The sequence below is a fragment of the Azotobacter chroococcum genome (assembly GCF_004339665.1).
Taxonomy (GTDB): Bacteria; Pseudomonadota; Gammaproteobacteria; order Pseudomonadales; family Pseudomonadaceae; genus Azotobacter; species Azotobacter chroococcum.
Genome location: NZ_SMMU01000009.1, coordinates 1 through 55,574, shown reverse-complemented (window position 1 = coordinate 55,574; position 55,574 = coordinate 1). Strand labels below are relative to the sequence as shown.

At 64.4% G+C, this 55,574-nt stretch carries 56 protein-coding genes (1 of these 56 running past the window's edge); 22 read left to right on the top strand and 34 right to left on the bottom strand.

Annotated elements, in window-relative coordinates:
- Positions 1-212: the 3' portion of a zinc metallochaperone GTPase ZigA gene (zigA, locus tag EV691_RS10085; protein ID WP_131302966.1), read on the top strand. It extends 994 nt beyond the left edge of the window; only the last 212 of its 1,206 coding nucleotides appear in the window; its start codon lies off the left edge, out of view; its stop codon occupies positions 210-212.
- Between the two features lie 63 nt (positions 213-275).
- Here zigA and EV691_RS10080 read toward each other — a convergent pair whose 3' ends face one another.
- On the bottom strand, positions 276-1,088 hold the full coding sequence (locus EV691_RS10080) for a TatD family hydrolase (protein ID WP_131302967.1): 813 nt from the start codon (positions 1,086-1,088) through the stop codon (positions 276-278).
- 222 nt (positions 1,089-1,310) lie between these two features.
- Here EV691_RS10080 and EV691_RS10075 point away from each other — a divergent pair, with 222 nt between their 5' ends.
- Positions 1,311-2,738 carry an MltF family protein gene (locus EV691_RS10075; protein ID WP_131302969.1) on the top strand — a complete coding sequence of 476 codons (1,428 nt, stop codon included), beginning with the start codon at positions 1,311-1,313 and terminating at the stop codon, positions 2,736-2,738.
- Between the two features lie 10 nt (positions 2,739-2,748).
- On the opposite strand, the gene thpR is transcribed toward EV691_RS10075, so the two are convergent.
- The 4 genes from thpR to EV691_RS10055 are packed head-to-tail and all read right to left on the bottom strand — an operon-like array spanning position 2,749 to position 7,043.
- Positions 2,749-3,279, bottom strand: a complete 531-nt coding sequence (gene thpR, locus EV691_RS10070) for an RNA 2',3'-cyclic phosphodiesterase (RefSeq protein ID WP_131302971.1) — start codon at positions 3,277-3,279, stop codon at positions 2,749-2,751.
- Between the two features lie 23 nt (positions 3,280-3,302).
- Positions 3,303-3,800, bottom strand: a complete 498-nt coding sequence (gene greB, locus EV691_RS10065; protein ID WP_131302973.1) for a transcription elongation factor GreB — start codon at positions 3,798-3,800, stop codon at positions 3,303-3,305.
- Positions 3,801-3,860: 60 nt separating this feature from the next.
- Positions 3,861-6,362, bottom strand: a complete 2,502-nt coding sequence (locus EV691_RS10060) for an ABC transporter permease (protein WP_131302975.1) — start codon at positions 6,360-6,362, stop codon at positions 3,861-3,863.
- Complete coding sequence (locus EV691_RS10055; protein ID WP_131302977.1) at positions 6,363-7,043, bottom strand: ABC transporter ATP-binding protein; 681 nt, start codon at positions 7,041-7,043, stop codon at positions 6,363-6,365.
- 10 nt (positions 7,044-7,053) lie between these two features.
- On the opposite strand from EV691_RS10055, the gene EV691_RS10050 reads away from it, so the two are divergent.
- The 3 genes from EV691_RS10050 (at position 7,054) to EV691_RS10040 (ending at position 9,071) form a co-directional block, all read left to right on the top strand.
- The gene (locus EV691_RS10050) at positions 7,054-7,662 is read left to right on the top strand and encodes an arylesterase (RefSeq protein WP_165496638.1); all 609 of its coding nucleotides are present in this window, start codon (positions 7,054-7,056) and stop codon (positions 7,660-7,662) included.
- Positions 7,663-7,755: 93 nt separating this feature from the next.
- Positions 7,756-8,049 (top strand): hypothetical protein, encoded by a 294-nt coding sequence (locus tag EV691_RS10045; RefSeq protein ID WP_039804553.1) that lies wholly within the window; start codon positions 7,756-7,758, stop codon positions 8,047-8,049.
- A gap of 65 nt (positions 8,050-8,114) precedes the next feature.
- Positions 8,115-9,071 carry a L,D-transpeptidase family protein gene (locus EV691_RS10040; RefSeq protein WP_131254480.1) on the top strand — a complete coding sequence of 319 codons (957 nt, stop codon included), beginning with the start codon at positions 8,115-8,117 and terminating at the stop codon, positions 9,069-9,071.
- Between the two features lie 115 nt (positions 9,072-9,186).
- On the opposite strand, the gene EV691_RS10035 is transcribed toward EV691_RS10040, so the two are convergent.
- Entirely contained in the window at positions 9,187-9,438 is a 252-nt protein-coding gene (locus EV691_RS10035) for an Lpp/OprI family alanine-zipper lipoprotein (protein ID WP_039804550.1), read from the bottom strand.
- 389 nt (positions 9,439-9,827) lie between these two features.
- On the opposite strand from EV691_RS10035, the gene EV691_RS10030 reads away from it, so the two are divergent.
- Positions 9,828-10,100: a GNAT family N-acetyltransferase gene (locus EV691_RS10030; RefSeq protein WP_039804547.1), complete on the top strand. Its 273-nt coding sequence runs from the start codon at positions 9,828-9,830 to the stop codon at positions 10,098-10,100.
- Positions 10,101-10,157: 57 nt separating this feature from the next.
- Here the strand turns inward: EV691_RS10030 and EV691_RS10025 are convergent, their stop codons facing one another.
- Entirely contained in the window at positions 10,158-11,234 is a 1,077-nt protein-coding gene (locus tag EV691_RS10025; protein WP_131302979.1) for a 3-deoxy-7-phosphoheptulonate synthase, read from the bottom strand.
- A gap of 365 nt (positions 11,235-11,599) precedes the next feature.
- Here EV691_RS10025 and cysB point away from each other — a divergent pair, with 365 nt between their 5' ends.
- Positions 11,600-12,574, top strand: coding sequence for an HTH-type transcriptional regulator CysB (gene cysB, locus EV691_RS10020; RefSeq protein ID WP_039804540.1), 975 nt, complete (start codon positions 11,600-11,602; stop codon positions 12,572-12,574).
- A gap of 20 nt (positions 12,575-12,594) precedes the next feature.
- Here the strand turns inward: cysB and EV691_RS10015 are convergent, their stop codons facing one another.
- The 5 genes from EV691_RS10015 to rloA all read right to left on the bottom strand — a co-directional run bounded on the left by EV691_RS10015 (position 12,595) and on the right by rloA (position 17,934).
- Positions 12,595-13,329 carry a phosphoadenylyl-sulfate reductase gene (locus tag EV691_RS10015; RefSeq protein WP_131302981.1) on the bottom strand — a complete coding sequence of 245 codons (735 nt, stop codon included), beginning with the start codon at positions 13,327-13,329 and terminating at the stop codon, positions 12,595-12,597.
- 119 nt (positions 13,330-13,448) lie between these two features.
- A complete protein-coding gene (gene pabB / locus EV691_RS10010; RefSeq protein ID WP_131302983.1) occupies positions 13,449-14,783 on the bottom strand; it encodes an aminodeoxychorismate synthase component I in 1,335 nt (444 codons plus the stop codon).
- 95 nt (positions 14,784-14,878) lie between these two features.
- Entirely contained in the window at positions 14,879-15,862 is a 984-nt protein-coding gene (locus EV691_RS10005; protein ID WP_131302985.1) for an alpha-L-glutamate ligase-like protein, read from the bottom strand.
- 3 nt (positions 15,863-15,865) lie between these two features.
- Complete coding sequence (rloB, locus tag EV691_RS10000) at positions 15,866-17,392, bottom strand: osmotic stress tolerance membrane protein RloB (protein ID WP_131302987.1); 1,527 nt, start codon at positions 17,390-17,392, stop codon at positions 15,866-15,868.
- A gap of 5 nt (positions 17,393-17,397) precedes the next feature.
- On the bottom strand, positions 17,398-17,934 hold the full coding sequence (gene rloA, locus EV691_RS09995; protein WP_131302989.1) for a retropepsin-like aspartic peptidase RloA: 537 nt from the start codon (positions 17,932-17,934) through the stop codon (positions 17,398-17,400).
- A gap of 274 nt (positions 17,935-18,208) precedes the next feature.
- Here rloA and EV691_RS09990 point away from each other — a divergent pair, with 274 nt between their 5' ends.
- From EV691_RS09990 to prpF, 5 genes are all read left to right on the top strand, one after another.
- Positions 18,209-18,931 carry a GntR family transcriptional regulator gene (locus tag EV691_RS09990; RefSeq protein ID WP_131303053.1) on the top strand — a complete coding sequence of 241 codons (723 nt, stop codon included), beginning with the start codon at positions 18,209-18,211 and terminating at the stop codon, positions 18,929-18,931.
- A complete protein-coding gene (gene prpB, locus EV691_RS09985; RefSeq protein ID WP_039804526.1) occupies positions 18,928-19,812 on the top strand; it encodes a methylisocitrate lyase in 885 nt (294 codons plus the stop codon). Before EV691_RS09990 ends, prpB begins: the two co-directional genes overlap by 4 nt.
- Positions 19,813-19,892: 80 nt before the next feature.
- Positions 19,893-21,056 carry a bifunctional 2-methylcitrate synthase/citrate synthase gene (gene prpC, locus EV691_RS09980; protein ID WP_131302991.1) on the top strand — a complete coding sequence of 388 codons (1,164 nt, stop codon included), beginning with the start codon at positions 19,893-19,895 and terminating at the stop codon, positions 21,054-21,056.
- A 1-nt stretch (position 21,057) separates the two neighbouring features.
- On the top strand, positions 21,058-23,661 hold the full coding sequence (gene acnD, locus EV691_RS09975; protein WP_131302993.1) for a Fe/S-dependent 2-methylisocitrate dehydratase AcnD: 2,604 nt from the start codon (positions 21,058-21,060) through the stop codon (positions 23,659-23,661).
- A 128-nt stretch (positions 23,662-23,789) separates the two neighbouring features.
- Positions 23,790-24,968, top strand: coding sequence for a 2-methylaconitate cis-trans isomerase PrpF (gene prpF / locus EV691_RS09970; protein WP_131302995.1), 1,179 nt, complete (start codon positions 23,790-23,792; stop codon positions 24,966-24,968).
- A 253-nt stretch (positions 24,969-25,221) separates the two neighbouring features.
- On the opposite strand, the gene ppsR is transcribed toward prpF, so the two are convergent.
- A complete protein-coding gene (ppsR, locus tag EV691_RS09965; RefSeq protein WP_039804518.1) occupies positions 25,222-26,040 on the bottom strand; it encodes a posphoenolpyruvate synthetase regulatory kinase/phosphorylase PpsR in 819 nt (272 codons plus the stop codon).
- 160 nt (positions 26,041-26,200) lie between these two features.
- Here ppsR and ppsA point away from each other — a divergent pair, with 160 nt between their 5' ends.
- From ppsA to EV691_RS09930, 7 genes are all read left to right on the top strand, one after another.
- On the top strand, positions 26,201-28,576 hold the full coding sequence (gene ppsA, locus EV691_RS09960) for a phosphoenolpyruvate synthase (protein ID WP_131302997.1): 2,376 nt from the start codon (positions 26,201-26,203) through the stop codon (positions 28,574-28,576).
- 196 nt (positions 28,577-28,772) lie between these two features.
- Positions 28,773-29,045 (top strand): Rieske (2Fe-2S) protein, encoded by a 273-nt coding sequence (locus EV691_RS09955; protein WP_207390303.1) that lies wholly within the window; start codon positions 28,773-28,775, stop codon positions 29,043-29,045.
- A 92-nt stretch (positions 29,046-29,137) separates the two neighbouring features.
- Positions 29,138-29,626: a ribonuclease E activity regulator RraA gene (gene rraA, locus EV691_RS09950; RefSeq protein ID WP_131302999.1), complete on the top strand. Its 489-nt coding sequence runs from the start codon at positions 29,138-29,140 to the stop codon at positions 29,624-29,626.
- 199 nt (positions 29,627-29,825) lie between these two features.
- Complete coding sequence (locus EV691_RS09945; protein WP_039804510.1) at positions 29,826-30,071, top strand: hypothetical protein; 246 nt, start codon at positions 29,826-29,828, stop codon at positions 30,069-30,071.
- 1 nt (position 30,072) lies between these two features.
- Positions 30,073-30,897 (top strand): mechanosensitive ion channel family protein, encoded by an 825-nt coding sequence (locus EV691_RS09940; RefSeq protein ID WP_131254470.1) that lies wholly within the window; start codon positions 30,073-30,075, stop codon positions 30,895-30,897.
- 86 nt (positions 30,898-30,983) lie between these two features.
- On the top strand, positions 30,984-31,574 hold the full coding sequence (sigX, locus tag EV691_RS09935; RefSeq protein ID WP_039807849.1) for an RNA polymerase sigma factor SigX: 591 nt from the start codon (positions 30,984-30,986) through the stop codon (positions 31,572-31,574).
- A gap of 99 nt (positions 31,575-31,673) precedes the next feature.
- On the top strand, positions 31,674-32,729 hold the full coding sequence (locus EV691_RS09930) for an OmpA family protein (protein WP_039804506.1): 1,056 nt from the start codon (positions 31,674-31,676) through the stop codon (positions 32,727-32,729).
- Between the two features lie 138 nt (positions 32,730-32,867).
- On the opposite strand, the gene cobA is transcribed toward EV691_RS09930, so the two are convergent.
- From cobA to EV691_RS09900, 6 genes are all read right to left on the bottom strand, one after another.
- Entirely contained in the window at positions 32,868-33,605 is a 738-nt protein-coding gene (cobA, locus tag EV691_RS09925; protein ID WP_039807847.1) for a uroporphyrinogen-III C-methyltransferase, read from the bottom strand.
- A 152-nt stretch (positions 33,606-33,757) separates the two neighbouring features.
- Complete coding sequence (locus tag EV691_RS09920) at positions 33,758-36,469, bottom strand: nitrate reductase (protein WP_131303001.1); 2,712 nt, start codon at positions 36,467-36,469, stop codon at positions 33,758-33,760.
- A 110-nt stretch (positions 36,470-36,579) separates the two neighbouring features.
- Complete coding sequence (gene nirD / locus EV691_RS09915; RefSeq protein WP_090624512.1) at positions 36,580-36,906, bottom strand: nitrite reductase small subunit NirD; 327 nt, start codon at positions 36,904-36,906, stop codon at positions 36,580-36,582.
- 99 nt (positions 36,907-37,005) lie between these two features.
- Positions 37,006-39,456: a nitrite reductase large subunit NirB gene (gene nirB / locus EV691_RS09910; RefSeq protein ID WP_131303003.1), complete on the bottom strand. Its 2,451-nt coding sequence runs from the start codon at positions 39,454-39,456 to the stop codon at positions 37,006-37,008.
- A 271-nt stretch (positions 39,457-39,727) separates the two neighbouring features.
- Positions 39,728-41,401: a bifunctional protein-serine/threonine kinase/phosphatase gene (locus EV691_RS09905; protein WP_131303005.1), complete on the bottom strand. Its 1,674-nt coding sequence runs from the start codon at positions 41,399-41,401 to the stop codon at positions 39,728-39,730.
- A 97-nt stretch (positions 41,402-41,498) separates the two neighbouring features.
- Positions 41,499-42,710, bottom strand: coding sequence for an MFS transporter (locus tag EV691_RS09900; RefSeq protein WP_131303007.1), 1,212 nt, complete (start codon positions 42,708-42,710; stop codon positions 41,499-41,501).
- A 554-nt stretch (positions 42,711-43,264) separates the two neighbouring features.
- On the opposite strand from EV691_RS09900, the gene EV691_RS09895 reads away from it, so the two are divergent.
- Together EV691_RS09895 and EV691_RS09890 are read left to right on the top strand one after the other, a co-directional pair.
- Positions 43,265-44,938, top strand: coding sequence for a sulfatase-like hydrolase/transferase (locus EV691_RS09895; RefSeq protein WP_131303009.1), 1,674 nt, complete (start codon positions 43,265-43,267; stop codon positions 44,936-44,938).
- A 201-nt stretch (positions 44,939-45,139) separates the two neighbouring features.
- Positions 45,140-46,066, top strand: a complete 927-nt coding sequence (locus EV691_RS09890; protein WP_131303011.1) for a 1-phosphofructokinase family hexose kinase — start codon at positions 45,140-45,142, stop codon at positions 46,064-46,066.
- Between the two features lie 9 nt (positions 46,067-46,075).
- Here the strand turns inward: EV691_RS09890 and EV691_RS09885 are convergent, their stop codons facing one another.
- Together EV691_RS09885 and alaC are read right to left on the bottom strand one after the other, a co-directional pair.
- Positions 46,076-47,392, bottom strand: coding sequence for a leucine-rich repeat-containing protein kinase family protein (locus EV691_RS09885; protein ID WP_131303013.1), 1,317 nt, complete (start codon positions 47,390-47,392; stop codon positions 46,076-46,078).
- Between the two features lie 65 nt (positions 47,393-47,457).
- Positions 47,458-48,699: an alanine transaminase gene (gene alaC, locus EV691_RS09880; RefSeq protein ID WP_207390304.1), complete on the bottom strand. Its 1,242-nt coding sequence runs from the start codon at positions 48,697-48,699 to the stop codon at positions 47,458-47,460.
- A 217-nt stretch (positions 48,700-48,916) separates the two neighbouring features.
- Between alaC and EV691_RS09875 the strand changes: the two genes are divergently transcribed.
- Positions 48,917-49,216 carry a hypothetical protein gene (locus EV691_RS09875; RefSeq protein ID WP_131303017.1) on the top strand — a complete coding sequence of 100 codons (300 nt, stop codon included), beginning with the start codon at positions 48,917-48,919 and terminating at the stop codon, positions 49,214-49,216.
- Positions 49,217-49,383: 167 nt separating this feature from the next.
- Here the strand turns inward: EV691_RS09875 and EV691_RS09870 are convergent, their stop codons facing one another.
- From EV691_RS09870 to EV691_RS23340, 13 genes are all read right to left on the bottom strand, one after another.
- Positions 49,384-50,526 carry a tyrosine-type recombinase/integrase gene (locus tag EV691_RS09870; RefSeq protein WP_242672699.1) on the bottom strand — a complete coding sequence of 381 codons (1,143 nt, stop codon included), beginning with the start codon at positions 50,524-50,526 and terminating at the stop codon, positions 49,384-49,386.
- Complete coding sequence (locus tag EV691_RS23880) at positions 50,412-50,831, bottom strand: hypothetical protein (RefSeq protein ID WP_242672697.1); 420 nt, start codon at positions 50,829-50,831, stop codon at positions 50,412-50,414. Before EV691_RS23880 ends, EV691_RS09870 begins: the two co-directional genes overlap by 115 nt.
- A 47-nt stretch (positions 50,832-50,878) precedes the next feature.
- The gene (locus EV691_RS09865) at positions 50,879-51,250 is read right to left on the bottom strand and encodes a hypothetical protein (RefSeq protein ID WP_131303021.1); all 372 of its coding nucleotides are present in this window, start codon (positions 51,248-51,250) and stop codon (positions 50,879-50,881) included.
- Between the two features lie 53 nt (positions 51,251-51,303).
- Complete coding sequence (locus tag EV691_RS09860) at positions 51,304-51,705, bottom strand: phage protein NinX family protein (RefSeq protein WP_131303023.1); 402 nt, start codon at positions 51,703-51,705, stop codon at positions 51,304-51,306.
- A 36-nt stretch (positions 51,706-51,741) separates the two neighbouring features.
- Entirely contained in the window at positions 51,742-51,906 is a 165-nt protein-coding gene (locus EV691_RS23345) for a hypothetical protein (protein ID WP_165496639.1), read from the bottom strand.
- On the bottom strand, positions 51,897-52,358 hold the full coding sequence (locus tag EV691_RS09855; protein WP_131303025.1) for a hypothetical protein: 462 nt from the start codon (positions 52,356-52,358) through the stop codon (positions 51,897-51,899). The genes EV691_RS23345 and EV691_RS09855 overlap by 10 nt, the downstream gene beginning before the upstream one ends.
- On the bottom strand, positions 52,355-53,368 hold the full coding sequence (locus EV691_RS09850) for a hypothetical protein (protein WP_131303027.1): 1,014 nt from the start codon (positions 53,366-53,368) through the stop codon (positions 52,355-52,357). The genes EV691_RS09855 and EV691_RS09850 overlap by 4 nt, the downstream gene beginning before the upstream one ends.
- Positions 53,365-53,568 (bottom strand): hypothetical protein, encoded by a 204-nt coding sequence (locus EV691_RS09845; protein WP_131303028.1) that lies wholly within the window; start codon positions 53,566-53,568, stop codon positions 53,365-53,367. Before EV691_RS09845 ends, EV691_RS09850 begins: the two co-directional genes overlap by 4 nt.
- Positions 53,569-53,668: 100 nt before the next feature.
- On the bottom strand, positions 53,669-53,881 hold the full coding sequence (locus EV691_RS09840; protein ID WP_131303030.1) for a hypothetical protein: 213 nt from the start codon (positions 53,879-53,881) through the stop codon (positions 53,669-53,671).
- Entirely contained in the window at positions 53,878-54,792 is a 915-nt protein-coding gene (locus tag EV691_RS09835; protein ID WP_131303032.1) for a DNA cytosine methyltransferase, read from the bottom strand. Before EV691_RS09835 ends, EV691_RS09840 begins: the two co-directional genes overlap by 4 nt.
- Positions 54,793-54,851: 59 nt before the next feature.
- On the bottom strand, positions 54,852-55,169 hold the full coding sequence (locus EV691_RS09830; protein ID WP_131303034.1) for a hypothetical protein: 318 nt from the start codon (positions 55,167-55,169) through the stop codon (positions 54,852-54,854).
- A complete protein-coding gene (locus EV691_RS09825; protein ID WP_131303036.1) occupies positions 55,166-55,360 on the bottom strand; it encodes a hypothetical protein in 195 nt (64 codons plus the stop codon). Before EV691_RS09825 ends, EV691_RS09830 begins: the two co-directional genes overlap by 4 nt.
- The coding region (locus EV691_RS23340) for a hypothetical protein (RefSeq protein WP_207901105.1) at positions 55,357-55,574 on the bottom strand (218 nt) is incomplete at its 5' end. The genes EV691_RS09825 and EV691_RS23340, both read right to left, overlap by 4 nt.

The following is a 55,574-nucleotide window of genomic DNA, read 5'->3' as shown; positions in this document are numbered from 1 at the left end:
AGGAGGGGCGGGCGGCGATCATGAAGCACTGGACGCCCGAGGTCGGTGATTGCCGCCAGGAGCTGGTATTCATCGGCCAGCACATCGACTTTTCCCGTCTCACTCGCGAGCTTGACGCCTGCCTGCTCGATGATGCGGAAATGACCGGCGGTCCCGAAGCCTGGCGGGCCTTGTCGGACCCCTTCGGTCCCTGGACCGAGGCGGCTGTCTGAGTCGGTCGCAGCCTGCTGCGGCATCGGCGGCCGCCGGCTTCGCCAAGGGGAAGTCTCCGGGTGTCAGCGGGCAGAAATTTCGGGCAGGGTGAAGAAGCGCCGGGCGCAGGTGGTGCTGTGCCCGGCCAGCGCCTCTTCGGATTCGCCGCGATGGCTGGCCACTTCGCGCAGCACCTCGGGCAGGAAGGCCGGCTCGTTGTGCCCGCTCTTGGGCTTGGGGCGCAGGGTGCGCGGCAGCAGGTAGGGGGCGTCGCTTTCCAGCATCAGCCGCCCGGCGGGAATGTCCCGCACCAGCGGGTGCAGGTGGCTGCCGCGGCGCTCGTCGCAGATCCAGCCGGTGATGCCAATGTGCAGGTCCAGATCGAGATAGGCGAACAGGGCCTGGCGGTCGCCGGTGAAGCAGTGCACCACGGCTGCCGTCAGACTGTCACGGTAGTGACGCAGAATCTCGGCCAGGCGCTGGCTGGCATCGCGTTCATGGAGGAACACCGGCTTGCCGAGCTCGACGGCCAGCGCCAGCTGTTCCTCCAGGGCCTTTTCCTGCTGGGTGCGTGGGGACAGGTCGCGGTTGAAGTCCAGGCCGCACTCGCCGACGGCGCGGATGCGTTCTTCCTGCAGCAGGTCGCGCAACTGGCGGGCGCTGCCGGGTGTCCACTCGCGAGCATCGTGGGGATGGACGCCGGCGGTGGCGAACAGACGCTCGCCGGTTTCGTCCAGCTGGCGGCAGAGCGTCAGGGCCTGTTCGCTGTCCGCCACGCTGGTACCGGTCAGCACCAGCTGGCAGACCCCGGCCTGGTAGGCGCGGGTCAGCAGGGCTTCGCGGTCGTGGGCGAAGCTGGGATGGGTCAGATTGAGGCCGATGTCGACAAGTTGCATGGTAATGCCCCGGAAAAGAACGCGGGAAGCATAGCAGAGCTTCCTCGGCTGAAATTAAAAAGCCCATCAAGTCAGCAGTTTAATGGGTGAGCTGACGAACCGGCCTGGCCTTGGCCGGTTCGCTGTGCCACCCTTGGAGGTTAATGCCCCGAGGAACTTGCACCGGACACGGGGTTCTCGACGCATTGTTTTGCTCGTCAAACACTGCTTTCTGGAGACCGGATGACAATAAGAAAACTGCTGCTTCTGTCCTGCCTGCTGAGCCTGCTGCCGTTCCCGGTAGCAGCGCGTCTGGCCGGGCCGCCGGAAGCCTGGCAGCGGCCGGGGGAAGTCCGCGATCTGCCGCAGGTGCGCAGCAGCGGCGTACTGCGGGTGCTGGTGAACCAGAGCCGGAACAGCTCGGGCGAGGTGAATGGACAACCCATCGGCGTCGAATATCGGCGCCTGCGGGCCTTCGAGCAATACCTCAACCGCACCGCCAGGGACGGTCGCAGCCTTCGCCTGGAGATCATTCCCAAGGCCAAGGACCAGCTGATCGCCGCCCTGCAGCGCGGTGAAGGCGATCTGGTCGCTCCCGGCGAGCTGGTCCATCTGCGTGGCCAGGGCGATGTCAGCCCCAGCGCGCCGATCATGAGCCGGGTTCCGCTGGTGCTGGTCGGTCGCCAGGGCGCGCGGCGCTACCGGCGGCTCGACCAACTGGCCGGCAAGACCCTGGTGCTGCCGGCCGGCAGTGCCGTCGGCGCGGCCGTCCACAAGGTCAACGACCAGCTGGCGGCGCGCAAGTTGCGGCCGATCGACATCGAGTGGCTCGATCCCAGCCTGGCGGTGGAAGACGTGCTGGAGATGGTGCAGGCCGGCATCTATCCGCTGACCGCGGTGGAGCTGCCGATCGCCCAGCGCTGGGCTAAGGTGCTGCCCAAGCTGCAGGTGCAGCCCGAAGTGGCCTTTTCTCACGATGACAACCTGAGCTGGTTCATCCGTCGCGATGCCGGCATGCTGCGCGCCAGCGTCGATCAGTTCCTCAAGGACTATCGCAGCCCGGCCGATCAGGATGCCGCTTTCCAGCGCGTCTACCGCCGCCTCTACAAGGTGCACAATCCGCTGGGTGGGATCGAGCGCAGGCGCCTCGAGAAGGTGCGTCCGGTCCTGCAGCAATATGCCGAACGCAACGATCTCGACTGGCTGAACCTGGCGGCGGTCGCCTTCAAGGAGTCGACCCTTAATCCGTCCGCGCGCGGGGCCGGCAATGCCACCGGGCTGATGCAGGTCACGCCGGCTGCGGCACGCAGCGTCGGCGTGGGCAACATCCACCGGCTGGAGAACAATGTCCAGGCCAGCGCCCGCTACCTGGCTTCGCTGCGGCGGAAATTCTTCTCCAGTCCGCGCCTCAACGAGCGCGAGCGCATGGCCTTCACCCTGGCGGCCTACAACATGGGGCCGCAGCGGGTGCAGCAACTGCGGGCGGAGGCGAAGCGGCGCGGACTGAACCCCGACCAGTGGTTCTTCCAGGTCGAGCGTGTCGCTGCCGAGCAGGTGGGCATGGGCGTGGTCAGCTATGTGAACAGCGTGAACAAGTATTTCCTCGCCTTCCACCGCGAGCGCAATGCCCTGGAGTCGCAGCCGCGGGTCGCCAGTCGCGGCGACGAGTGACAAGTCGCGCTCAGCGGTGCGGCATGGCCAGCGGCCAATGGAACAGGGGGTGATAGACGGTGCCCTGTTCGTCGCTCGTCGAATGGAACAGCACGAAGCGTTCGGTCGTCCAGGCGAAGTCTGGAGGGCTGTCGAGGAACGGATGCTTCCGGCACTGCCGGGCCAGGGTGAGATGCGGCCAGAAGGCGCGTTCCTCGAGGGAATAGCCGGCGGCGCGCAGAGTGTCGTTCAGCTCGCCGGCCAGTTGTAGCAGCGCCTCCGGCGGCTGGCTGGTACCCAGGGAGACCAGACCATGCCGGCTGACCTCCAGGCGATCGAGCCGCAATTCGAAGCCTTGTCCCCGTACCTGTCCGGGCAGTCGCTGCAACTCTCCCAGGCGCTCGACCGGCTGGCTGCCGAGAAAGGCCAGGGTCAGGTGCAGGTTGTGTCGGGCGACAAGGCGACCGTCGAGCGCCAGCCCGTTGCGCCAGACATCGATCGCCGCAGCCTGCCGGTGCGGCAGGGGCAGGCCGAAGAACAGGCGCAGGCTCTTGATGTGCATGACGTTCCCTTTTTGCCCTTGACTCAAGGGTAGTCGATCGCGATCAGGTACCAGGTCTTCTCCCCGGTGGGTGTCGGCACCCGAACCTCGGCATCCAGCTCCTTGCCGACCAGGGCGCGGGCGAGGGGCGCGTCGATGCTGATCAGGTTCTGCTTCAGGTCCAGCTCGTCCGGGCCGACGATGCGGTAGCGCGCCTGTTCGCCATCCTCGTCCTCCAGGGTGACCCAGGCGCCGAAGTAGACCCTGCCCGGGTCGGCGGGTCGCTCGCCGACCACCTTGAGCTTCTCCAGCCGCTTGGTGAGAAAGCGTACGCGGCTGTCGATTTCCCGCAGCATCTTCTTGCCGTAGGTGTATTCGGCATTCTCCGAGCGGTCGCCCTGGGCGGCGGCCTCGCTGACCGCCTGGGTCACCTGCGGCCGGCGCACGTGCCAGAGCTCATGCAGCTCGGCGCGCAGGCGCGCTTCGCCTTGGGGTGTGATCAGAGGGGTTCCGGCGGGACGGGGTGGTCGATAACGGCTCATGGTCTTAGCGATGTCGAAGATGTCGAGGGGGAAGGAAGATAGCAAAGCCCGCCGCTGTACTCAGCCCTCCCGGAGTACCTGCAGCGGGCTGGCGTTCAGGGCGCGGCGGGTGCCCAGCAGGCCGGCGGCGCCCACCAGCAGCGCGCCGAGCGCCGGCAGCAGCAGGAGCCAGGGATGGGGATGCCACTGCAGGTCGAAGACGAAGCGATAGAGCAGGGCGCTGACCAGCTCGCAGCCCAGCGCAGCGAGCAGGCCGCTGAGTGCTCCCAGCAGGGCGAACTCCAGGCGCCTGGCCTGGACCAGCAGAGGCCGTCCGGCACCCAGGGCGCGCAGCAGGGCGCCCTGGCGAAGGCGTTCGTCGAGGGTGGCCTGCAGCCCGGCGAACAGCACGCAGAGGCCGGCGGCGAGAACGAACAGCAGCACGTACTCCACCGCCAGGGTGACCTGGGCGAGGATGCCGCGCAACTGGGCCAGCAGGGCCTCGACCTGGAGCAGGGTCACCGTGGGGAAGCTGCGTGCCAGGCGGACCACCTCGGCGTCCTGGCCAGGTGGCAGGTAGAAGCTGGTCAGGTAGGTGGCCGGCAGGTCCTGCAGGGTGCCGGGCTGGAAGATCATGTAGAAGTTCGGCTGGAAGCTGTCCCAGTGCACTTCGCGCAGGCTGCTGACCCGGGCATCGCGGACGATGCTGCCGACGCTGAAGGTTAGGCGGTCGCCGAGCTTGAGCTTGAGGCTCTCGGCCAGTTCAGTCTCGACCGATACTCCGGGCAACTCGCTGCTGGCGAGCTGGTCCCACCACTGGCCGGCGCTCAGGCGGTTGTCGGTGGGCAGTCGTTCGGCCCAGGTCAGGCTGAGGTCGCGCTGGGTGGCGCGCTCGCCGCGGGACTCCTTGCTGACGATCTGCCTGACCGGCTCGCCGTTGATGGCGGTCAGACGCCCGGCCACCACCGGATAGAGGGGTGCGCTCTGCGGAGCGATGCGCGCCACCTCCGCCATGAAACGCTCCTTCTCCGCCGGCAGGACATTCAGGGCGAAATGATTGGGCGCCTGCTCCGGCAGTTGGCTCTGCCAGGTGTCCAGCAGCTCGCTGCGCAGCAGGGCGACCAGGGCCATGGCCAGCAGGATCAGGCCGAAGGCCAGGGCCTGTCCGGCGGCGGCGAGGGGGTGGCGCAGCAGCTGACCGACCCCCAGCCGCCAGGCCAGCGGCGCCTCGGCGAGCAGGCGGCGCAGGGTGCGCAGGCCGAGCAGCATTAGGGCGCCGAGGGCGAATGCGGCGATCAGGCCGCCGCCGAGCAGGGCCAGGGTGAGCTTCAGGTCCAGGCTCAGCCGCCACATGATCAGGCCGAGCGCCAGCAGGGCGGCGCCGTAGGTCAGCCAGGCGCCGGGCGGTACTGGCATGAGGTCGCGGCGCAGCACCCGCAGCGGCGGCACCCGGCCGAGGGCAGCGAGCGGCGGCAGGGCGAAGCCGGCCAGGGCGCCCAGTCCGGTCGCGCTGCCGGCCAGCGCCGGCAGCAGGCCGGCGGCCGGGACCTGAGCCGGCAGCAGGCCCTGCAGCAGCCAGAACAGTCCCTGCTGCGCCAGCCAGCCCAGTCCGGCGCCCAGACTGCAGGCGAACAGGCCGAGCAGGCCGAGCTGCAGTCCATAGAGGGTGAGGGTGGCGCGCCGCGACAGGCCGAGGCAGCGTAGCAGGGCACTGGCGTCGAAGCGCCGGGCGGCAAAGCGCGCCGCCGACAAGGCCACGGCAATGCCGGCCAGCAGTACCGCAGCCAGGCTGGCGAGATTCAGGTAGCGTTCGCCGCGGGCCAGGGCGCCACCGATCTGCCGATTGCCGTCGCGGGCGTCCTCCAGGCGCTGGCCGGCGACGAGCAGCGGCTTCACCTGCTGGCGATAGGTCTGGAGTGCCTCCGGGCTGCCACGCCACAGCTCGCGGTAGCGCACCCGGCTGCCGGGTTGCACCACGCCGGTGGCGGCCAGATCGTCGAGGTGCATCAGCACCCGCAGCGTGAGACTGTAGAAATTGCCGGAGCGATCCGGCTCGTGGGTGAGGACGCGGGTCAGGCGCAGGCTTTTCTCGCCCACCTCGAAGCTGTCGCCGATCCTGAGGTTCAGGGCGGCCAGCAGGCGCGCCTCGGCCCAGGCCTCGCCGGGGGAAGGACCCGCTCCGGGAGTGTCCGCCTGGTAGGGGGCTGGGGAGCTCTTCAGCTCTCCGCGCAACGGGTAGGCGTCGTCGGCAGCCTTGACACTGGCCAGTTGGATGGCCGTGTCGGTGGCGATCACGCTGGAGAATTCGACGACCCTGGCATGTTCAAGCCCGAGCGCCGTGCCGGCCGCCAACTGCTCCGGAGCGGCCGGGGAACTGCCGCTCAGGCGCAGGTCGGCACCGAGGAACTCGGTGGCGCGCAGCAGCATGCCGGCGTTCAGACGAGCCCCGAAATAGCCGATGGCGGTGGTGGCCGTCACCGCCACCAGCAGGGCGAAGAACAGTACCCGCAACTCCCCGGCACGGGCGTCGCGCAGCAGCTGGCGGACGGCCAGGCTCAGCAGGCGGAGAAAGGGCAGATCCATTCAGGGCTCCGAAGCAACCAGGCGGCCGGCTTCCAGGCGAATCAAACGCTGGCAGCGCCGGGCGAGCCGCTCGTCATGGGTGACCAGTACCAGCGTGGTGCCGCGCTCCTGGTTGAGGGCGAAGAGAAGATCGCTGATCCGCTCGCCGGTCTGGCTGTCGAGGTTGCCGGTCGGCTCGTCGGCAAAGAGGATATCCGGCTCGGCGGCAAAGGCGCGGGCGATGGCGACGCGCTGCTGCTCGCCGCCGGAGAGCTGCTTCGGGTAGTGGGCGAGGCGCTGGCCGAGTCCCACCCGCTCGAGCAGCTCGCGGGCACGCTCGCGGGCGTCGGCGCGGCCTTCCAGTTCGAGGGGAAGCATGACGTTCGCCAGGGCATCGAGCGTGTCGAGCAGTTGGAACGACTGGAAGACGAAGCCGACATGCTCGGCACGGATTCGTGCCCGGCGATCCTCGTCCAGACCGGCGAGGCTGTGACCGGCCAGCGCGACCTCGCCGGCGCTGGGCAGGTCGAGTCCGGCCAGAAGACCGAGCAGGGTCGACTTGCCAGAGCCGGAGCTGCCGACGATGGCCAGGCTGGCGCCACGCGCGAGGTCGAGATCGAGCCCGTGGAGGATGGTCAGCTCGCCTTCCGCACTGGAAACCACTTTGCTAAGGTTCTGCGCAACGAGAATGCTCGGGTTCATGGAGATTCCAATGCGTGGGTGGTTGCTGGGTGGTGCGCTGGCTTCGCTGCTTTTCTGGGCGCAAGGGGCGCTGGCGGGGACTGTGCTGGTTGTCGGCGATAGTATCAGCGCCGCTTTGGGAGTGGAAACCAGCCAGGGCTGGGTCGCCCTGCTGGAAAGGCGACTCGTCGACCAGGGTCTGACGCACCGTGTGGTGAATGCCTCGATCAGCGGCGACACCAGTGCCGGCGGCCTTGCGCGCCTTCCCACGCTGCTCGCCACCCACCGTCCGGAGCTGGTGATCATCGAGCTGGGCGGGAACGATGGCCTGCGTGGGCAGCCGCCCCAGCAATTGCAACAGAATCTTGCGGCGATGATCGACAGTTCGCACTCCAGTGGGGCGCGGGTCGTGCTGCTCGGCATGCAGCTGCCGCCGAACTACGGGCCCCGCTACAATCAGGCCTTCAGCCGGGTCTATGCGACCCTGGCCGAAGAGAAGCAGGTGCCGCTGGTGCCATTCTTTCTCGATGGGGTGGGCGGCGTGCCCGGGATGATGCAGGCCGACGGTATCCACCCGACCGCGAAGGCGCAGCCGAAGATGCTGGACAATCTCTGGCCTACCCTGGAGCCGCTGCTCTAGCGGGGTGGCGAGTATTTCTTGCGGAGGGGCTTGTCGGGCTTTTCCGCGCAGGCCCTTTCGGCTAATGTTGCGCCCCCCTTTCTGGAGCCCTCCATGCCGCGTCCCGCCTGGTCCTTGCATGCCTATTACCTGATCGAGCCGGGCGAGCAGCTCGATCTGTTCGCCTGTCGCGAGGTGCGTCTGCATCTGGTCGGCCGTCAGCTGGAGCTCGGTGGCCAGATCGATCGGACCCTGTGTGGCAGCCTGCTGCCCGCGCAGCCGCGCTGGCGCGGGCTGACCAAGCCGCTGCTGCGCGATGATCGGCTGTGTCCAGCATGCCGGGCAGCACTGGAGGCGCAGCGCCGGGGCGACTGCGTGGGCTGGTCTATACCCTGGGTTCTTGGCTAAACCGGCTGATCATGCTGTACAATCAGGCATTCTCACTTGGGCTACCCATGCCAAGGACTGTCCCGATGTTTGCGCGTGTTGCTACTTCCCTGTCTTTCTCGGCGCTGCTGAGTGCTCCTCTGGCGGCTCTTGAGCTGCCGCTCCCACCGCCCGGCGAGGATGTAGTCGGGCAGGTACAGGTCATCAAGGCCAAGTACGAGGACACCTTCGCCGATATCGGCCAGGCCAACGACATCGGCTATCTGGAAATGGTCGCGGCCAATCCGGGCGTGGATCCCTGGCTGCCGGGGGGAGGGACCGAGGTACTCCTGCCGACGCGCTACATATTGCCGCCCGGTCCGAGAGAAGGGATCGTCATCAATCTGGCCGAGTACCGCATGTACTACTTCCCCAAGGATCAGAACGTGGTGCATACCTTCCCCTTGGGAATCGGGCGTGAAGGGTGGGGGTCTCCGATCGCCGAAACCCGCATCACCGGCAAGGTCAAGGATCCGGCCTGGTATCCGCCGAAATCGATTCGCGAGGAGCATGCCGCCGACGGTGATCCGCTGCCGACTGTCGTTCCTGCCGGCCCGGACAACCCCTTGGGGCCCTTCAAGTTCACTCTGGGCTTGTCCGGCTATCTGATCCATGGTTCGAACAAGAAATTCGGTATCGGCATGCGAGTCAGCCATGGCTGTTTCCGCATGCTGAACCACAATGTCCTGCAGCTGGCGAGCATGGTGCCGGTGGGTACCACGGTGCGTATCATCAATGAGCCCTACAAGTTCGGCATCTCGGCTGGCAAGGTTTACCTCGAGGCTCATGCCCCGCTGGAGGATGACGAGTCTGCGAAGTCTTCCGTGGTGGACAAGCATGCGGCGCTGGTTGATGAGTTGCTCAAGCGCAATGACTTGTTGGGCCAGCGGCGGTTGGATTGGGAGATCGTGCGGGAAGTCGTGGCGGCGGAAGATGGTTTGCCGGTTGAAATATCCGGGACGGACTCAGGGTTGGCCAGCGCCAATACCGGGCCGGATCTCTGAGGGATATTTGTGGTTTTTGCAAGTTAGTGCCAAAACGCCGTATTCGTCTTTGCTGCGCCCAAATAAAAAGCCGATCCCATTTGTGGATCGGCTTTTTTTGTCTCTAAAGAAACAATTACTTGCGGCTGGCTTTTTCCAGCATGCGCAGGGCGCGCTCGTTGGCTTCGTCAGCGGTCTGCTGAGCGCGCTGAGCGGCTGCCAGAGCTTCGTCGGCCTTGCGGTAGGCTTCGTCGGCGCGAGCCTGGGCGCGAGCGGCCGCATCTTCGGTAGCGGTAATGCGAGCTTCGGTTTCTTTGGAGGCGCTGCTGCAACCTGCGGCCAACAGGGCGGCCAGGGTCAGAGCAGAAATTTTCAGAGCGTTGTTCATCGTGTTCCCCTTTTGAGGTGGCTTTCATCTTAAAAGCAATTTCCCATGCGAGGGAAATTCGCCGAGCAACATACTACCTATAACTTTTAGTAAGTAAACTGAGCATGCGCAAGACTGCTATGTTTTTTTCAGGCGAATCCAAAGAATTCACGAGTTTGTCTAAAATTTATCCAAGGCCGTGCACTTGAAGGTTCTATCAGGGTTTGCGAACGCTTGATAAATTGAGGTTGGACGATTGTGCTATTGACTCCTCTCTGCATATGGTTGCGGAGGTGCAGGAAGGCCTTGCTGCTCATCTGGTAGGCGGGCGGCTTTCCCCGAAGCGTGCTACAGAAAGAGCGTAGGGCGCAAAGCGTACAAAAATAAGACAAGACTTGAGAGGCGACGGAATGAGCGAGGCATTATCCATTCACCATGATCGGGCCGGACATCAGTTCGAGGCGGTCGTAGATGGGCATCGCGCCTATCTGGCCTATATGGACCTGGGAAAGAATACTTTGGATATCTACCGTACCTATGTTCCCACTTCCTTGCGCGGTCGCGGTATCGCAGCTGCCTTGACGGCCGAGGCGCTCGACTATGCCAGGCGCATGGGCTATACGGTCATTCCGTCCTGCTCTTACGTCGAGCGCTACATCGAGCGTCATCAGCCTCAGCCTTGAAAGGGTTGATGCGAACAGTAAAACGCCGGGATTATCCCGGCGTTTTGTTTCTGGCACTCAAGGGCGTTTTCGTTTCGGCAGCACATCCTTGAGCTTGACCTGCATGTCCCGTACCGCCGTGACCGTGGCATCCCAGTCGATGCAGGCGTCGGTGACGGAAACCCCATACTTGAGGTCGTCCAGATTGGCGGGAATCGACTGGCTGCCCCAGCCCAGGTTGCTTTCCACCATCAAGCCGATGATGGATGAGTTCCCTTCGAGAATCTGGTTGGCGACGTTGGCCATGACCAAGGGCTGCAGGGCTGGATCCTTGTTCGAATTGGCATGGCTGCAGTCCACCATGATGTTCGGCAGGATGCCGGCCTTGCTCAGTTCCTGCTCGCAGATAGCGACGCTGACCGAGTCGTAGTTGGGCTTGCCGTTGCCGCCACGCAGCACGACATGTCCGTAGGTGTTGCCCTTGGTGGCAACGATGGAGACGCTGCCCTGCTGGTTGATGCCGAGGAAGCGGTGGGGCCTGGATACCGACTGCAATGCGTTGATCGCGACGGTCAGGCTGCCGTCCGTGCCGTTCTTGAAACCGACGGCAGATGACAGGCCGGAAGCCAGTTCCCGGTGTGTCTGGGATTCCGTGGTGCGGGCACCGATGGCCGACCAGCTGAACAGGTCCTGCAGGTACTGCGGGGAAATCGGATCCAGGGCCTCGCCGGCGGTCGGCAGTCCCATTTCGGCGACATCGAGCAGCAGTTGGCGTGCAATGTGCAGCCCCTCTTGGATCTTGAAGGTGTCATCCAGATAGGGGTCGTTGATCAGGCCTTTCCAGCCGACGGTGGTGCGGGGCTTCTCGAAGTAGACGCGCATCACCAGGAACAGGGTGTCGGAAACCTCTGCGGCGAGGGTCTTCAGCCGCTCCGCGTACTCATGTGCCGCCTTGACGTCATGGATGGAGCACGGACCGACTACCACAAACAGGCGATGGTCCTTGCCGTCGAGAATGTTGCGGATGACTTCGCGACCGCGGGAGACGGTGTCCATGGCGGTGGCGCTCAGGGGGATTTCGGTCTTGAGCTGCTCGGGGGTGATCAGAGGGTCGTTGGAGACAATATTAATGTCATTGATCGGTAAGTCGGCCATCGGGTTACTCGTTGGGTCACGGTGCCAGCCGCCAACATCCCCGCGCGGCGGGGCTCGGCATGTGAGGCAATGGGGGAAGGGGAAACCTTAACGCGTTATGCGCAGCGTCGACAATGGGCTTTCGGAGAATACCGAGAGAATGGAGCATGCACCGTTTTTCCCGCCTGCCAAGGCTACCGCTGCAGCTGCCGTACTCCGGCTCAAGCGGGTAGGTCTTCCGTGTGCCTGGCAGTGTTCGCTCCGGCCTGGGAGTTTAATGGGATTGGGCTGACAAAGCGTCTGGCTTTATTCGATAAACTATCAATAATGGTTATAAGAATGCTGTCATTTTGCGGGCGTTCGTTATCTGGGTTTGAGGGACAGCCATGAAGCTTCAGCAACTGCGTTACATCTGGGAGGTTGCGCACCACGATCTCAACGTCTCAGCCACCGCCCAAAGCCTCTATACATCGCAGCCCGGAATCAGCAAGCAGATCCGCCTTCTGGAGGATGAGCTGGGGGTGGAAGTTTTTGCGCGTAGCGGCAAGCACCTGACGCGGGTGACGCCGGCTGGCGAGCGGATCATCACCACTGCCGGGGAAATCCTGCGCAAGGTGGAAAGCATCAAGCAGATCGCTCAGGAGTTCTCCAACGAGAAGAAGGGCACGCTGTCCATCGCAACGACCCACACGCAGGCACGCTATGCCTTGCCGCCGGTAATCAGTGCCTTCATCCAGCAGTATCCGGAGGTTTCCCTGCACATGCACCAGGGTACGCCGACGCAGATCGCCGAAATGGCGGCCGACGGAACCGTCGACTTCGCCATCGCTACCGAAGGGCTGGAGCTGTTCAGCGACCTGGTCATGATGCCGTGCTACCGCTGGAACCGTTGTGTGGTGGTGCCGCAGGGGCATCCGTTGACCAGGCTGCCCAGGCTGACGCTGGAGGCGGTGGCTGAGTATCCCATCGTGACCTACGTATTCGGCTTCACCGGGCGCTCCAAGCTGGACGAGGCCTTCCTCAATCGCGGCCTGACCCCCAGGGTGGTGTTCACTGCCGCCGATGCCGATGTCATCAAGACCTATGTGCGGCTCGGTCTCGGCGTGGGCATCGTGGCCCGGATGGCAGTGGACGAAAGGCTCGACAGCGATCTGGTTGCCCTCGATGCCAGCGAGCTCTTCGAGTCCAGCGTGACCAAGATTGCTTTCCGGCGTGGCACCTTCCTGCGCGGGTTCATGTGCGACTTCATCGAGAAGTTCGCCCCGCATCTCACCCGGCCTGTGCTGAGCAAAGCCATGCAGTGCCACAACAAGGCCGAGCTGGACGAGCTGTTCGAGGGGATCGAGCTACCAGTGTACTGACGGGGCGGATGCTGGCCGGATCAGCTCTTGCCGCTCAGGTTGCCGGCATGCAGTCCGCACTCCTTGTGGGTGGCTTCCTCCCACCACCAGCGCCCCTCGCGTTCGTGCTGGTTGGGCAGCACCGGGCGGGTGCAGGGTTCGCAGCCGATGCTGATGTAGCCCCGCTCATGCAGCGGGTTGTAGGGGATTTCCAGCATGCGGATATAGCCCCAGACCTCCTCGCTGCTCATCTGCGCCAGCGGATTGAACTTGTACAGCGGCCTGTCCGGGGAGGAGAAGGCGCCATCCACTTCGAACGCGGCCACCTGGCTGCGCGTGCCGGGACTCTGGTCGCGACGCTGACCGGTGGCCCAGGCGCTGACGGTGGCCAGTTTGCGTCTGAGCGGCTCGATCTTGCGGATGCCGCAGCATTCGCCGTGACCGTCCTTGTAGAAGCTGAACAGCCCCTTTTCCCTGACCAGGGGTTCGAGCAGGCGGGCATCGGGCGAGAGCACTTCGATGGCCATGCCATAGTGCTCGCGCACCTGTTCGATGAAACGGTAGGTCTCGGGGTGCAGGCGGCCGGTATCCAGGGTGAAGACCCTGACGTTCTTGTTGAGCTTCCAGGCCATGTCGACCAGCACGACGTCTTCGGCGCCGCTGAAGGAGATCCACAGCTCGTCGCCGAAATGATCGAAGGCGATCTGCAGGATTTCCTGGGGCGATTTGCCGGCGCAGGCGGCGGCCAGCTCGGCGGTATTCACGGCTTGCTTCATCAGGCGATTTCCTAGGTATCGTGAGCGGCTGGGGATTGTGCGTCGCGAATGCTAGCAAAGGAAGTTTCCTCCCCTAAATAATCGATCTCCAGCAGCGGTTGCGTTTTCGTTATGAACGGCTACAGCGCGCGCAGGGTTTCCAGCAGCGTTCGCACCTTGGTGATGGATTCCTGGTACTCCGCCTGCCAGTCCGAGTCGGCGACGATGCCGCCGCCACCCCAACAGCTGATACGATCCTTCCGGGCCAGCAGGGTGCGGATGGCGATCGAGCTGTCCAGTTCGCCGCGCACATCCAGATAGAACAGCGAGCCGCAGTAGATCGAGCGGCGTCGGCCTTCCAGTTCCTCGATGATCTGCATGGCGCGGATCTTCGGCGCGCCGGTGATGGAGCCGCCCGGAAAGCTGCCGGCGAGCAGGTCCAGGGCATCCTTTCCGGGGGCCAGCTCGGCGCTGACGCAACTGACCAGATGGTGCACGTTCGGATAGCTCTCCAGGACGAACAGCTCGGGAACGCGCACCGAGCCGGGGCGGCAGCTGCGGCTCAGGTCGTTGCGCAGCAGGTCGACGATCATCAGGTTCTCGGCACGGTCCTTGGTGCTGTGGCGGAGCTCGTCGGCGAGTAGTCGATCTTCTTCGGCGTTGCGGCCGCGCGGGCGAGTGCCCTTGATCGGGCGGGTCTCCACCCGTCCATGCGCGACCCGCAGGAAGCGCTCCGGCGAGAGGCTGAGAATGGCGCTGCCGTCGGCCAGGGACTGGTATCCGGCGAAGGGGGTCGGGCAGGCGCGGCGCAGAGCCCGGTAGGCAGCCCAGGGGTCGCCCTGGAAGGAGGCCTGGAAGCGCTGGGCGAAATTCACCTGATAACAGTCTCCGGCCTGGATGTAGGCGAGGATGTGCTCGATGGCCTGGCGGTAGTCCTCGGAGGTCAGATCTGGCGTGAAATCCGCCTCCAGGTGGAATTCCGCCGTCTGGACTTCGCTCGGTGAAGCAAGCAGCCGCCGCAGGCGCTCGCCTTCGGCGCTGTCCAGGCTGGGGTGGCAGACCAGGGTGGTGGTCCGCGACTGATGATCACTGATCAGTGCCCAGGCATACAGGCCGATCTGGGCATCGGGGAGTTCTAGGTCGTCGAGGGTCGTATCGGGCAGACGCTCCAGGCGGCGGGCGAAGTCGTAGGAGAGGTAGCCCATCAGGCCGCCGGCAAAGGGAAGCTCGCCTGCCTTTGCATGGCCCAGGCTCGCAACTGCCTGGCGCAGGCGTCGGAGGAAGTCGCTGCCGGTTTCGCCGGAGGTAGGACTGAGGCGGGTCAGGGGCCAGGCGCTGAGCAGGTCGTAGCGGCCCCGCTGCGAGGCCGGCTGGCTGCTGTCGAACAGCACGGCGCCGGGCGCCTGGCGGATCCTCTCGAAATAGACGGTCGGATCGGCGCTATAGGGGAGGGCGTGGGTACGGCAACTGGGCATACGGGGGTGTCGGTTGTGGCGAGGACTGATTGTAGCGCCAGGTGCTCCAGACTGCTGCCCGCCAGGCGATTCGCCCCCGGAGGGGCGGAGGGCAATCAGACGGCGGCGGAAACGTGGCCGAACAGCTCCTGGGAAAAGCGCACGCGCTCTGCCGGTGTTTCCTGGATGCCACGCTCCTTCAATTCGGCCAGATGCGCCTCGATCGCGTGGGTTCGCAGGGTCAGGCCGCAGTCGTTGGCGATCTGGATGTTCAGTCCGGGCCGGGCGTTGAGCTCGAGGATCAATGGCCCCTTGGTTTCGTCCAGCACCATGTCCACGCCGATGTAGCCGAGGCCGCAAAGTTCATGGCAGCCGGCCGCCAGCTTCATGAAGCCGTCCCAGTCGGGCAGCTGCACGCCGTCGACCGGGTTGGTGGTGTCCGGGTGCTTGGCGATCTTGTTGTTCAGCCAGGTGCCGCGCAGGGTGATGCCGGTGGCCAGGTCGACACCGACACCGATGGCGCCCTGGTGCAGGTTGGCCTTGCCGCTGGACTGGCGGGTCGGCAGGCGCAACATGGCCATCACCGGGTAGCCCATCAGCACGATGATGCGGATGTCCGGCACGCCCTCGTAGCTGATGCTCTTGAAGATCGGATCGGGCTTGACCCGGTATTCGATCAGCGCCCGGTCGCGGTGCCCACCGAGGGAATAGAGGCCGGTGAGGATGCTGGAGATGTGATGCTCGAGTTCGTCATGGGTGACGATCTTGCCGGACACCGTCTTGTAGCGGCCCTCGAAACGGTCGGCGATGACCATGATGCCGTCGCCGCCGGCCCCCTGGGCCGGCTTGATCACGAAGTCGCTGTGCTCGCCGATGATCTGGTCGAGCTTCTCGATTTCCTTCTCGGTCGCGATGATCCCGTAGAGCTCCGGCACATGGATGCCGGCCTCGATGGCGCGATGCTTGGTGATGATCTTGTCATCGACGATGGGATACAGGCTGCGCTTGTTGTACTTCAGCACGTAGTCCGCATTGCGCCGGTTGATGCCCATGATGCCCCTGGCTTCCAGGGCCTTCCATCTCTTCCACAGGTTGATCATGACTCAGTCCTTCAGGAAGGCCTTGAAGCGGAACAGCTCCGTCAGGCGGTAGCCGCGGTAGCGGCCCATCGCCAGCATGAAGCCCACCAGGATCAGCAGCACCGTCGGGAAGGTGAAGATGAAGTAGGTCAGCTCTGGAATGTTCATCAGCAGATGGGCCAGCGAGGCGGCGATGATAGTGCCGAGAGCGACCTTGAAGGCATGGCCGCCGCCGCGTTCCTCCCAGGTGATCGACAGGCGCTCGATGGTCATGGTCAGGATCACCATCGGGAACAGCGATACCGACAGGCCGCGCTCGAGGCCGAGCTTGTGGCTGAGCAGGCTGATGACGGCGATCAGCACCACCACGAAGGTCAGCACCACCGACAGGCGCGGCAGCATCTGCAGCTTGAGGTGCTCGAGGTAGGAGCGCAGCGACAGGCCCAGAGCGGTGATCAGGGTGAACAGGATGATGCCGAAGCCCACCTGGGTCTCGCGAAAGGCCAGGGCGATCAGGACCGGCGTGAAGGTGCCGAGAGTCTGGATGCCGATCAGGTTGCGCAGAATCAGGATCACCAGCACGCCGATCGGGATCATGATCATGATCTGGTAGGTCTGCTGGGTTTCCAGCGGCAGGCCGTACAGGGTGTATTCCAGGAAGTCGACATCGGTGTTCTGGTCGGTCATCTTGGCCAGGCCGATGGCGTTGAGCTCGCTGTTGTTCAGGGTGAAGCTCACCTTGGCCTGCTTGCCGCCGTCCACGCTGATCAGCGGCTCGTCGCCGGTCCACCAGATCAGGCGGTCGGCCGGCAGTCCCGGTTCGCCGGTATCGGGATTGAAATACAGCCATTTCTCGCCGTTGAAGCTGCGAATCCAGAGCTCGGGGCTGATCGCCTGGTCGGCGATCAGGCGCAGGGTATGCACACGCTCCATCGGCACGTGGGCGAAGGACAGCAGAAGTTCGACGATGCGCACCCGGTTCGAGGTCGAGCTGTTGCCGGCAGTGAGCAGCTTGACATTGTCGTCGTTGAGATTGTTGACCCGCTTGATAGTCTCGCCGATGAAGGTTTCGACGTCGGCCGAGTGCTCGCGGATGGGGGCCAGCAGGGCTTCGGCAGCGATCTTTTCGGCGCCCTCCAGCGGGATGCTGTCGCGGAAGACCGGTCCCTTGGGCTTGGGCAGGTCACCGGTATAGCGCTTGGTGAGGGCCAGGCGATAGTAGAGGGTCTGCTTGCCGCTGGTACGCCGTGCCGACCAGGTCACCCGGCGGTTGTTATCGACTTGGTTGACGCTCACTCCATAGTTGTTGGAGATGAAGCTCTCGTTGAGGCTGACATAGTCCTGGTTGAGCGGCGGAGCGAACATCTGCACTTTCACCGGCTCGCGGGGATTGGCCTGAAATTCGACGCGCGCGTCGATGTTCCACAGGTCATCGGTCTCGTCCTCGGTCACCGGAATGCCCAGGACGAAGATCTGATACGCCGTGACCAGTACCCCGATCGACACCAGCAGGACGATCAGTATTTTCAGATGCAGGTTGAGAGCGCGCATGCGTATTACTCGGCGGAATTTGCGACGGTGGCGCAGCCGGGCTTGCCGGCTGCGTATTTAATGCTCGGATCGACCAGGGCCCCGAAGCGTGCGAGTGCCTCGGAGCCGATCAGCAGCGGGTATTGGAATGCGCTCCGATCGGTCAGGTTCACCTCGATGGTGCGCAGGGTCTCGCCCATGCAGAAGTCCAGTTCGACCACCGGGCGAGCCGTGTAGGTCTTGCTTTCTGCCGGGTCGTAGTCGCCAGAGCGGCGCTTGATCTTGCTGACTCGCGCCAGCGGTCGCTCGATGGGATGCGCGTGGCTGTCATCAATGGCCAGGTAGAAGCGTACCCAGGTTTCACCGTTGCGCTTGAAGCGAGTGATGTCGCGGGCACTGAGCGACGCCGTCTCGGCCCCCGTATCCAGCTTGGCCGCCACTTCCAGCTTGAGCTCGGGCAGCGACACGTATTCGTTCAGGCCAAAGATGGTTTTCTCGGCCGCGGGGAGTAGGTCCGGGATGAGCAGCAGACAAGACAGCAGGGCGAGGGGCTGGAATCTCATAGTCCTGTAGATGGAAGCGATCGACAGTTCAGGCAACGGCTTGGCGGACGATCCTATTGCCTGGGCGGTATGCGGTCATGGACAAGGCCGCCAGCCGCGCGCGGCGCGCATTCTAGCACGGGTTTCCCGCATCGGCAGGCTCGTGGTCCGGTTCTTGGAAAAGGTGCGGTGCAGCGCACGTCTTCGACTATTGTCGACAATCATGAGGATTCGTTTGACGTATTGGCTTTGCTGGCCTATTTTTCGTGCATCAAAAATACTGATTGTCGACAATATGCCGGATGCCTCCTATTCATCCCAAGCTGTCCCAAGTGACTCCGAGACACTCTCCGAACATGTCTTCCGGCGCATCCAGGCGTCGATCGTCAAGGGCGAGATCGCTCCGGGCAGCAAGATCTCCGAGCCCGAGCTGGCCCGTACCTACGGCATTAGCCGTGGTCCCCTGCGCGAAGCCATCCATCGCCTGGAGGGGCAGAAGCTGCTGGTGCGGGTGCCCCATGTGGGGGCCAGGGTGGTTTCGCTCAGCCATCAGGAGCTGATCGAGCTTTACGAAATCCGCGAGTCCCTCGAAGGAATGGCCTGCCGGCTGGCGGCCGAGCGCATGACTCAGACGGGTATCGACGAACTACGCCGGGTGCTGGAGACCCACGAGCGGGATGCGGCCTTCCAGGCCGGAGTCGGCTATTACCAGCAGGAAGGCGATTTCGACTTCCACTACCGGATCATCCATGGCAGCGGCAACCAGACGCTGGTGCGCATGCTCTGCGGGGAGATGTACCAGCTGGTGCGCATGTACCGCATCCAGTTCTCCTCCACGCCCAACCGGCCGCGCCAGGCCTTCAACGAACATCACCGGATTCTCGATGCCATCGCCGATCACGACGGCGAGCTGGCCGAGCTGCTGATGCGCCGGCACATCGCCGCATCCCGACGCAACATGGAGCGTCACTATGAGGACGCTCAGGTCAATACAGCCAATAAAAGGGGTAAGTCATGACTCAGACGTCTGCCGGACAACGCTTCCGCGATGCCGTCGCCAGCGAACACCCGCTGCAGGTGGTTGGTGCCATCAATGCCAACCATGCGCTGCTGGCCAAGCGCGCCGGTTTCAAGGCCATCTATCTGTCGGGTGGCGGAGTGGCGGCCGGTTCCCTGGGCCTGCCGGACCTGGGCATCACCGGTCTGGACGACGTACTGACCGATGTGCGCCGCATCACCGACGTGTGCGATCTGCCGCTGCTGGTGGACGTCGATACCGGCTTCGGCTCCTCGGCCTTCAACGTCGCCCGTACCGTCAAGTCGATGATCAAGTTCGGCGCGGCCGCCATCCATATCGAGGACCAGGTCGGCGCCAAGCGCTGCGGCCACCGGCCGAACAAGGAAATCGTTTCCCAGCAGGAGATGGTCGACCGGATCAAGGCCGCCGTCGACGCCCGTACCGATGACAGCTTCGTGATCATGGCGCGTACCGACGCGCTGGCGGTCGAGGGTCTGAACTCCGCGCTGGATCGCGCTGCCGCCTGCATCGAGGCCGGTGCCGACATGATCTTCCCGGAGGCGATCACCGAGCTGGCGATGTACAAGACCTTCGCCGACCGGGTGAAGGCACCGATCCTGGCCAACATCACCGAGTTCGGCGCCACGCCGCTGTACACCACCGAAGAGCTGGCCAGCGTCGACGTGTCCCTGGTGCTCTATCCGCTGTCGGCATTCCGCGCCATGAACAAGGCGGCCGAGAACGTCTATACCGCGCTGCGCCGCGACGGCACCCAGAAGAACGTGATCGACACCATGCAGACCCGTATGGAGCTCTACGAGCGCATCAATTACCACGCGTTCGAGCAGCACCTCGACGCGCTGTTCGCAGCCAAGAAGTGACCCGGCACCCGGGCCGGCCTGTGCAGGTCGGCTCTGGGGAAAACAAGAGAAATATCCAACCGGATGAGGAGAAACGAGCGATGAGCGCTATCGCAGAAACCACCACTGTGGGCTTCAAGCCGAAGAAGTCAGTGGCCCTGAGTGGCACCGCCGCCGGCAATACTGCCCTGTGCACCGTGGGTCGCACTGGCAATGACCTGCATTACCGCGGCTATGACATTCTCGACTTCGCCACCACCTGCGAGTTCGAGGAAATCGCCCACCTGCTAGTACATGGCAAGCTGCCCAACGTCGCCGAGCTGACTGGCTACAAGGCCAAGCTCAAGTCCCTGCGTGGCCTGCCGGCCGGCGTGAAGGCCGCCCTCGAGCAACTGCCGCCCTCCGCCCACCCGATGGACGTGATGCGCACCGGCGTGTCCGTGCTGGGCTGCCTGTCGCCCGAGAAGGACGACCACAACCACCCGGGTGCCCGCGACATCGCCGACAAGCTGATGGCCTCCATGGGCTCCATGCTGCTGTACTGGTACCACTTCAGCCACAACGGCAAGCGCATCGAGGTGGAAACCGATGACGACACCATCGGCGGCCACTTCCTGCACCTGCTGCACGGCAAGAAGCCGAGCGACTCCTGGGTGCGCGCCATGCACACCTCGCTGATCCTCTACGCCGAGCATGAGTTCAACGCGTCCACCTTCACCTCCCGGGTGATCTCCGGCACCGGTTCCGACATGTTCTCCTGCATCACCGGCGCCATCGGCGCGCTGCGCGGGCCGAAGCATGGTGGCGCCAACGAGGTGGCCTTCGAGATCCAGAAGCGCTACGACAACCCGGACGAGGCCGAGGCCGACATCCGTGCCCGTGTCGAGCGCAAGGAAGTCGTGATCGGCTTCGGCCACCCGGTCTATACCGTTGCCGACCCGCGCAACAAGGTGATCAAGGAAGTTGCCCGCGAGCTCAGTGTCAAGCAGAGCAACACCAAGATGTATGACATTGCCGAGCGCCTCGAGAGCGTGATGTGGGAAATCAAGAAGATGTTCCCCAACCTGGATTGGTTCAGCGCCGTCAGCTACCACATGATGGGCGTCCCCACCGCCATGTTCACCCCGGTGTTCGTGATCGCCCGTACCTCCGGCTGGGCCGCCCACGCCATCGAGCAGCGCATCGACGGCAAGATCATTCGCCCGAGCGCCAACTACGTCGGGCCGGAAGACCTTAAGTTCGTTCCGCTCAAGGAGCGCAAGTAAGATGAACACCCAATATCGCAAGAGCCTGCCCGGTACCCAGCTGGACTACTTCGACACCCGCGCGGCGGTCGAAGCCATCCAGCCGGGTGCCTATGACAAGCTGCCGTACACCTCCCGCGTGCTGGCGGAACAGCTGGTTCGCCGCTGCGATCCGACCATGCTGACCGACTCGCTGAAGCAGATCATCGAGCGCAAGCGTGACCTGGACTTCCCGTGGTACCCGGCCCGTGTGGTCTGCCATGACATCCTCGGTCAGACCGCGCTGGTCGACCTGGCCGGCCTGCGCGATGCGATTGCCGAACAGGGCGGCGACCCGGCCAAGGTCAACCCGGTGGTGCCGACCCAGCTGATCGTCGATCACTCGCTGGCGGTTGAGTACGCGGGGTTCGATCCGGACGCCTTCGAGAAGAACCGCGCCGTGGAAGACCGTCGCAACGAAGACCGTTTCCACTTCATCGAGTGGACCAAGACGGCCTTCAAGAACGTCGACGTGATCCCGGCCGGCAACGGCATCATGCACCAGATCAACCTGGAGAAGATGTCTCCGGTGATCCAGGCCCGTGGCGGCGTGGCCTTCCCGGATACCTGCGTGGGTACCGACAGCCACACTCCGCACGTCGACGCCCTCGGCGTGATCGCCATCGGCGTCGGCGGTCTGGAAGCCGAAACCGTGATGCTCGGCCGTGCTTCGATGATGCGCCTGCCCGACATCGTCGGCGTCAAGCTGACCGGCAAGCATCAGCCCGGCATCACCTGCACCGACATCGTGCTGGCGCTGACCGAGTTCCTGCGCAAGGAGCGCGTGGTGGGTGCCTACGTCGAGTTCTTCGGCGACGGCGCTGCCAGCCTGAGCATCGGCGACCGCGCGACCATCTCCAACATGTGCCCGGAATACGGCGCCACCGCGGCGATGTTCTACATCGACCAGCAGACCATCGACTACCTCAAGCTGACCGGTCGCGAGCCGGAGCAGGTGGCCCTGGTCGAAAACTACGCCAAGACCACCGGCCTGTGGGCCGACGCGCTGGTCGAGGCCGAATACGAGCGCGTGCTCGAGTTCGATCTGTCCACCGTCGTGCGCAACATGGCCGGCCCGTCCAACCCGCACCGTCGCCTGCCGACCTCCGCCCTGCACGAGCGCGGCATTGCCGACGAGGCCAAGCTGGAAGCTGCCCGGGCCGAAGAGGCCGAAGGCCTGCTGCCGGATGGCGCGGTGATCATCGCCGCCATCACCAGCTGCACCAACACCTCCAACCCGCGCAACGTGGTCGCCGCCGGCCTGCTGGCCAAGAAGGCCAACGAGCTGGGTCTGGTGCGCAAGCCGTGGGTGAAGAGCTCGTTCGCACCGGGCTCCAAGGTCGCCAGGCTGTATCTGGAAGAAGCCGGTCTGCTGCCGGAGCTGGAAAAGCTCGGCTTCGGCATCGTCGCCTACGCCTGCACCACCTGCAACGGCATGTCCGGTGCGCTGGATCCGCAGATCCAGCAGGAAATCATCGATCGCGACCTGTACGCCACTGCCGTACTGTCCGGCAACCGCAACTTCGACGGCCGTATCCACCCGTACGCCAAGCAGGCCTTCCTCGCCTCGCCGCCGCTGGTGGTCGCCTACGCCATCGCCGGCACCGTGCGCTTCGACATCGAGAAGGATGTACTGGGTACCGACAAGAACGGCAACCCGATCACCCTGAAGGACCTGTGGCCGAGCGACGAGGAAATCGACGCCATCGTCGCCTCCTGCGTCAAGCCGGAGCAGTTCAAGCAGGTCTACATCCCGATGTTCGACCTGGGCGCGGTGGAAGAAGCCAAGAGCCCGCTGTACGACTGGCGTCCGATGTCCACCTACATCCGCCGTCCGCCGTACTGGGAAGGCGCGCTGGCCGGCGAGCGTACCCTCAAGGGCATGCGTCCGCTGGCGGTGCTGCCGGACAACATCACCACCGACCACCTGTCGCCGTCCAACGCCATCCTGCTCGACAGCGCCGCTGGCGAGTACCTGGCCAGGATGGGCCTGCCGGAGGAGGACTTCAACTCCTACGCCACCCACCGTGGCGACCATCTGACCGCCCAGCGCGCCACCTTTGCCAACCCGCAGTTGGTCAACGAAATGGCCGTGGTCGATGGCCAGGTGAAGAAGGGTTCGCTAGCGCGCGTCGAGCCGGATGGCAAGGTCATGCGCATGTGGGAAGCCATCGAAACCTACATGGAGCGCAAGCAGCCGCTGATCATCATCGCCGGTGCCGACTACGGTCAGGGCTCCTCGCGTGACTGGGCGGCCAAGGGCGTGCGTCTGGCCGGTGTCGAGGCTATCGCCGCCGAAGGCTTCGAGCGCATCCACCGTACCAACCTGGTCGGCATGGGCGTGCTGCCGCTGGAGTTCAAGGCCGGCGTCAACCGCAGGACCCTGGGCATCGACGGCACCGAAACCTTCGACGTGAAGGGCGATATCTCGCCGCGCTGCGACCTGACCCTGGTCATCCAGCGCAAGAACGGCGAAACCGTCGAAGTGCCGGTCACCTGCCGTCTGGACACCGCCGAAGAGGTCTCGGTCTACGCGGCCGGTGGCGTGCTGCAGCGCTTCGCCAAGGACTTCCTCGGCCAGGCCTGACCGGCTTGCCGTCCGGTCCCCGCCTTGCTGCCATCGGCAGCGGGGTGGCTGGCCGGCTCTGGCAGGCCCACGCATTCCCATTCCTGTGCTGCCAGCCGGCAGCACAGTCTCATGAGGACAAGATTTCCATGGCTCATGTACCCCAGATCCGTGTTCCGGCCACCTATATTCGTGGCGGCACCAGCAAGGGTGTGTTCTTCCGTCTGCAGGATCTGCCACAAGCCTGCCAGGTGCCGGGCGAGGCGCGTGACAAGCTGCTGCTGCGCGTGATCGGCAGCCCCGATCCGTACGGCCAGCAGATCGACGGCATGGGTGGTGCGACTTCCAGTACCTCCAAGACCGTGATCGTCGCCAGGAGCGAGCAGCCGGATCACGATGTCGATTACCTGTTCGGTCAGGTGGCGATCAACAAGGCATTCGTAGACTGGTCGGGCAACTGCGGCAACCTGACCGCTGCGGTCGGTGCCTTTGCCATTGCTGGTGGTTTGGTTGATCCGGCACGCATTCCGCAGAACGGCATCTGCACCGTGCGTATCTGGCAGAAGAACATCAGCAAGACCATTATCGCCCATGTGCCGATCACCAACGGTGAAGTGCAGGAAACCGGCGATTTCGAGCTGGACGGCGTGACCTTCCCGGCCGCCGAGGTGGTCATCGAGTTCATGGATCCGGCCGACGGCGAAGGCTCGATGTTCCCCACCGGCAACGTGGTCGATGAGCTGGAAGTGCCGGGCATCGGTACCTTCAAGGCCACCATGATCAACTCCGGCATTCCGACCATCTTCCTCAATGCCGCCGATATCGGTTACACCGGTACCGAGCTGCAGAAGGACATCAACTCGGATGCCGAGGCGCTGGCGCGTTTTGAGACCATGCGTGCCTACGGCGCGGTGAAGATGGGCCTGATTGCGGATATCTCCGAAGCGGTCGCCCGTCAGCACACGCCGAAGATCGCCTTCGTCGCCCCGGCTACCGACTACGTGGCTTCCAGCGGCAAGCAGGTGGCGGCCAGCGATATCGACGTCTGCGTGCGCGCGCTGTCGATGGGCAAGCTGCACCACGCCATGATGGGCACCGCCTCAGTGGCCATCGCCACCGCCGCTGCGGTGCCGGGCACCTTGGTCAACCTGGCGGCCGGTGGTGGCCAGCGTGAAGCGGTGACCTTCGGCCATCCGTCCGGCACCCTGCGCGTCGGCGCGGCGGCGGCAGAAGTCAACGGCGAGTGGACCGCCACCAAGGCGGTCATGAGCCGCAGCGCCCGTGTGTTGATGGAAGGCTGGGTGCGTGTGCCTGGGAATGCATTCTGAGGTGAACTACCGGCTGGAGAGTGCCACCCGTGGCGTGATGCGCCTTCCAGAACGCCTGGCATGGCTGGACAGGACGTTGCGGAAGCCCCGCTGCGGCGCAGTCAACCCACCCGGGAGGCGCCTCGCTCAAACGTTTCGTCGATCCGCTTGTGATTCGGTCTGCGGCGTTCGAGCGGCAAGCGACACGAAAAGTCCGGGGTTGGAGAGCCCCGGTTTTTTCGGGTTTGCACATCCAGTTTCGAGAGGCGGCTGTTTATTTCAGTCGCCGTTCCACACCCTTTTCGACAAGGATCTTGGCCGAGATCTCTTCCACCGAGAAATGGGTGGAATTGATATAGGGAATGTTTTCGCGACGCAGCATTTGCTCCACTTCGCGCACCTCGAACTCGCACTGGGCGAAGCTGGAATAGCGGCTGTTCGGCTTGCGCTCGTGGCGGATGGCGGCCAGGCGCTCGCTGTCGATGGTCAGGCCGAACAGCTTGTCCCGATAGGGTTTGAGAGCCGCCGGCAGCTGCAGGCGCTCCATGTCTTCTTCCGTGAGTGGGTAATTGGCGGCGCGGATGCCATACTGCATGGCCATGTAAAGGCAGGTTGGGGTCTTGCCGCTGCGGGAGACGCCCAGCAGGATCAGGTCGGCCTTGTCGTAGTAGTGGGTGCGAGCGCCGTCGTCGTTGTCGAGGGCGAAGTTCACCGCCTCGATGCGCTCCATGTAGTGGGCGTTGTGACTGATGGAGTGCGATTTGCCCACGGAGTAGGAAGAGTGGGAAGCCAGTTCGTGTTCCAGTGGTGAAAGAAAGGTCGAAAAGATATCAATCATGAATCCGTTGGATTTGGCCAGAATGTCACGGATCTCTTGATTGACGACGGTGTCGAAAATGATCGGCCGGGCACCATCCTTTTCCGCCGCAGAATTGATCTGCTGCACCATGCCGCGCGCTTTTTCCGCCGTGTCGATGTAGGGGCGCGTGAGTTTGGTGAAGGAAATGTTTTCGAATTGCGCCAGCAGGCTCTGGCCAAGGGTTTCCGCAGTGATACCCGTGCCGTCGGAGATGAAGAAAGCGGTTCGTTTCATTGCACCCTTGGCCTTAAGAACATGACGACAGTTAGGCTATGCTAAGTCCCGGCATTGCCGGGTATCCTTGCCCGGCATTGTCACTTATTTTCATGGGTCAAGCCAGAATCGCGCGGAGAAGGTCCCGCCTGAGCTTCCCATCCCTAGTGGAGAATTCATCTTGGTAGAGTACGTAGTTTCCCTTGACAAGCTCGGCGTCCACGATGTGGAGCGAGTAGGGGGCAAAAACGCATCCCTGGGCGAAATGATCAGCAACCTGTCCGGCGCCGGCGTATCCGTTCCCGGGGGCTTTGCCACTACCGCCCAGGCCTACCGTGACTTCCTCGAGCAAAGCGGTCTGAACGAGCGTATCCATGCAGCGCTCGACGCACTGGATGTGGATGACGTGAATGCGCTGGCGAAGACCGGTGCACAGATTCGCCAATGGGTGATGGAGGCCGAGCTGCCCGCGCAGCTTGATACCGATATTCGCAGGGCCTTTGCTGAAATGGCTGGCGGCAACGAGCATCTGGCCGTGGCCGTGCGCTCCTCCGCCACGGCAGAGGACCTGCCCGACGCCTCCTTCGCCGGCCAGCAGGAAACCTTCCTCAACATCCGCGGTGTGGACAACGTGATCCGCGCGGCGAAGGAGGTCTTCGCCTCCCTCTTCAACGACCGTGCCATTGCCTATCGGGTACACCAGGGCTTCGATCACAGGCTGGTTGCCCTGTCTGCCGGCGTGCAGCGCATGGTGCGTTCGGAAACCGGCACTGCCGGCGTGATGTTCACCCTGGACACCGAGTCCGGTTTCCGTGACGTGGTGTTCATCACCGGTGCCTATGGTCTCGGTGAGACGGTGGTGCAGGGGGCGGTGAACCCCGATGAATTCTATGTGCACAAGCCGACCCTCGAGGCCGGCCGCCCTGCCATCCTGCGCCGCAACCTGGGCAGCAAGGCGATCAAGATGGTCTACGGCGAGGAAGCCAAGGCCGGCAAGTCGGTGAAGACCGTCGAAGTGAGCGGTGAGGATCGTACCCGCTTCTGCATCAGCGACGCCGAGGTCACCGAGTTGGCCAAGCAGGCGCTGATCATCGAGAAGCACTACGGGCGGCCGATGGACATCGAATGGGCCAAGGACGGCGACGATGGCAAGCTCTATGTCGTCCAGGCACGTCCGGAAACCGTGAAAAGTCGCGCCAGCGCCACCGTGATGGAGCGCTACCTGCTGAAGGAAACGGGCACTATCCTGGTCGAGGGGCGTGCCATCGGTCAGCGGATCGGGGCCGGCCCGGTCAAGGTGATCCACGATATCGCCGAAATGGACAAGGTCCAACCGGGCGATGTACTGGTTTCCGACATGACCGACCCGGACTGGGAGCCGATCATGAAGCGCGCCAGCGCCATCGTCACCAACCGGGGCGGGCGTACCTGCCATGCGGCGATCATCGCCCGCGAGCTGGGCATCCCGGCGGTCGTAGGCTGCGGCAACGCCACCAGCGTACTGCAGGATGGCCAGGGCGTGACCGTCTCCTGTGCCGAAGGCGATACCGGTTACATCTTCAAGGGCGAACTGGGCTTCGATATCCGCAAGAACTCCATCGATGCCATGCCGCAGCTGCCGTTCAAGATCATGATGAACGTCGGCAACCCGGACCGGGCCTTCGATTTCGCCCAGTTGCCGAACGAGGGCGTAGGCCTGGCCCGCCTGGAGTTCATCATCAACCGCATGATCGGTGTGCACCCCAAGGCGCTGCTGAACTTCGCCAGCCTGCCGCCGGAAATCAAGGCCAGCGTCGAGAAGCGCATCGCCGGCTATGACGATCCGGTCGGCTTCTACGTCGAGAAGCTGGTCGAGGGCATCAGCACCCTGGCCGCCGCCTTCTGGCCGAAGAAGGTCATCGTGCGCATGTCCGACTTCAAGTCCAACGAGTATGCCAACCTGATCGGCGGCAAGCTCTACGAGCCGGAGGAAGAGAACCCGATGCTCGGCTTCCGCGGCGCCTCGCGCTATATCAGCGAATCTTTCCGCGACTGCTTCGAGCTGGAGTGCCGGGCGATCAAGAAGGTGCGCAACGAGATGGGACTGAGCAACGTCGAGATCATGATCCCCTTCGTGCGCACGCCGGGTGAGGCCAGTCAGGTCATCGACCTGCTCGGCAGCCATGACCTCAAGCGTGGAGAGAATGGCCTGCGCGTGATCATGATGTGCGAGTTGCCTTCCAACGCGCTGCTGGCCGAGGAGTTTCTCGAGTACTTCGATGGCTTTTCCATCGGCTCCAACGACCTGACCCAGCTGACCCTGGGCCTGGACCGCGACTCGGGTATCGTTGCCCACCTGTTCGATGAGCGGAACGCTGCCGTGAAGAAGTTGCTGTCCAGCGCCATTCAGGCCTGCAACAAGGCCGGCAAGTACATCGGCATCTGCGGCCAGGGTCCGTCGGATCATCCGGATCTGGCCAAGTGGCTGATGGAGCAGGGGATCGACAGCATTTCGCTGAATCCGGACTCGGTGCTCGATACCTGGTTCTTCCTGGCCGAGGGACAGCTGGCCCACTGATTCCAGGTTGTCCCGATGAGCGAAAGAGGGGTGGGCCGGTTCCCACCCTTTTTTTGCTTGCGAATTTGTATATTCGACGTAGGTCGCTCCCTATCTGCGCCTTTTTCCGTCCGATTCGGCATTTCACCCACGCAGGTCCGTCGCTAAGATGTGCGGGCTGATCCGGCGCGGACATCTCCTTGTCGATGGAAGCGCCATGTTTGTCGCACTCGAGCGGTTGCTGCATCTGCATGAGGGATATCGGCGAACCTTCCGGATCGCGGGGCGCAACCTTTTACTGTTGATTGTCGACAATAATGCTGTGCTGCTGGAAAACCGATGCCCATATCAGGGGGCGGAACTGCAGGATGAAAAACCAGAGCGGGTGGATGTTGCGTTGTCGTCGGCACGGCATCGAGTTCGATCTGTCCTGCGGTCGGGCTCTGAATGGAAACTGCCCGGGATTGACCTTGTTCAGGCTCTGTCATGATGGAGATCGCATCGGTATCGATCTTCGGGCTTTCCGGCAACGGCCAGGAGGCGCTCATCTACCCTGTTGTAATTTTCCAGAGGAATTTTGCCATGCAATATGTCACCCCCGATCTGTGCGACGCCTATCCAGAACTGGTACAGGTGGTCGAGCCGATGTTCAACAACTTCGGTGGTCGTGATTCCTTCGGCGGCGAAATCGTCACCATCAAGTGCTTCGAGGACAACTCGCTGGTCAAGGACCAGGTCGATGTTGATGGCAAGGGCAAGGTGCTCGTGGTGGATGGTGGCGGTTCGCTGCGTCGCGCCCTGCTGGGCGACATGCTTGCTGAAAAGGCCGCTCGCAACGGCTGGGAAGGACTGGTCGTCTACGGTTGCATCCGCGATGTGGATGTGATTGCCCAGACCGACCTCGGCGTCCAGGCCTTGGCTACCCATCCGATGAAAACCGACAAGCGCGGCATCGGCGACCTGAACATTCCGGTGACCTTCGGTGGCGTCACCTTCCGGCCGGGCGAGTACCTGTATGCCGACAACAACGGTATCATCATCTCCCCCGAGCCTCTGAAAATGCCCGAGTAATCGCTGTCCCGAGCCTGCCGCAACCCCTTGGCCGGGTTAGGTCCAACCCTGCGCAAGGGGGCAGGCAGGCCGCTCGTTTTCCTCGCGGCTGATTGTCCATGAGCGGCTCGGCGATGTGGATCGTTCGACGTTTGGTTGGGCTCGAATGTGACCTGCTGGTAAGCGACCTCGTCTAGGCGTTACATCCAGAGAGGTGCGCATGCACGATCCATTCGAAGAGTCCTTACGCGACCTGCTCCAGTCTTCGGCGCTCACCCATGATGACAATGCAGCATTGGGGCGTGTCCTGAAAACGGCCAACCGCCAGGCAGGTGCGGGCGATCTGTTCGCCCTCCTAGGGCATTGGTTCGAGGCGCTGATGATCGGGCTGAACAACGGATCGCCTCATATCATGCCTGTCTCTCGTCGTGGCACTCTCGATTCTTCCGCAGATAAGGCTGACTGAAATGGAACTCGACCCCTGGACTCAAAGCCTGGTTGTTGTAATGAAAGCGCTTTGGACTAAGGTAGCCAGCTTCATTCCCAATCTGTTCGTTGCTCTGATCGTGGTGCTGCTCGGCTTCGTCGTGGCCAAGCTGCTCGATACGCTGCTGTCCAAGTTGCTGGCAAAGGTGGGGCTGGATCGTCTTATGTCGGGTACCGGACTGACCCGGCTGCTGGTCCGGATCGGCATTCAGGTGCCGGTTTCGACCCTGATCGGCAGAATCGTCTATTGGTTCGTGCTCCTCGTATTCATGGTTTCGGCTGCCGAATCCCTCGGTCTGGCGCGAGTTTCCGCGACCCTGGACGTGCTGGCGCTCTATCTGCCTAAGGTCTTCGGCGCGGCGCTGATTCTGCTGGCCGGACTGCTGCTGGCGCAGTTGGTCAATGGCCTGGTGCGTGGCGCAGCAGAAGGCGTCGGGCTCGACTATGCCAACGGGCTCGGGCGCGTCGTGCAGGGGCTGGTGATCATCATCAGCATCTCCGTGGCGATCGGTCAGCTGGAGATCAAGACCGATCTGCTCAATACAGTCGTGGCCATCGTGCTGATCTCCGTGGGCGTGGCGGTTGCCCTGGCATTGGGCCTGGGCAGCCGCGAAATTGCCGGTCAGATCATTGCCGGCATCTATGTCCGCGAGCTTTACCGGGTAGGGCAGGCGGTCCGGATCGGTGACCTCGAGGGGCAGATCGAGGAGATCGGCACGGTCAAGACGATACTGCTGACCACCCATGGCGAACTGGTTTCGCTGGCCAACCGCTCTCTGCTGGATGAACGGGTTAGCAGTCGTTAGGGCGAAGATCTGCTAATCTATGCCGCCAATTTGAACCAGAGGTCTGGGCTTTGGCGGCCGCGACCCGACTGCCAGCCTTTCTTGTCTTGAACACAGACCACCCACTTTCTTCGCGATACGATCCCAGGGAGTTGTCCGACGAGGAGCTGGTTGAGCGTGCACATGCCGAGCTTTTCCACATTACCCGGGCCTACGCGGAGTTGATGCAGCGCTATCAGCGCACGCTGTTCAATGTCTGTGCCAGATATTTGGGTAACGAACGGGACGCTGATGATGTTTGTCAGGAGGTCATGCTCAAGGTTCTCTACGGTTTGAAGCATTTCGAAGGCAAGTCGAAATTCAAGACTTGGCTTTATAGCATCACCTACAACGAATGTATTACCCAATACCGGAAAGAGCGAAGAAAACGACGCCTGATGGATGCCCTGAGTCTCGATCCACTGGAAGAGGCTTCGGAAGAAAAGGCGCCGAAACTGGAAGAGCGGGGCGGCCTTGACCGCTGGTTGGTACACGTCAATCCTATTGACCGGGAGATCCTGGTGCTTCGTTTTGTCGCAGAGCTGGAGTTCCAGGAAATTGCCGACATCATGCATATGGGCTTGAGTGCCACTAAAATGCGTTACAAGCGGGCTCTAGACCGGTTGCGGGAAAAATTCTCGGGGCTTGCTGAACCTTAGCTTGACAGCTAGCCTCTTAGCGAATAGCGATCTCAGTCCTCTAATTGAAAGCAAATCGAGATTGTCTTTACCGTCAAACACCACGATGGGGAAATACGGATGAAACTGAAAAACACCTTGGGCGTCTTTATTGGCTCAGTGGTCGCCGCATCTTCGTTCAGCGTGCTGGCTCAAGGCCAGGGCGCGGTTGAGGTGGAGGCTTTTGCCAAGCATTATTTCAGCGATGAAAGTTCTCGCGACTTCGAAAACGATGAGGCCGAGCTGTATGGCGCATCCATTGGCTACTTTCTGACCGATGATGTGGAGTTGGCCCTGTCGCATGGCGTTTACAGGGACGTGACCACCGAGGAGACGATAGGCGATGGTGGCCACAAGGATATCAAAGGCGAGCTGACCTCCCTTGATGCCATCTACCACTTCGGCGAGCCGGCCGCTGGCCTGCGCCCCTATGTATCCGGTGGTTTCGCCCATCAGAGCATTGGTCAGGCCCGCGGTGGGCGTAACCAGAGCACCTACGCCAACCTCGGTGCCGGTGTGAAGTGGTATTTGACCGACATGCTCTATGCCCGTGCCGGTGTGGACGGTATGTACAACTTCGACGACGACCAGGCCGAATGGCAGGCCGGCGTGGGTATCGGCCTGAACTTCGGCGGCAGTGCAGGCAAGAAAGAGCCGGCTCCGGAACCGGTAGCCGAAGTCTGCGCCGACGTCGACAACGATGGCGTCTGCGATAACGTCGACCGCTGCCCGGACACCCCCGCCAACACCACCGTCGATGCCGAGGGTTGCACCGCTGTCGCCGAAGTGGTTCGCGTCGAGCTGGACGTCAAGTTCGACTTCGACAAGGCGAAAGTCAAGGAAGAAAGCTACGCCGATATCAAGAACCTGGCTGACTTCATGAACCAGTACCCGCAGACCAGCACCACCGTGGAAGGTCACACCGACTCCGTCGGTACGGACGCCTACAACCAGAAGCTGTCCGAACGTCGCGCCAACGCAGTGCGTGATGTGCTGGTCAACGAGTACGGTGTGGAAGGCAACCGCGTGGACTCCGTCGGTTACGGCGAGTCCCGCCCGGTGGCCGACAACGCTACCGAGTCCGGCCGTGCGATCAACCGTCGCGTGGAAGCGGAAGTGGAAGCCCAAGCCAAGTAATTCCGGCAGGCGCTTCAAGAAAAACCCGGCATTGCCGGGTTTTTCTTTTTCTACGAGATGAAGGGGGCCTTGGGCTTCAGGTCTCAAGCGAGCCCCGGAACGGGGGCCGGCAGGCTTCGATCGGGGGACTTGAGGCGTTCAGGCTGTCCGGGCCATGAGTTGTGGCTGGGCGACGGCGGCGACCTCGCCGATCACCAGAATCGCCGGGCTCTTCAGGCGGAAGGCGGCAGCGTCCTGCTGCATGGCGCCGAGGCTGCTGCGGCATTCGCGCTGCTGCGGCAGCGAGGCGTTCTCGATCATCGCCACCGGCATGTCGGTACTCATGCCGCCGCCCAGCAGGCCGTCACGGATGTCGGCCAGTTTGGCCACGCCCATGTAGACCACCAGGGTGGTGCCGCTCTGCGCCAGCGCCGGCCAGTTGAGGCTGCTGTCGTCCTGGGTGTGGGCGGTGACCAGGGTCACGCCACGGGCCACGCCGCGCAGGGTCAGCGGGATGTCGCACTGGGTGGCGCCGGCCAGCCCGGCGGTGATGCCGTTGACGATCTCGGTGGCGATGCCGTGCCCGGCCAGCCAGTCGGCTTCCTCGCTGCCGCGGCCGAAGATGCAAGGGTCGCCGCCCTTCAGGCGCGCCACGCACTTGCCCTGGCGGGCGTAGCGCAGCATCAGGCGGTGGATGAAGTCCTGGGGCGTGGAGCGGCAGCCGCCGCGCTTGCCGACGCCGATCACCCGGGCCTGCGGGCAGTGCTCGAGCACCGCCGGATTGACCAGATCGTCGATCAGCACCACCTCGGCCTCGCCCAGGGCGCGCACGGCCTTGAGGGTCAGCAGTTCCGGGTCGCCCGGGCCGGCACCGATCAGCCAGACTTTTGCGCTCATCTTCACCACCTCTCGTATCACCTGTGTAGGGTGGGTTAGCCGCTTGCGGCGTAACCCGCCAACGATGCCGCCAGGCATCGCGATTGCCGGCCTTGCGGCCGGTCGGTGGATTACGACCTGCGGTCTAACCCACCCTACGGTTTCATTGCGACTCAGGCCGGGGCCTTCACCGGCTGGGCCAGCAGCCGCTTGATTTCCGGTACGCAGGAGCCGCAGCTGGTGCCGCACTTGAGTTCCTGCTTGAGGCCGTCGAGGTCGAGGCCGCGCTTGATGCCTTCGCGGATCGCGGTATCGCTGACGTTCATGCAACTGCACACCGTCTTGCCCTTGCAGCCCCCGGCGTTGCCCGGCGGGGTGCTGAGCGGAGCGAGCAGCCAGCGGCGCAGGTCGGCGTCGGCCTTGCCTTCCTCCCACAGCGCCTTCAGCCAGTCGCGCGCGGCGGTTTCGCCGGCCAGGCGGATGGCGTGGATGCGCCCATCTTCGATGCGCACGCGCTTGCCGACGGTGCGCCGCGGATCGTCGTAGGCCAGCACCGGGCCTTCGTCGAGACCTAGCAGGGTGTCGATCTGCGCCAGCAGTGTGGCATCGGGGGGCGCGGCGCTGGCGGCCTTGACCAGCAGGGCCGGGCGCTCGCGGCCGGTGAGGGTCAGGCTGGCATAGGCGAATTCCTCCAGCAGCGGGCGCAGCTTGGCGAAGCGCTGCTGCACGTCGCCCTCGACCAGGGCGAACAGCTGCCAGGGCAGCTCGACCTTCTCCACCTCGACTCCGGCATGCTTGAGTTCCGGCTGCTTGGACAGCGGGTCGAAAGCCGGCAGGGTCAGCACGTTGGTGCCCAGGCCCTTGAGGAAGCGGTCGCCCCAGTGCATCGGCAGGAAAGCCTGGCCGGGGCGCACGGCCTCGTCGGCCTGCACCGGCACGATCAGAGTGCCGCGGCGGCTGCGCAGCTTGACCAGATCGCCGCTGGCCAGGCGCCGGCGGCGCAGTTCGTCCGGGTGCAGGCTGAGCGCGGCCTCCTCGGCGTGGCCGAACAACTGGGCGACGGTACCGGTGCGGCTCATGCCGTGCCACTGATCGCGCAGGCGGCCGGTGTTGAGGGTCAGCGGATAGCGCGCTTCGCGTTTTTCCTGCGGCGCGCGGAACGGATCGGCCTGGAAGCGGGCGCGGCCGCTGGCAGTGGGGAATACCCCGTCGGCATACAGGCGCGGCGTACCACGGCTGGCACCGGCCGGGAATGGCCACTGCTGCGGGCCGAGGTCATCGATCAGTGCATGGCTCAAGCCGCTCAGGTCCAGATCGCGGCCGGCGGTGAGCTGCTTGTATTCCTCGAACAGCGCGGCCGGGCTGGCGAAGTCGAACAGGCTCGGCTGGCCGGGGCGCAGGTGGCGTTCCAGGCGGTGGGCGAAATCGCAGGTGATCGCCCAGTCGGTGCGCGCCTCGCCCGGCGCCGGCACGGCACGGCGCACATGGCTGACGCGCCGCTCGGAATTGGTGACGCTGCCTTCCTTCTCGCCCCAGCCGGAGGCGGGCAGCAGCAGGTCGGCGTAGCGACAGGTCTCGGTGGTGGCGTAGGCCTCCTGCACCACCACGAAGGGGCAGGTGGAGAGGGCTTCGTGGATCTTCTGCTGATCGGGCATCGACTGTGCCGGGTTGGTGCAGGCGATCCACAGCGCCTTGACCTTGCCGACCCTTACGGCCTCGAACAGCTCGATGGCGGTCAGGCCGGTAGTCTCCGGCAGGCTGTCGACGCCCCAGTAGCCGGCGACTTCGGCGCGGTGTTCGGCATTGCCGGCCTCGCGATGGCCGGGCAGCAGGTTGGCCAGGCTGCCGGTTTCGCGGCCGCCCATGGCGTTGGGCTGCCCGGTCAGGGAGAAGGGGCCGGCGCCGGGCTTGCCGATCTGTCCGGTGGCCAGGTGCAGGTTGATCAGCGCGCTGTTCTTGGCGCTGCCGCTGCTGGACTGGTTGAGCCCCATGCACCACAGCGACAGGAAGGATGGCGCCTTGCCGATCAGTTCGGCGCAGCTCTGCAGGCTGTCCACGGAGATGCCGCAGATATCGGCCACCGCCGCCGGGCTGTAGTCGCGCACCAGCTTCTTCAGTTCGTCGAAGCCCTCGGTGTGGGCGTCAATGAAGGTGCGGTCGATCCAGCCTTCCCACAGCAGAATGTGCAGGATGCCGTGGAACAGCGCCACGTCGGTGCCCGGCAGGATCGCCAGGTGCAGATCGGCCAGCTCGCAGGTGTCGGTGCGCCGCGGATCGACCACGATGATCTTCATCTCCGGGCGGCTGGCCTTGGCCGCTTCCAGGCGGCGGAACAGCACCGGGTGGGCGTAGGCCATGTTGCTGCCGGCGATCAGCAGGCAGTCGCTCTGCTCGATGTCCTCGTAGGAGCAGGGCGGAGCGTCGGCGCCGAGGCTGCGCTTGTAGCCGACCACCGCCGAGGACATGCACAGCCGCGAGTTGCTGTCGATGTTGTTGGTGCCGACCAGGGCGCGGGCCAGCTTGTTGAAGGCGTAGTAGTCCTCGGTCAGCAACTGGCCGGAGATGTAGAAGGCCACGCTGTCGGGGCCGTGCTCGCGGATGGTCTCGGCGAATACCACGGCGGCATGATCCAGCGCGCTGTCCCAGTCGGTGCGCGCCCGGACCAGGCCCTTGCCCAGGCGCAGCTCCGGATGGAGCGCGCGGGCGGCGAGGTCGCCGGTCAGGTGCAGGGTCGAGCCCTTGCTGCACAGCCGGCCGTAGTTGGCCGGGTGCTGCGGGTCGCCCTGCACGCCGCTGATGCGCTCGCCGTCGTGCTCGATCAGCACGCCGCAGCCGACGCCGCAATAGCAGCAGGTGGAGGCGGTGGTCTGGGTCGGCCGGGTCATGGCTGTCGCTCCGTGTCGTTCGGGGTCGTAGGCTGGACAATGCTGTGCTTGTCCAGCGGTTCAAGGGTGTCGTCGGTGGAAAAGCCTGCGGCGTTTTCCACCCTACGGGGTCAGGCGCAGTCTTTCAGGGACTTCAGGGCCAGCAGCACGCGGCCGTCCTCGATCTTGACCGGGTACTTGTGGGTGCAGCCCACGTCCGGCTCCAGGGCTTCGCCGCTCGCCAGGTCGATCTGCCAGTTGTGCAGCGGGCAGGCGACGCGCTTGCCGTAGATCAGCCCTTGGGACAGCGGCCCGCCCTTGTGCGGGCAGCGGTCGTCGAGGGCGAACACCTCGTCGCCTGCGGTGCGGAAGATGGCGATGTCGCCCTTGGGCCCGGCGACGATGCGTGCGCCGAGCACGTTGATCTCTTCCAGGGCGCAGATATCCAGCCAGTTCATCGGTATTCCTCGCTCAATTCGTTGGAGGTTGGCTGCAGGAGCGGATTCGGCTCGACCCACATCGTGGGTGAGTCCGCTCCTGCAGAGGGGCAGTGGTCGTCAGGCGGTTTCCACTTCCCTGACCGGGATGCGCTCGAATTCCTTCTTCAGCGCCGGCGTCTCGATCTGCTGCTGCCAGGGGTCCTGCTCGAAGGACAGGGCGAACAGCAGGCGCTGGTGCAGTTCCTTGCGCCGGGCCTCGTCCTCCAGCACCACCTGCTTGATGTGCTCCAGGCCGACGCGGTGCATGTAGTGCACGGTGCGCTCCAGGTAGAAGGCCTCCTCGCGGTAGAGCTGGAGGAAGGCCAGGCTGTATTCCATGACCTCCTCGGCGCTCCTGACCTTGACGAAGAACTCGCCGGCCTCGGTCTTGATGCCGCCGTTGCCGCCGATGTACAGCTCCCAACCCGAATCCACGCCGATGATGCCGACGTCCTTGATGCCCGATTCGGCACAGTTGCGCGGGCAGCCGGAGACCGCCAGCTTGACCTTGTGCGGCGACCACATGCCGAACAGGGCGTGTTCCAGGTCGATGCCCATCTGCGTCGAGTTCTGGGTGCCGAAGCGGCAGAATTCGCTGCCGACGCAGGTCTTCACGGTGCGGATGGACTTGCCGTAGGCGTGGCCGGACGGCATGTCCAAGTCCTTCCACACGCCCGGCAGGTCTTCCTTCTTCACGCCGAGCAGGTCGATGCGCTGGCCGCCGGTGACCTTGACCATGGGGATCTGGTACTTGTCGGCCACGTCGGCGATGCGCCGCAGCTCGGAGGGGTTGGTCACGCCGCCCCACATGCGCGGCACCACCGAGTAGGTGCCGTCCTTCTGGATGTTGGCGTGGGCGCGCTCGTTGATCAGGCGCGACTGCGGATCGTCCTTGGCCTCGCCCGGCCAGGTGGAGATCAGGTAGTAGTTGAGCGCCGGGCGACAGGTGGCGCAGCCATCGGGGGTGCGCCACTCCATGGCCTGCATGGCCTGGCCCAGGCTGGTCAGGTGCTGCGCGCGGATCGCCTGGCGCACCTGGCCGTGGTTGAGGTCGGTGCAGCCGCACACCGGCTTCTCGCTCTTGGGCTTGACGTCTGCGGCGCCGCCGACGGTGTTGATCAGGATCTGCTCGACCAGCCCGGCGCAGGAGCCACAGGAGCTGGCCGCCTTGGTGTGTTTCTTCACCTCGTCCACGGAAAGCAGGCCGTTTTCCCGGATCGCCTTGACGATGGAGCCCTTGCACACGCCGTTGCAGCCGCAGACCTCCATCTCGTCGCTCATCGCCATGGCCTTGTCCTGGCCCTGGTGGCCGGCATCGCCGAGGGCGTTCTCGCCGAACATCAGGAGGTCGCGGATCTCGGCGACGTTGTGGCTCTCGCGGATCTGCCGGAAGTACCAGCCGCCGTCGGCGGTGTCGCCGTACAGGCAGGCCCCGACCAGCACGTCGTCCTTGACCACCAGCTTCTTGTAGACGCCGCCGATGGGGTCGGAGAGGGTGATGGTCTCGGTGCCTTCCGTGCCCATGAAGTCGCCGGCGGAGAACAGGTCGATGCCGGTGACCTTGAGCTTGGTGGAGGTCACCGAGCCCTCGTAGCGGGCGTTGCCGAGCCGGGCCAGGTGGTCGGCGCAGACCCGGGCCTGCTCGAACAGCGGCGCCACCAGACCGTAGGCGATGCCGCGGTGGTTGGCGCATTCGCCGACGGCGTAGATGGCCGGGTCGGAGGTCTGCAGGCAGTCGTCGACCTGGATGCCGCGGTTGCAGGCCAGGCCCGCACGCTCGGCCAGCTCGGCGTTGGGACGGATGCCGGCGGCCATCACCACCAGGTCGGCGGGAATCTCCTCGCCGTCGCTGAAGCGCGCGATGGCGACCCGGCCCTCGCCGTCGTCGAGCAGGGCGGCGGTGTTGGTGTTCAGACGGAACTGGATGCCGCGCGCCTCCAGGGCGCTCTGCAGCAGCTTGCCGGCGGTCTTGTCGAGCTGGCGCTCGAGCAGCCAGTCGCCGAGGTGCACCACGGTCACCTCCATGCCGCGCAGCTTGAGGCCGTTGGCCGCTTCCAGGCCGAGCAGGCCGCCGCCGATCACCAGCGCGTGGCGGTGGGTCCTGGCGGTTTCCATCATCATCTCGGTGTCGGCGATGTCGCGGTAGCCGATCACGCCCTGCAGATCCTTGCCGGGGATCGGCAGGATGAAGGGGCTGGAGCCGGTGGCGACGAGCAGGCGATCGTACTCGGCCACGCTGCCATCCTCGGCAATCACCCGGCGATTCTCGCGGTCGATGTCGACCACCTTGCAGCCGAGGCGCAGGTCGATGCCGTTGTCCCGGTACCAGTCCAGATCGTTGAGGATGATCTCCTCGAAGGTCTGTTCGCCGGCCAGCACCGGAGAGAGCAGGATGCGGTTGTAGTTCGGGTGCGGTTCGGCGCCGAACACCGTGATCTCGTAGAGGTCCGGGGCGAGCTTGAGCAGTTCTTCCAGGGTGCGTACCCCGGCCATGCCGTTGCCGATCATCACCAGCTTGAGTTTTTCCATCGCTCTTCTCCGTTACGGAAAGCGGAAAACAAAAAAGGCGTCCCGCCGGTTACCCAGCGAGGACGCCTTTGTCCATTCCCGTTCTGTCGGGAAACACCGCCCTCCACGTTGAAGGCAGTGTTTATGTGATCTGTCGGATTTTTTTATGCAGAGGCTGTGCCAATTCCGTGAATAGCTGGTTTGAAAGGGATTTTCCGAGTGTGTGACTGGGTTGATCCGTCCTTCTGTGCGTTATTCTGGTGCTGATTGCTCTGTTTTGGTGCAATAAAGGTCAGCGGGTGGCGACCAGCAGGGCGAACAGCACCAGGTTGAGCAGCAGGGAAAGCAGGGCGATACCGCGCCAGACCTTCAGCGGTTCGCGCTCCAGCCAGGGGCGGGGACGCAGCTCCTGGGGCCGGCGTTCAGCCTGCTCCAGTTCGAGCAGCCACTCCTCGGCGGTTTCGAAGCGTTGCCGGGGATCGGCGACCAGCGCCCGGCGCAGGTTTTCGTCGAGCCAGGCGGGCAGGTCCGGGCGGTAGCGGCTGGCCGGCGTCGGCGTGCCGAAGCGCGGATGCTGGAAGGCCTCGATCTCGCCATAGGGATAGTGGCCGGTGAGCAGGACATAGAGGGTGACGCCGGCGGCGTAGAGGTCCTGGCCAACGTCGGGTGCGGTGCCGGCGAAGGCTTCCGGGGCGATGTAGCTGGGCGTGCCGGGCAGGCTGTGGGCCTCGTCGCGGGACAGGCCCGGACAGTAGGCCAGGCCGAAATCGAGCAGGCGCAGCTCGCCGTCCTCGTCCCACAGCAGGTTTTCCGGCTTGATGTCGCGGTGCAGGATGTTGCGCCGGTGCAGCATGCCGAGGGCGCGCAGCAGGCGGGGGGCGAGGTCCAGCCACTGGGCCAGCGTCAGCGGGCCGTGCGCCTGCAGGTGTTCGGCCAGGGTGCGGCCGGGATATTCGCGCTGCACGTAATAGAGGTGCTGGCGTTGCGGCAACGGCGCGACCTCGGGGAAATAGCGGCCCGCCACCCGGCGCAGGAACCATTCCTCCAGCAGCAGGGCCTGGCCGGCCTCGGCCTCGTTGTACCGGGCGGGGGGCAGGGTCTTCAGCAGCCAGCGGTGATCCTGGCCGTCGCGCACCCGATAGACCAGGGACTGGCGCGACTCGGCCAGCAGGCCGTCGATCCGCCAGCCCTCGAACAGCTGGCCCTCGCGCAGCGCGGGCGGCGGCGGCCAGTGCTGCAGCTGCGCCAGGCTGTCGGCCAGCGAGCCTTCCGGCAGGCGCTCGACGCGCAGCAGCAGGGCGCTGGCGTTGTCCGGGCTGCCGGCCAGGTGGGCGGCGCGCACCAGCGCCCGGGCCGCGGCCGGCAGGTCCGGCTCATCGGCGAGGATGCGGCGGATGCCCGGATCGCCGAGGGTGGCCCAGACGCCGTCGCTGACCAGCAGGAAGGCATCGCCCTCCTGCAAGTCGCCGTCCAGATAGTCGACCAGCAGGTGCTGGTCCAGGCCCATCGCGCGCTTGAGCACGTGGCGCATCTCGGGCTGTTCCCAGACGTGCTCCTCGGTCAGGCGCTCGAGCTGCCCGTCGCGCCAGCGGTAGGCCCGGCAGTCGCCGACATGGGCGAGGGTGAAGCGCCGTCCGCGCAGGACCAGGGCGGTAAGGGTGGTGAGCAGCGGCTGGCCGCCGCCGTTGGCCTGCAACCAGCGGTTCTGCGCCAGCAGCAGGCGGTCCAGCGCCTGCGCCACCGCCCAGGTTTCCGGGGTGGCGTAGTAGTCCATGGCCAGGGCCTGCAGGGTAGTGCGCGCCGCCAGGCCGCCGTCGGCGCACTGGCTGACGCCGTCGGCGAGGGCGAACAGGCAGCCCTTGCTCGCCGCCAGGGCCGGTGCCGGGGTGACCACGCGCAGGGCGTCCTGGTTTTCCGGGCGGGGGCCGGCGGCGCTGGCTTCGCCGATGCTGAGTTGCAGGGTCATGCGATCTCCCGAGTCGATGCGGGGCTGCTGGATGTGAAAAGGCCCCCACGCGGGGGAGCGTGGGGGCCATCGGCTGGGACGGAACTGCTGCCTGGAATCAGACCCGCGCGGCGGTCACCGCGGCGCTGCCCCAGGTGGTGCGCCAGCGCTTCTTCACCCCGTGCAGGCCGATCCAGGCGATCACGCCGAGGCTGGCGAACAGCCACAGGCCGAGCTGGTAATCGCCGGTGGACTGCTTGATGGCGCCGAGCCCGGCAGTCAGGGCGAAACCGCCGATGCCGCCGGCCATGCCGATCAGGCCGGTCATCACGCCGATCTCCTTGCGAAAGCGCTGCGGGACCAGCTGGAACACCGCGCCGTTGCCGGCGCCCAGGCTGAGCATGGCGACCACGAACAGAGCCAGCGCGGCGGTCGAGCTGGGCAGGTTGAAGCCGACCACGGCGATGCACAGGGCGGCCAGGGTGTACATCACCAGCAGGGTGCGGATGCCGCCGATGCGGTCGGCCAGGGCGCCGCCGAGCGGGCGCAGCAGGCTGCCGGCGAACACGCAGGCAGCGGTGTAGTAGCCGGCCTTCACCGGGTCGAAGCCGTACTGGTCGTGGAAGTAGCCGGGCAGGGTGCTGGCCAGGCCGAGGAAGCCGCCGAAGGTCACGCTGTAGAACAGCATGAACCACCAGCTGTCACGGTCGGCGAGGGCCTTGAGGTAGTCGGAGACGGCCTTGGGTTGCGGGCGTTCCGGGGCGTTCCTGGCACAGGTGGCGAAGATGACCAGGGTCAGCACCAGCGGGATCAGCGCCAGGCCGAACACGTTGTTCCAGCCGAAGGCTGCGGCCAGGCCGGGGGCGAACAGGGCGGCGAGCACGGTGCCGGAGTTGCCGGCGCCGGCGATGCCCATGGCCTTGCCCTGGTGCTGCGGCGGGTACCACTGCGAGGCCAGCGGCAGGGCCACGGCGAAGGAGGCGCCGGCGACGCCGAGGAACAGGCCGAGCAGCAGCGCCTGCTCGTAGCTGTGGATGCCCATGGTCCAGGCCACCGCTAGGGCGGCGATGACGATCGCCTGGCCGAGGATGCCGGCGCTCTTCGGCGAAGTGCGGTCGGCCAGCAGGCCCATCAGGAAGCGCAGCACGGCGCCGGAAAGGATCGGCGTGGCGACCATCATGGCGCGCTGCTGGGTGGTCAGCCCGAGGTCGGTGGCGATCTGCACGCCCAGCGGACCGAGCACGTACCAGACCATGAAGCTCAGGTCGAAATAGAGGAATGCGGCGAACAGCGTGGGGGTGTGGCCAGCCTTCCAGAAACTCGTATTCATCGAACACCTCATCGGTGGCAAGAAAACTCCGGTGTGTCGGCAGGCGATGCGCGTGCCTGGACCGGAGCCACAACAGGTTGAAAAGGGCGGGCCACGAGGGCCTCCGTTCACCGCCCCGGACACTGGGGCCGAAACGCAAAAGGCGCCACACCACGACTCGCCGGAGCGAGGGTGATGCGACGCCTTTGTCGTTCAACAGGCAACCGCCGTTGGCTGCCCTGTACAAAATACTTAGCAATACCTATGCCGGAATTGAAGCGGCCATTTACGGGGCTCCCGGGGTCTTTGCCAGGCGATCCTGAGCTAAAACGAGGCGGGTGATCGTTGTTTGCACACGGATGGGGCATGGCTGCACGTGGCTCCGGGCTATCCGCCGCGCGCGGGAAGTGAAGCGGGCCTCGTCCCTGGCGCCGGTTGCCGCGCACGGCTCGTCCAGGTTCGCCGCGGCTTGTGCATGGCAAGCGCGCTGCTAGTGTTACAAAGGGTTTACTTGAGCTTAGGCACCTCTATCCAGGATGTCGGCGCCGCGGCTGCAGCATCGTGGAGAGGACGCCATGGCAATGTACTTGAAGGAACTGCTGCTCGGCCTGTATCTGCTGAGTCACTCCGACTATTACCTCGAGCGTTTGGCCGCGCTGGGATTCGGTGTGCCGCTGCTGCTGTTTGCCGGCGTGTTCGCCATACTGCTGGTTGCCCTGTGGCTGGTCGCCCATGTCCGCCTGGCGGCCGTCCGCTATCTGTTCGCTCTGCTGTTTTTCGCCAGTACGTTGTTCTTCGACGTCTATAACCGGGTCACCGCCGATTACCTGACCTACAGCACCTTCGTCTCGCTGATCTACTCCGGCGGTTTCATCGACGAAGCCTTCTATCAGTACCGGGAGAGCATCCTCCGCTCCAGTGTCGGAGCCCTGCTGTTGCTGTTCGGCATCGCGCTCGCGCCGCGGCGGCGCCTGCCGCTGCCGGAGTATGCACTGGTGGCGGCGCCGCTCTGCGGCGTGCTGCTGCTGACGACGATTCTGTTCGCGCGCAGCGGCGAGGGCGCCCGCGGCCTGCCGGCGATGTACACGCCGCTGGCCTACCTGAACCTGTTCGCCTACGAGGCGGCGAGCAGCACCGTGGGGCCGCGGGAGACGGTGAGCCTGCCGCGCCATGCCCAGGCCGTCGGCCACGACATCGTGCTGATCGTCGACGAAAGCGTGTCCGGCAACTATCTGGACATCAACGCCGAACATGGCGTGCGCAGCAACCTCAGGCAGTCACCTGCTGGCGCGACCGTCTACAACTACGGTTATGCCGCCGCCATTGCCAACTGCAGCGCCGATACCAACGTCACCCTGCGTTACGGTGGTACGCGCAGCGACTACCTGCGCATCAATTCGACCATGCCGTCGATCTGGCAATACGCCAGAAAGGCCGGGTTGCGCACGGTCTACATCGATGCACAGCGCGTCGGTGGTCGCCTGCAGAACCTGATGACCAGGAGCGAGCGGCGGGAGATCGACGAGTTCGTCCAGTTCGATCACATGCCGGTGCGCGACCGCGATATGGCCGCAGCGCAGAAGCTCATCGAGCTGCTCGGCAACGACACGGCGGAGCTGGTCTACATCAACAAGATTGGTGCGCACTTCCCGGTGCACGACAAGTACCCGGACGACTTCATGCACTATCGTCCGGCATTGCCACGCGGTCAGTACGCCGATATTTCGGACACCGGCGAGCGCGACGGCTTTGACGGGCAGGCCGACGACTGGGGGCGTTACCGCAACGCCTACAAAAATACCCTGCTGTGGAACGTCGGCGAGTTTTTTGCCCGCATCTTCGCCCAGGCCAGGCTCGACAACGCGGTGCTGATCTACACCTCCGACCATGGCCAGGACCTGCACGAGCGCGGCAACCCCGGGCTCGACACCCACTGCGGTGGCGATCCGGTGGTGGAGGAGGGCCTGGTGCCGCTGGTCGTGATCCAGGGTGGCGGCCTGCGTGACCTCGACTGGCAGCGCGAGCTGGCGGGCAACAAGGACCGCTCCAGCCACTACAACATCTTCCCCACGCTGCTGCAGCTGATGGGCTACGAGCTGACGGCGCTGCAGGCGGTCTATGGCAAGCCGCTGAGCCAGCACACCGAGGACGAGTTCACCTTCAACACCCGCTTCAATGCGCGTCTGGGGGAGAAGCCGAACTGGAAACGCATCGACCTGAAGGAGGTGGTGACGCCTGTGCTGCAGTGAGGCGCGCTGTTGGCCATCCGCGGTGCGGGGCGAGTCGGGCTATCGCGCATTTCGTCGCCCGCCAGCCGATGAACGCGAACGCCGGACCTGTTTGCAGCTCAGTGGGGCGGACAGTCTGGCGTCCGCCATATTCCGTATTGCCACCCCGATCCCCAAGCTCTGGTTAAATATTCGCTCTGCCACATCCTGCTGGAGCGTTTCATGCCGCGCATCGCCACCCTGACCCTCAATCCCGCGATGGATGTCTCCACCGGCATCGCGCGCCTGGCGCCGACCAGCAAGTTGCGCTGCTCTCTGCCGCGCTACGAGCCGGGAGGCGGCGGCATCAATGTGGCGCGGGTGATCCGGAACCTCGGCGGCGACAGCCTGGCGGTCTATCCGGCCGGTGGTCCGTTCGGCGCGATGCTGCAGCGCGCGCTGGAAGAGCTTGGCCTGCCCGCGCTGCGGGTGCCGATCGCCGGCGATACCCGGGAAAGCTTCACCGTGGACGAGGGCGATACCGGCCTGCAGTACCGCTTTGTCCTGCCCGGCCCGACCTTGACGCCGGACGAGCGGCAGGCTTGCCTGGAGGCCATCGCCGCGCTCGTACCGGCGCCGTCCTGGCTGGTCGTCAGCGGCAGCTTTCCGACCGGCGTGGCGCTGGACTTCCACGACCAGATCGCGGCCCTGGCGCAACGGATCGGCGCGAAGCTGGTGCTCGATTACTCGGGAGAGGCCTTGCGTCATGCGGTGGAGCTGGGCGGCATCCATCTGCTGAAGCCGAGCCTGCACGAACTGTCCACGCTCTTGGGCTGGGCACTGGAGAGCGAGGCCGATCAGGAGGCGGCAGTGCGTGCGCTGGTCGAGCGAGATGCCGTCGAGATCGTCGTCCTCTCGCTTGGCGCCGAAGGCGCGCTGCTGGCGAGCCGGGAGGGGGTGGAGCGCTTCCGCGCCTTCGACGTGCCGCTGCGCAGTGCGGTGGGGGCCGGCGACAGCGTGGTCGGCGCCACGGTGCTCGCCCTGAGCCGGGGCTGGAGCCTGCATGATGCGGTGCGCTACGGAATGGCCGCGGCCGCCGCGAGCCTGATGCGCCCGGGCACCGGACTGTGCTTGGCAGAGGACGTGGAGCGGCTGTTCCGCCAGGCCTGAGCCCGGTTCTCAGAGGGCGGCGAGGCTGGCGCTCAGGACGGCGAAGTCCGGCCGCTGGTCGATCTGCGCGGTCATGCACTGCTCCTGCAGATGGCGCAGGCGCTGCTGGCGTATGACCTGCTCGTCCGCCGGGCAACGCTCCAGCAATTCTTCCAGCAGGCAGCCGAAGGCTCGTGTTTCGATGCGCTGCAGGGCTTGGCCGGGAGCGCTGCCCGGATCGAAGAACGAAGCGGCGCCGAGGTCGCCGAGCAGGCAGTCGCCATTGCCGTTCACCAAGAGATTGTGGGCGTACAGATCGCCATGCAGGATGCCGCGTCCATGCAGGTGCGCCACCGCCACGGCCACGCCGCGGACGATGCGCAGCGCCTCGTCGAAGGTGAAGCGCCGCTCCGGCGCGTAGCAGTCGCGGGTGCAGCTGGCCAGCGACGGTGGCCCGGCGAGCACGCGGAAGGCCGGGTCGATCAGCTCCAGCAGCAGGCCCGGCGGCGCTCCCGGTTGTTCGGCCAGCGGTCCGGCCACGCGGATCAGGTTGGCCTGCTCGCCGGCGGCGAGGCAGGCGGCCATTTCGCTGTGCGGCAGGCCGTCGCTGGTCACGTTGCCCTTGAACAACTTGGCCGCCATGGCTTGCGCCGGCTGCCCGGGGCGCTGCCAGTCGGCGCGGTGAATGATGCCGGAGGCCCCCTGGCCGAGGATCTCGCCGAGCTCGATGCTGCTGCGCGGAATCGGCGGCAGCGGATGCTGGCGCAGAATCTCCGCCTCGCTGGCGTCGCTGAAGGGATTGCCGGCGAACGCCAGCCAGGACAGTCGCGGCAGCTCCGGCAGCCAGCCGGGCAGGGTTTCGAGGCGGTTGGCGGCGATGCGCAGCAGTTCCAGCCGGCTCAGACCGGCCAGATGCCGCGGCAGCGACTGCAACTGGTTGCCGGCCAGCATCAGCTTCTGCAGCCGGCTGCAGTCACCCAGTTCGGCGGGCAGGCGTTCCAGACGGTTGTCGGTCAGGATCAGCCAGCGCAGCTGCGGCGGCAGGGCGGCAGCGGGCAGATGACGGATGTAGTTGGCCTTGAAGCCGACCATTTCCAGTTGCGGGCAGTCGCCGAGCACCTCCGGCAGCGTGGTGAACGGATTGTCCGAACAGAACAGGATGCGCAGCTTGCGCAGGCGCGGCAGACCTGCAGGCAGGTCGGTCAGGCGATTGCCCGAGAGGTTGAGGATCTCCAGGCTGCCGGCCAGGGCGAAGATTTCCTCGGGAAATTCGTGCAGTTCGGCAGAGAGATCCAGGCGCGTGCTGCCGGCCAGTTCGCCGCGGCGCAGTTGTTCGAGGGTAGACATAGGGGGAAGGTTTTCTGGGAGATTGCGGAGAGGTTGCCCCGTCGCGGGGACGGGGCAGCTCGGGTTCAGTGGCTGGCGTCGGCCTTGCGCGCCTTGTCTGGCACGGCCTCGAGCAGGCCGTCGGCGCGGAACATGGCCTTGATGCCGCGGATCGCCTGGCGAGTACGGTCGAGGTTCTCGATCAGGGCGAAGCGCACATGGTCGTCGCCATAGTCGCCGAAGCCCAGCCCCGGCGAGACGCAGACCTTGGCCTCGGCCAGTAGCTTCTTGGCGAACTCCAGCGAGCCGAGATGGGCGTAGGGCGCGGGGATCTTCGCCCAGATGTACATGGAGGCCTTGGGCTTATCCACCATCCAGCCGATCTCGTGCAGGCCCTTGACCAGCAGGTTGCGCCGCTCGCGGTACTGCTCGGCGATGTCGCGCACGCACTGCTGGTCGCCTTCCAGCGCGGCGATGGCGGCCACCTGCAGCGGGGTGAAGGTGCCGTAGTCGTGGTAGCTCTTGATCCGCGCCAGGGCGCTGACCAGCTCCTGGTTGCCGACCATGAAGCCGATGCGCCAGCCGGCCATGTTGTAGCTCTTCGACAGGGTGAAGAACTCCACGGCGATGTCCTTGGCGCCCGGCACCTGCATGATCGAGGGAGCCTTCCAGCCGTCGTAGACGATGTCGGCGTAGGCCAGGTCGTGCACCACGAGGATGTCGTACTGCTTGGCCAGGGCCACCACCCGCTCGAAGAAGTCCAGCTCCACGCACTGCGCGGTGGGGTTGGAGGGAAAGCCCAGGATCATCATCTTCGGCTTGGGAATCGTCTCGCGGATCGCCCGCTCCAGTTCGGCGAAGAAATCCATGCCGGGCACCAGCGGCACCGAGCGCACCTGGGCGCCGGCGATCACCGCGCCGTAGATGTGGATCGGGTAGCTGGGGTTGGGCACCAGCACGCTGTCGCCATGGTCGAGGGTGGCCAGCATCAGGTGCGCCAGGCCTTCCTTGGAGCCGATGGTGACGATGGCCTCGCTGTCCGGGTCGATCTCGACGGCGTAGCGATCCTGGTACCAGTGCGAGATGGCGCGGCGCAGGCGCGGAATGCCGCGGGAGGTGGAGTAGCCGTGGGTGTCTTCGCGGCGGGCGACCTGGACCAGTTTCTCGACGATGTGTGGCGGGGTGGCACCGTCGGGGTTGCCCATGCTGAAGTCGATGATGTCCTCGCCGCGGCGGCGGGCGGCCATCTTCAGTTCGGCGGTGATGTTGAAGACGTAGGGGGGGAGACGATCGATGCGCGCAAAGCGGCGCTTGCCGTGTTCGGCCATGATTTCCTCGAAAGACGTAGGCGCCCGGAACCGTCCGAGCGACGTTGGCCAGTGCGCTGGCCTGCCTGCCGAACATACGCGTGTGGCTGGTGGGCTGGCAAGTCAGACCTTGGGATGGGGAAATAACGGGCGCGACCGGCTGCTCGATGCACTCAAGGCTGGGTTTCGGCACGGACGTTTTGGTAGATTCCCCCGCATTCTCAACAGGGGTGAAATCATGAAACCAGTCAGCAGCAGGTCGACCACGCAACGCTCGTCCGGCAGCGAATTTCTCGAAACCCGCTTCGGCGACAAGGTGCTCGGCGTCACGGTCACCATGAAGCCGGACCGGCTGGTGGCCGACCAGATGATGCCCGAAGGCGACGAGGTACAGGTGGCGGTGCTGCAGAATCCGTTCGGGGTGACCCGCCAGCTGACCAACCTGCTGAGCGGGGCGAAGCCCGGCGACTCGCTGGTGATCGTCTGCTCCGGCGACAAGATCTACCGGGCGGCGCTGAAGTTTCTCGGCCTGGCCTGATGCGCGAGAGCGAGGGGCCGGGGTCCCCTCAGCTGCCGAGCATGTCGTGCATGGTGGCGATCATTAGGTATGCCCTGTTTATTTTCAGGAAATTCAACTACTTAGGCCGGTTTTTTAGATGGCTGGCCGCTTTGCATTGCGTGACTTTTGCGTGACTTCTCCCGATTTCACGCCTTTTGCCTCCTCAGAATTGTCAGCACCGGACCTCGCGAGTCTGTCGCTGATACCTTGTTCGCAGCATCGATCAGATTCCCCAGTTCCGCGCCGGAATAGTGGCTGGTGATGCTGCCGTTCTTGTGGCCCAATAGCGCCTTGCGGTCTTCTTCGGTTACGCCTGCCGCCCTCAGTCGTCTGCCAAACGAGTGTTTGAGGTCATGCACGCGAATTGATCGAAACCCAGGGTGCGCCGGCGTGCCATGTATCTCTTCCCATTTGTCCGCCGCTCGCTCCCTGGCATCTGTCCAAGAAGGGCAGTACATCCTGACCATCGCCCCTCCGTGACGGCCATACGGGAAAACGAATGCCTGATCCAGTCCGCGCTGCCCGTCTACCACCTTCCTAGCCACGTCATTCAGCACGACCAGGCGTTCATCTCTATTCTTGACGCCGGACCTCTTGTTCCGCCCGCCAAACTCGGCCGGGATCAGGAAAACGCTAGTGTCCAGTTCCGGCACCTTGATCTCCCACTCCCAGCGCAGTTTGCAGACCTCCTGTTCCCTGCAGCCCGTGTTGACCTTATATAGGGCCATGCGCCGCAGGTAGTCGGGCAGCTCGGCAAACAGCAGGCTCTGCTCATCCCACGACATTGGGTATGGCTTGCGACTTGACCGTCTCTCTTCCAGCTTCGTGATCATCGGCACCGTGTCGAGCCATGGGCGCCTCTCATCGTCCCGCCACTTCCGCGCGCAGAGGTTCAGCACGCGGATGACACGCTCCAGGGCGATGTTGACTGTCCTGTTCGACACGCCGTCAATGTCCAGCTTGTGCCGCACGAACGGCTCGAGCGCTTCGTCGTCGATATGTGTCAGCGGAATGTCGCCAATGAACGGGTCAAGCTGTTTCAGGTGCCCCGCCGACAGCGCTATCGATGGCTGGTCCTTGAACTCCAGCAGGAAGCGGGTTGCCGCCTCCCGCCAGATCCGCATCCTGCGGACGCCATAGATCTTCTCCTGCCGCAACCGCTCCAGCCGATGGATCAGGTACCTTTCCGCTTCCGCCCGGTCACCAGTGCCAGTGCTTTCGTAAATTCGTTCTCCGTTGACCTTTTTGTCGATGTGCCAGACCCCTTTCCTTTGCGAGAGGCCGGTGATCGTTTTTCGCGCCATAGTGTTTCTCCTTCTTGGCGCTCGCTGCGGGCGGATTGTTGCCCCGTAGCGCCTGCTTTATCAATTGCTGCCCGCTCGACATAGGCGTCGGCCCAGTCGTCAAGCTCTTCGCGGTCGAACCCGACGCCGCGCTGCCCGATGGGGAACTCGCGAACGCTGGGGCGCACCGTCTTGTTGAACTCGTCCCGGCACATGCCGAGGTAGGCGGGGGCGTCGACAGCCCGGATAAATCGCGGGGCAATAGCCTGCCGCCGCGGCCGAGTGATCGGCTGCGCCAGTTCTGCGCTCATTGAGTCTCCCTGCCCCGGCCTGGCCGGGGAGTGTGGGCGGGGTGGGGTTAGGTGGTCTTGCGGTAGTGAGCGCCCTTGTACTCTGGGCGAGGCTCATATGCCGGCGTCTCAATCGTGTTTGCCAGAATGCGGCACCATGATTCGGCGTTGTTTGGCACCATAGGCCCTGCATCGTTATCGATTTCGCCTGGCATTGGCGGGATAGCGATCTGGTCCAGAACACCGCACGGCACCGCTACGTCCGTACAACCGTTGTTGTAGTAGTCGAGACTCTGGCGGATGCGAGACTCCGGGTAGAAGCCGGCCCAGGGCAGCGGGTAGCAGTAGCCCTTGTCATCTGGACGCCATACGGTGATGTACCGATCTCTGCGCTTCGTGTGCTTGAGGCTGACCACGTAGAACGTGCTTTCTTCAGGCATGACTCTCTCCGCGCCGCCCGGGGCAGCGTTGGTAAGGGGTAGGGGGGGAGGGGTTAGCGGGTCAGTTCAGCGGGGACTTGCACGGTGTCGCCGAGTTTTGCGGAAACGATGCTGCGGCAGGCGGCGATCAAGTGTGTAGGGCCAAATGATCCATTTTCACCTGCATTATCGTTACCATCGTCGTCGCACGGGTATGCGAAAACCAACCCTTCATGCTGAAAATCTAGCTCCATCTGGTACTTCTCGATCAGAGGGCCGCCCTGAGACCAGAGGCGGCTAGGCGCATAACGGGCGCCCATCGGGAGAAAATTCGGATCTCCCGAGATGACGATCAACTTTGCTAGATGGACGCCAAGCCGCTTGCTGTATTGGACTGGCAGATCATCGGCCTTCGCCACAGCCCAATCCAGCGCCGGCCCTACCAGCTCGGCTGTATTCACCTCAATCATTTCCATTTTTCTCTCCTATCCGGCCTTGGCGTAGCCGGCCGATCAGCCCGGCGTCTTGATCTCGTCGCCGTGGATCGTCCGGTACTCCGGCCAGTCTTCGCGGATCGCATCCTCTGCGACCAGCTTAGGGTGGGTGTCTTCGTAGCCTTCTGGCCGCTTCAGCGCGACCAGCACTTCATCGTCTGCGAGTTCTATCGTCACGAGCATCGGCTGGCCTCCATGGCTGCGTCGATAATGTCATCCATCACCGAGTTTCTCTGGAATCGCAGGCATTCTTGCACTTGGAACGTGTGTGGAATATCGCGTATGAACCGATACCGATCCGCATCCTTGCGCAGCCGCTGGTTCTCGTCAGCCAGCGCGGCGCGCTCGTCACGTAATTCCTGAATTGCCTTGCGGAAATCCTCGACCTCGGCGCGCAGATCAGCGACCTTGGCGAGCAGGGCATCCCGCTCATCTCGTAGACCTTCAATCTCCACCTGCCTCCACGTGCACTCCCAGCTGCACTGCTCGATGACGGCATCCCGCTCGCCGACGATGCGGTCGTGGTCTTCGTACCGCACCAGTTTCCCGTCAGGCTTTTCGATCAGGCCCAGATAGCGTTGACCGCCCCATTCGTCATCCTTGTAGCCGTAGTCGTACCGCTTTACTCCGCTCATGCGTCACCCCTGAGCAGGGCGCGCAGCTCGTCTATGGCCAGCAGGGTATCGACTCCGCCATTTCGAGTGATCCTGCCCAGCAGCTCCCGCGGCACCTTCACCACGTCCGGCTGCTCGGCCGGGGCAGGAGGAATGTTCGGGTCTTCTGGGTACTTGGCCCTGAACTGAGCCAGCGTCATTCGCTGGCATCGGCCAGCATCTGGGACCTGGCCCGACTCTCGCGGATGAACATCCGACCACTCCATGCCGGTGTCGGGATTGTGGAATGCGTACCCGATGACTTCCGGCTGCTCGGCCTGCTCCGGCGCTGCGGTGTCGCCTCGATGCGCGTCAAGAATATCGAAAAGTCGACCGATCACGCACCGGATGAGTGTTTCCGAAGCATTAGCTACGGTGTCACCAAAAAAATGGAACCCTTCAAAATGAAGAGATCCATTGTCTCCCCGGATTGTTCCAAACGTCTTAATCCGCATATCTTCGGTTGGTAGATACCGTCTAGGAGCCCACTGGCTCTGCTGCGCTGGCGGGGTCGGCGTTCCGTTCTCCCATGCATCCATAGCCGCCCGAAGCGCCTTGGCTTCCTTTCCATCCTCGCTAATGACATCAAGCAGCCGCACGCAGCACCGATACATCTCGCCACCGATGGTTAATTCGATGTCGTCAAGAGAATGCGCTGGCGGGGTCGGCGCGGCGGCGAGCATGCAGCTCCACGCCTGCTCAATCGAGCATCCTTTTCCGTCATAACCTCCGGCGGCCATTTCATCATCAAGCTTATTTACTGCTGTCCACATCGCCATTGTTGGTCCGACTGGAACAAGCTTCCAGCCATCCGGAGAGGCCACCTGGGCGGCCTTCTGTGCGAGTGCCGCCTGCTGCTGGCGGATCAGCCGATATGCCTCTCGGGCCATGTCGCGCACCTCGCCATCCAGATGAGTTTTCTCTGCGCGACTCAGGTCGGCCAGTACCTCATCCACTAGGCTCTGCACCGGCGCTGTCGTTTCGTTGGTCATTGCTGCGGCTCCTGCAGTTTGCGAGCGTGATCGGCGATCTTCTTTGCAAGTTCTTCGTCAGGCATTCCAATTGCTGCCGCGATGAACTGGCGGACTTGTGAAGCATCGCATCGGCTCAGTTTCGGGCTGATACCGTTTTCCTGAATTCCGGAGACGCTGCGCATTGCGTCGCATGCCTCGGTGTATGGGTAGCGGCTCATTTCTTGGATTCCTTCGTCTTGGCCGGCGCAACCGGCCGGCAGCGGAAACAGGTGCAGGTGCCGATACGGTGTCCGTAGGTCCTGCAATACGTTGGTACGTTCAAATCGGTAGTTCTCCTTGCGCCGCCCGGAATTCTTGAGGACCGGGCGGCAGCAGTTTCTGGATGAGCAGCTCGGCCAACTCGTCGGAGTCCATGTCGGTCACGTCGAGCCAGTCGGGGTACATTGCTGAGCGAATGGTGGGGCTTAGCCATCGGGCTCGCTGCCAATCGGGCGACAGGCAGAAACGGTGGCCGTTTTCGCGGAGGCTCATGCTGCCCTCCGCAGCTCGGTGATGATCCTCGACACCGGAACTGGGCAGACTGCATTCCCGAGCAGATGCACAGCCAGCCGGTGGTTGTCCGGCAGTTGGTAGTCGGCCGGGAAGCTCATCGCGTCGCGGCACTCCCAGCGGGACAGCATCCGCATCCTGTCGCCGTTGACGACGGCCCAGCGGTCGCGGGTGGTGATGGTGCCGATGGGGCGATCCAGGCTGCGTCCGGTCTTTGTGTTTCCGTAGTAGCTGATCAGGAACTGGTCGCCGTGCTCGGCCCGGCCGGCCTTGACGCGCTCGAGCGTGGCCTTGGCCCGCCCCGGCTTGTCGATCGGCTGCCAGTTACCCGCGCTCAGGTCGATGAAGCTTCGCGCCGGGATGTGCTGCTGCGGCTGCAGGTTCAGCATAAGTGGCGCCCTGGAGCGGGCCAGCACCAGGAACATCCTGATCCGGTTCTGCGGGGCGCCGTGGTCTGCGGCGTCGATAACGTGCGGCGCGACCGAGTAGCCGAGCGCCTGCATGGCCAGCTCCCACGGGCGGTACAGCTGCCAGTCCAGAAACTCGGGCACGTTCTCGACGAGAATGAACTCGGGCCTGTGGTACTCGGCGGCCGAGACGACAGCCCACGCCGTCGAGCGGCTGGCATCGTGCTGCGGGTTGCCGTTGGCCTTGCCGCGGGCCTTGCTGTGACCCTGGCAGCACGGGCTGGCCAGCATCAGGTCGTGGGCCGGAACCTGCTCCCAGCGGGCTTGATGCAGATCCTGGCAGACGTGCTTGGCGCCCGGGTGGTTGATTGCGTGCCATTCCACAGCGTCGGGCCAGTGGTTGGCGGCCCACACGACATTGCAGCAAGCAAGGGTCGCGCCGGTGCTGAATCCGCCAGCGCCGGCGAAGAGGTCGATTACGTTCATTGATTGATCCAGGCGTGCGCCGCCGTGCCGCTATGCAGCAGGGGCGGGGGATATGGGGGTTACGCTTCGGCGCGGTCGAGCCTGCCGGCCTCTGCTGCGCCTTCTGTGCTGAGTCGCTGCGCCACGTTTTCGCTGACCGTGATTTCGTGGCGCGGAACGGAGAGCAGCGGCGCAGAACCGGCCGGGCCTGCTGCATGGGCGTTGAGGATCAGCAGCTGGATAGCCTCGGTCTGTTCCTCGATGCCGTTCCATTGCATCAGGTCGGCCAGCTTGGCTTTGATGCCCGGGCGCACGCGGTGCCGCAGCTCTTCCTCGCCCAGCCTGTCCCGCTTGGCTGCGGCCTTGGCTGAGCGTTCGGCTTGGGTCTTGGCGGTCATGCCACGCGCTCCCACGTCTCGCGGTTCTCCAGCTCGTCAGCCCGGCGCTGCTGCGTGTGGCCAACGATGTCGCGGAGCCAGACTGAGTCGCCGATCGACATCTCGACCTGCCACGTGACGCCGGTGTTTCGGTTCCGGTAGATCGGGTGCTGCCGGCGGACGGCCTCTGCAGCCTCGGTTAGATCGGTCATGGCCAGCACCTCTCGAGCATCCTGGCATCGCACAACTTTCCGTCCCGCATGACGACGATCTGCCCGCTGGAAAACTGCACGACGATGTAGGGCTCGCCTCGGGAGGTGGCGAGCTGCTGGGCGTGCTTGATCAGTTCGACGACGTTGCTCATGACTTCCTCCAGTCCAGCGGCTTGGTGTGGCTGCAGTGCTGGCACTTCCAGTGCCGGTGCTT

Coding starts and splice junctions, on each gene's coding strand:
- EV691_RS09945 (WP_039804510.1), top strand. CDS start 29,826: ATGCACGATCCATTCGAAGAGTCCTTACGCGACCTGCTCCAGTCTTCG.
- EV691_RS10075 (WP_131302969.1), top strand. CDS start 1,311: ATGACAATAAGAAAACTGCTGCTTCTGTCCTGCCTGCTGAGCCTGCTG.
- EV691_RS09990 (WP_131303053.1), top strand. CDS start 18,209: ATGCCGGATGCCTCCTATTCATCCCAAGCTGTCCCAAGTGACTCCGAG.
- EV691_RS10060 (WP_131302975.1), bottom strand. CDS start 6,362: ATGGATCTGCCCTTTCTCCGCCTGCTGAGCCTGGCCGTCCGCCAGCTG.
- EV691_RS09920 (WP_131303001.1), bottom strand. CDS start 36,469: ATGACCCGGCCGACCCAGACCACCGCCTCCACCTGCTGCTATTGCGGC.
- EV691_RS09900 (WP_131303007.1), bottom strand. CDS start 42,710: ATGAATACGAGTTTCTGGAAGGCTGGCCACACCCCCACGCTGTTCGCC.
- EV691_RS10050 (WP_165496638.1), top strand. CDS start 7,054: ATGCGTGGGTGGTTGCTGGGTGGTGCGCTGGCTTCGCTGCTTTTCTGG.
- prpF (WP_131302995.1), top strand. CDS start 23,790: ATGGCTCATGTACCCCAGATCCGTGTTCCGGCCACCTATATTCGTGGC.
- rloB (WP_131302987.1), bottom strand. CDS start 17,392: ATGCGCGCTCTCAACCTGCATCTGAAAATACTGATCGTCCTGCTGGTG.
- greB (WP_131302973.1), bottom strand. CDS start 3,800: ATGAGCCGTTATCGACCACCCCGTCCCGCCGGAACCCCTCTGATCACA.
- EV691_RS10055 (WP_131302977.1), bottom strand. CDS start 7,043: ATGAACCCGAGCATTCTCGTTGCGCAGAACCTTAGCAAAGTGGTTTCC.
- alaC (WP_207390304.1), bottom strand. CDS start 48,699: ATGGCCGAACACGGCAAGCGCCGCTTTGCGCGCATCGATCGTCTCCCC.
- EV691_RS09890 (WP_131303011.1), top strand. CDS start 45,140: ATGCCGCGCATCGCCACCCTGACCCTCAATCCCGCGATGGATGTCTCC.
- EV691_RS09930 (WP_039804506.1), top strand. CDS start 31,674: ATGAAACTGAAAAACACCTTGGGCGTCTTTATTGGCTCAGTGGTCGCC.
- EV691_RS09885 (WP_131303013.1), bottom strand. CDS start 47,392: ATGTCTACCCTCGAACAACTGCGCCGCGGCGAACTGGCCGGCAGCACG.
- EV691_RS09845 (WP_131303028.1), bottom strand. CDS start 53,568: ATGAGCCGCTACCCATACACCGAGGCATGCGACGCAATGCGCAGCGTC.
- pabB (WP_131302983.1), bottom strand. CDS start 14,783: ATGCCCAGTTGCCGTACCCACGCCCTCCCCTATAGCGCCGATCCGACC.
- EV691_RS23880 (WP_242672697.1), bottom strand. CDS start 50,831: ATGAGCGCAGAACTGGCGCAGCCGATCACTCGGCCGCGGCGGCAGGCT.
- EV691_RS10015 (WP_131302981.1), bottom strand. CDS start 13,329: ATGAAGCAAGCCGTGAATACCGCCGAGCTGGCCGCCGCCTGCGCCGGC.
- EV691_RS09940 (WP_131254470.1), top strand. CDS start 30,073: ATGGAACTCGACCCCTGGACTCAAAGCCTGGTTGTTGTAATGAAAGCG.
- EV691_RS10030 (WP_039804547.1), top strand. CDS start 9,828: ATGAGCGAGGCATTATCCATTCACCATGATCGGGCCGGACATCAGTTC.
- ppsR (WP_039804518.1), bottom strand. CDS start 26,040: ATGAAACGAACCGCTTTCTTCATCTCCGACGGCACGGGTATCACTGCG.
- acnD (WP_131302993.1), top strand. CDS start 21,058: ATGAACACCCAATATCGCAAGAGCCTGCCCGGTACCCAGCTGGACTAC.
- thpR (WP_131302971.1), bottom strand. CDS start 3,279: ATGCACATCAAGAGCCTGCGCCTGTTCTTCGGCCTGCCCCTGCCGCAC.
- EV691_RS09865 (WP_131303021.1), bottom strand. CDS start 51,250: ATGCCTGAAGAAAGCACGTTCTACGTGGTCAGCCTCAAGCACACGAAG.
- prpB (WP_039804526.1), top strand. CDS start 18,928: ATGACTCAGACGTCTGCCGGACAACGCTTCCGCGATGCCGTCGCCAGC.
- EV691_RS10045 (WP_039804553.1), top strand. CDS start 7,756: ATGCCGCGTCCCGCCTGGTCCTTGCATGCCTATTACCTGATCGAGCCG.
- prpC (WP_131302991.1), top strand. CDS start 19,893: ATGAGCGCTATCGCAGAAACCACCACTGTGGGCTTCAAGCCGAAGAAG.
- EV691_RS10025 (WP_131302979.1), bottom strand. CDS start 11,234: ATGGCCGACTTACCGATCAATGACATTAATATTGTCTCCAACGACCCT.
- EV691_RS09850 (WP_131303027.1), bottom strand. CDS start 53,368: ATGACCAACGAAACGACAGCGCCGGTGCAGAGCCTAGTGGATGAGGTA.
- EV691_RS10005 (WP_131302985.1), bottom strand. CDS start 15,862: ATGATCAACCTGTGGAAGAGATGGAAGGCCCTGGAAGCCAGGGGCATC.
- cobA (WP_039807847.1), bottom strand. CDS start 33,605: ATGAGCGCAAAAGTCTGGCTGATCGGTGCCGGCCCGGGCGACCCGGAA.
- nirB (WP_131303003.1), bottom strand. CDS start 39,456: ATGGAAAAACTCAAGCTGGTGATGATCGGCAACGGCATGGCCGGGGTA.
- EV691_RS09830 (WP_131303034.1), bottom strand. CDS start 55,169: ATGACCGCCAAGACCCAAGCCGAACGCTCAGCCAAGGCCGCAGCCAAG.
- EV691_RS09860 (WP_131303023.1), bottom strand. CDS start 51,705: ATGGAAATGATTGAGGTGAATACAGCCGAGCTGGTAGGGCCGGCGCTG.
- EV691_RS09875 (WP_131303017.1), top strand. CDS start 48,917: ATGAAACCAGTCAGCAGCAGGTCGACCACGCAACGCTCGTCCGGCAGC.
- EV691_RS10035 (WP_039804550.1), bottom strand. CDS start 9,438: ATGAACAACGCTCTGAAAATTTCTGCTCTGACCCTGGCCGCCCTGTTG.
- EV691_RS09825 (WP_131303036.1), bottom strand. CDS start 55,360: ATGACCGATCTAACCGAGGCTGCAGAGGCCGTCCGCCGGCAGCACCCG.
- EV691_RS09855 (WP_131303025.1), bottom strand. CDS start 52,358: ATGAGCGGAGTAAAGCGGTACGACTACGGCTACAAGGATGACGAATGG.
- EV691_RS09895 (WP_131303009.1), top strand. CDS start 43,265: ATGGCAATGTACTTGAAGGAACTGCTGCTCGGCCTGTATCTGCTGAGT.
- EV691_RS09905 (WP_131303005.1), bottom strand. CDS start 41,401: ATGACCCTGCAACTCAGCATCGGCGAAGCCAGCGCCGCCGGCCCCCGC.
- EV691_RS10040 (WP_131254480.1), top strand. CDS start 8,115: ATGTTTGCGCGTGTTGCTACTTCCCTGTCTTTCTCGGCGCTGCTGAGT.
- EV691_RS09955 (WP_207390303.1), top strand. CDS start 28,773: ATGTTTGTCGCACTCGAGCGGTTGCTGCATCTGCATGAGGGATATCGG.
- EV691_RS09835 (WP_131303032.1), bottom strand. CDS start 54,792: ATGAACGTAATCGACCTCTTCGCCGGCGCTGGCGGATTCAGCACCGGC.
- rraA (WP_131302999.1), top strand. CDS start 29,138: ATGCAATATGTCACCCCCGATCTGTGCGACGCCTATCCAGAACTGGTA.
- EV691_RS23345 (WP_165496639.1), bottom strand. CDS start 51,906: ATGCTCGTGACGATAGAACTCGCAGACGATGAAGTGCTGGTCGCGCTG.
- rloA (WP_131302989.1), bottom strand. CDS start 17,934: ATGAGATTCCAGCCCCTCGCCCTGCTGTCTTGTCTGCTGCTCATCCCG.
- EV691_RS09840 (WP_131303030.1), bottom strand. CDS start 53,881: ATGAGCCTCCGCGAAAACGGCCACCGTTTCTGCCTGTCGCCCGATTGG.
- nirD (WP_090624512.1), bottom strand. CDS start 36,906: ATGAACTGGCTGGATATCTGCGCCCTGGAAGAGATCAACGTGCTCGGC.
- EV691_RS10080 (WP_131302967.1), bottom strand. CDS start 1,088: ATGCAACTTGTCGACATCGGCCTCAATCTGACCCATCCCAGCTTCGCC.
- cysB (WP_039804540.1), top strand. CDS start 11,600: ATGAAGCTTCAGCAACTGCGTTACATCTGGGAGGTTGCGCACCACGAT.